The organism is Micromonospora sp. DT178 (assembly GCF_049841695.1).
Classification (GTDB): domain Bacteria; phylum Actinomycetota; class Actinomycetes; order Mycobacteriales; family Micromonosporaceae; genus Micromonospora.
Window position 1 is genome coordinate 267414 of the sequence record NZ_JBNCKV010000004.1, and the last position, 57671, is coordinate 325084.

At 68.6% G+C, this 57671-nt stretch carries 47 protein-coding genes and 6 pseudogenes (2 of these 53 cut by a window edge); 23 read left to right on the forward strand and 30 right to left on the reverse strand.

What is annotated here, in order from left to right; all coding sequences use genetic code 11:
• The 3 genes and pseudogenes from ACLQ22_RS09870 to ACLQ22_RS09880 all read left to right on the forward strand — a co-directional run.
• A protein-coding gene (locus ACLQ22_RS09870) for a condensation domain-containing protein (protein WP_425691996.1) crosses the window boundary here: on the forward strand, nt 1–199 show its final stretch. Its footprint begins 1172 nt before the window's first position; only the last 199 of its 1371 coding nucleotides appear in the window; its start codon lies beyond the left edge, outside the window; the stop codon is at nt 197–199.
• A gap of 375 nt (nt 200–574) precedes the next feature.
• Nucleotides 575–778: an MbtH family protein gene (locus ACLQ22_RS09875; protein WP_425691997.1), complete on the forward strand. Its 204-nt coding sequence runs from the start codon at nt 575–577 to the stop codon at nt 776–778.
• A gap of 436 nt (nt 779–1214) precedes the next feature.
• A pseudogene (locus tag ACLQ22_RS09880) lies at nt 1215–1364 on the forward strand (transposase); the annotation flags it as partial.
• Between the two features lie 273 nt (nt 1365–1637).
• On the opposite strand, the gene ACLQ22_RS09885 reads toward ACLQ22_RS09880, so the two are convergent.
• Nucleotides 1638–2999, reverse strand: a complete 1362-nt coding sequence (locus tag ACLQ22_RS09885; RefSeq protein WP_425691998.1) for a cytochrome P450 — start codon at nt 2997–2999, stop codon at nt 1638–1640.
• A 302-nt stretch (nt 3000–3301) separates the two neighbouring features.
• On the opposite strand from ACLQ22_RS09885, the gene ACLQ22_RS09890 reads away from it, so the two are divergent.
• Both ACLQ22_RS09890 and ACLQ22_RS09895 read left to right on the forward strand, forming a co-directional pair.
• On the forward strand, nt 3302–3811 hold the full coding sequence (locus ACLQ22_RS09890) for a DinB family protein (protein ID WP_425691999.1): 510 nt from the start codon (nt 3302–3304) through the stop codon (nt 3809–3811).
• Between the two features lie 601 nt (nt 3812–4412).
• Nucleotides 4413–5645: an RCC1 domain-containing protein gene (locus ACLQ22_RS09895; protein ID WP_425692000.1), complete on the forward strand. Its 1233-nt coding sequence runs from the start codon at nt 4413–4415 to the stop codon at nt 5643–5645.
• A gap of 135 nt (nt 5646–5780) precedes the next feature.
• Here the strand turns inward: ACLQ22_RS09895 and ACLQ22_RS09900 are convergent, their stop codons facing one another.
• The 9 genes from ACLQ22_RS09900 to ACLQ22_RS09940 all read right to left on the reverse strand — a co-directional run bounded on the left by ACLQ22_RS09900 (nt 5781) and on the right by ACLQ22_RS09940 (nt 19578).
• Nucleotides 5781–10070 carry a non-ribosomal peptide synthetase gene (locus ACLQ22_RS09900; protein WP_425692001.1) on the reverse strand — a complete coding sequence of 1430 codons (4290 nt, stop codon included), beginning with the start codon at nt 10068–10070 and terminating at the stop codon, nt 5781–5783.
• 59 nt (nt 10071–10129) lie between these two features.
• Nucleotides 10130–11605 carry an AMP-binding protein gene (locus ACLQ22_RS09905; protein ID WP_425692002.1) on the reverse strand — a complete coding sequence of 492 codons (1476 nt, stop codon included), beginning with the start codon at nt 11603–11605 and terminating at the stop codon, nt 10130–10132.
• 11 nt (nt 11606–11616) lie between these two features.
• Entirely contained in the window at nt 11617–11862 is a 246-nt protein-coding gene (locus ACLQ22_RS09910; protein ID WP_425692003.1) for an acyl carrier protein, read from the reverse strand.
• A gap of 383 nt (nt 11863–12245) precedes the next feature.
• A complete protein-coding gene (locus ACLQ22_RS09915; protein ID WP_425692004.1) occupies nt 12246–13442 on the reverse strand; it encodes an endonuclease/exonuclease/phosphatase family protein in 1197 nt (398 codons plus the stop codon).
• A complete protein-coding gene (locus ACLQ22_RS09920) occupies nt 13439–14458 on the reverse strand; it encodes a glycosyltransferase family 2 protein (protein WP_425692005.1) in 1020 nt (339 codons plus the stop codon). The genes ACLQ22_RS09915 and ACLQ22_RS09920 overlap by 4 nt, the downstream gene beginning before the upstream one ends.
• Nucleotides 14451–15233, reverse strand: a complete 783-nt coding sequence (locus ACLQ22_RS09925; protein WP_425692006.1) for a UbiA prenyltransferase family protein — start codon at nt 15231–15233, stop codon at nt 14451–14453. The genes ACLQ22_RS09920 and ACLQ22_RS09925 overlap by 8 nt, the downstream gene beginning before the upstream one ends.
• 55 nt (nt 15234–15288) lie before the next feature.
• Nucleotides 15289–16359 carry an NAD-dependent epimerase/dehydratase family protein gene (locus ACLQ22_RS09930; RefSeq protein WP_425692007.1) on the reverse strand — a complete coding sequence of 357 codons (1071 nt, stop codon included), beginning with the start codon at nt 16357–16359 and terminating at the stop codon, nt 15289–15291.
• Complete coding sequence (locus tag ACLQ22_RS09935; RefSeq protein ID WP_425692148.1) at nt 16353–17663, reverse strand: aspartate aminotransferase family protein; 1311 nt, start codon at nt 17661–17663, stop codon at nt 16353–16355. Before ACLQ22_RS09935 ends, ACLQ22_RS09930 begins: the two co-directional genes overlap by 7 nt.
• A gap of 76 nt (nt 17664–17739) precedes the next feature.
• On the reverse strand, nt 17740–19578 hold the full coding sequence (locus tag ACLQ22_RS09940) for a glycosyltransferase (protein ID WP_425692008.1): 1839 nt from the start codon (nt 19576–19578) through the stop codon (nt 17740–17742).
• 226 nt (nt 19579–19804) lie between these two features.
• Between ACLQ22_RS09940 and ACLQ22_RS09945 the strand changes: the two genes are divergently transcribed.
• Nucleotides 19805–20818: an endonuclease/exonuclease/phosphatase family protein gene (locus ACLQ22_RS09945; protein ID WP_425692009.1), complete on the forward strand. Its 1014-nt coding sequence runs from the start codon at nt 19805–19807 to the stop codon at nt 20816–20818.
• Here ACLQ22_RS09945 and ACLQ22_RS09950 read toward each other — a convergent pair.
• Together ACLQ22_RS09950 and ACLQ22_RS09955 are read right to left on the reverse strand one after the other, a co-directional pair.
• Nucleotides 20796–22613, reverse strand: coding sequence for a BTAD domain-containing putative transcriptional regulator (locus ACLQ22_RS09950; protein ID WP_425692010.1), 1818 nt, complete (start codon nt 22611–22613; stop codon nt 20796–20798). The two genes, ACLQ22_RS09945 and ACLQ22_RS09950, sit on opposite strands and share 23 nt — an antisense overlap.
• Nucleotides 22614–22741: 128 nt before the next feature.
• Entirely contained in the window at nt 22742–23164 is a 423-nt protein-coding gene (locus ACLQ22_RS09955; protein ID WP_425692011.1) for a transposase, read from the reverse strand.
• Nucleotides 23165–23393: 229 nt separating this feature from the next.
• Here ACLQ22_RS09955 and ACLQ22_RS09960 point away from each other — a divergent pair, with 229 nt between their 5' ends.
• Together ACLQ22_RS09960 and ACLQ22_RS09965 are read left to right on the forward strand one after the other, a co-directional pair.
• The gene (locus tag ACLQ22_RS09960) at nt 23394–23855 is read left to right on the forward strand and encodes a hypothetical protein (RefSeq protein WP_425692012.1); all 462 of its coding nucleotides are present in this window, start codon (nt 23394–23396) and stop codon (nt 23853–23855) included.
• 115 nt (nt 23856–23970) lie between these two features.
• Nucleotides 23971–24099: a hypothetical protein gene (locus ACLQ22_RS09965; RefSeq protein ID WP_425692013.1), complete on the forward strand. Its 129-nt coding sequence runs from the start codon at nt 23971–23973 to the stop codon at nt 24097–24099.
• 539 nt (nt 24100–24638) lie between these two features.
• On the opposite strand, the pseudogene ACLQ22_RS09970 reads toward ACLQ22_RS09965, so the two are convergent.
• The 15 genes and pseudogenes from ACLQ22_RS09970 to ACLQ22_RS10040 form a co-directional block, all read right to left on the reverse strand.
• A pseudogene (locus ACLQ22_RS09970) lies at nt 24639–24989 on the reverse strand (proton-conducting transporter membrane subunit); the annotation flags it as partial.
• A gap of 221 nt (nt 24990–25210) precedes the next feature.
• Nucleotides 25211–26167, reverse strand: a complete 957-nt coding sequence (locus tag ACLQ22_RS09975) for an amidohydrolase family protein (protein WP_425692014.1) — start codon at nt 26165–26167, stop codon at nt 25211–25213.
• A gap of 156 nt (nt 26168–26323) precedes the next feature.
• Nucleotides 26324–27094 carry a GntR family transcriptional regulator gene (locus ACLQ22_RS09980; protein WP_425692015.1) on the reverse strand — a complete coding sequence of 257 codons (771 nt, stop codon included), beginning with the start codon at nt 27092–27094 and terminating at the stop codon, nt 26324–26326.
• Nucleotides 27095–27282: 188 nt separating this feature from the next.
• Nucleotides 27283–28164: a fumarylacetoacetate hydrolase family protein gene (locus ACLQ22_RS09985; protein WP_425692016.1), complete on the reverse strand. Its 882-nt coding sequence runs from the start codon at nt 28162–28164 to the stop codon at nt 27283–27285.
• Nucleotides 28164–28574, reverse strand: a complete 411-nt coding sequence (locus tag ACLQ22_RS09990) for a RidA family protein (RefSeq protein ID WP_425692017.1) — start codon at nt 28572–28574, stop codon at nt 28164–28166. Before ACLQ22_RS09990 ends, ACLQ22_RS09985 begins: the two co-directional genes overlap by 1 nt.
• 27 nt (nt 28575–28601) lie before the next feature.
• Nucleotides 28602–29135, reverse strand: coding sequence for a cupin domain-containing protein (locus ACLQ22_RS09995; RefSeq protein WP_425692018.1), 534 nt, complete (start codon nt 29133–29135; stop codon nt 28602–28604).
• Entirely contained in the window at nt 29132–29503 is a 372-nt protein-coding gene (locus tag ACLQ22_RS10000; RefSeq protein WP_425692019.1) for a cupin, read from the reverse strand. The genes ACLQ22_RS09995 and ACLQ22_RS10000 overlap by 4 nt, the downstream gene beginning before the upstream one ends.
• Nucleotides 29496–31136 carry an FAD-dependent monooxygenase gene (locus ACLQ22_RS10005; protein ID WP_425692020.1) on the reverse strand — a complete coding sequence of 547 codons (1641 nt, stop codon included), beginning with the start codon at nt 31134–31136 and terminating at the stop codon, nt 29496–29498. The genes ACLQ22_RS10000 and ACLQ22_RS10005 overlap by 8 nt, the downstream gene beginning before the upstream one ends.
• Entirely contained in the window at nt 31133–31867 is a 735-nt protein-coding gene (locus tag ACLQ22_RS10010; RefSeq protein WP_425692021.1) for an SDR family NAD(P)-dependent oxidoreductase, read from the reverse strand. The genes ACLQ22_RS10005 and ACLQ22_RS10010 overlap by 4 nt, the downstream gene beginning before the upstream one ends.
• Before the next feature lie 28 nt (nt 31868–31895).
• On the reverse strand, nt 31896–32975 hold the full coding sequence (locus ACLQ22_RS10015) for an Ldh family oxidoreductase (protein WP_425692022.1): 1080 nt from the start codon (nt 32973–32975) through the stop codon (nt 31896–31898).
• Nucleotides 32972–33772 (reverse strand): ABC transporter permease, encoded by an 801-nt coding sequence (locus tag ACLQ22_RS10020; RefSeq protein ID WP_425692023.1) that lies wholly within the window; start codon nt 33770–33772, stop codon nt 32972–32974. Before ACLQ22_RS10020 ends, ACLQ22_RS10015 begins: the two co-directional genes overlap by 4 nt.
• Nucleotides 33769–34536: an ABC transporter ATP-binding protein gene (locus ACLQ22_RS10025; protein ID WP_425692024.1), complete on the reverse strand. Its 768-nt coding sequence runs from the start codon at nt 34534–34536 to the stop codon at nt 33769–33771. Before ACLQ22_RS10025 ends, ACLQ22_RS10020 begins: the two co-directional genes overlap by 4 nt.
• A gap of 59 nt (nt 34537–34595) precedes the next feature.
• The gene (locus tag ACLQ22_RS10030) at nt 34596–35594 is read right to left on the reverse strand and encodes an ABC transporter substrate-binding protein (protein ID WP_425692025.1); all 999 of its coding nucleotides are present in this window, start codon (nt 35592–35594) and stop codon (nt 34596–34598) included.
• A 1089-nt stretch (nt 35595–36683) separates the two neighbouring features.
• Entirely contained in the window at nt 36684–37355 is a 672-nt protein-coding gene (locus ACLQ22_RS10035; RefSeq protein ID WP_425692026.1) for a response regulator, read from the reverse strand.
• A complete protein-coding gene (locus ACLQ22_RS10040; RefSeq protein WP_425692027.1) occupies nt 37352–38224 on the reverse strand; it encodes a sensor histidine kinase in 873 nt (290 codons plus the stop codon). Before ACLQ22_RS10040 ends, ACLQ22_RS10035 begins: the two co-directional genes overlap by 4 nt.
• 131 nt (nt 38225–38355) lie before the next feature.
• Between ACLQ22_RS10040 and ACLQ22_RS10045 the strand changes: the two genes are divergently transcribed.
• The 6 genes and pseudogenes from ACLQ22_RS10045 to ACLQ22_RS10070 all read left to right on the forward strand — a co-directional run bounded on the left by ACLQ22_RS10045 (nt 38356) and on the right by ACLQ22_RS10070 (nt 43578).
• Nucleotides 38356–39069 (forward strand): ABC transporter ATP-binding protein, encoded by a 714-nt coding sequence (locus ACLQ22_RS10045; protein WP_425692028.1) that lies wholly within the window; start codon nt 38356–38358, stop codon nt 39067–39069.
• A complete protein-coding gene (locus ACLQ22_RS10050) occupies nt 39066–39854 on the forward strand; it encodes an ABC transporter permease (protein ID WP_425692029.1) in 789 nt (262 codons plus the stop codon). The genes ACLQ22_RS10045 and ACLQ22_RS10050 overlap by 4 nt, the downstream gene beginning before the upstream one ends.
• Nucleotides 39851–40582 (forward strand): hypothetical protein, encoded by a 732-nt coding sequence (locus ACLQ22_RS10055; RefSeq protein WP_425692030.1) that lies wholly within the window; start codon nt 39851–39853, stop codon nt 40580–40582. The genes ACLQ22_RS10050 and ACLQ22_RS10055 overlap by 4 nt, the downstream gene beginning before the upstream one ends.
• Nucleotides 40583–40656: 74 nt before the next feature.
• Nucleotides 40657–40794: pseudogene (locus tag ACLQ22_RS10060) on the forward strand (IS256 family transposase); the annotation flags it as partial.
• Between the two features lie 285 nt (nt 40795–41079).
• Nucleotides 41080–41487: an SCP2 sterol-binding domain-containing protein gene (locus tag ACLQ22_RS10065; RefSeq protein ID WP_425692031.1), complete on the forward strand. Its 408-nt coding sequence runs from the start codon at nt 41080–41082 to the stop codon at nt 41485–41487.
• A gap of 9 nt (nt 41488–41496) precedes the next feature.
• Nucleotides 41497–43578 (forward strand): glycogen debranching N-terminal domain-containing protein, encoded by a 2082-nt coding sequence (locus ACLQ22_RS10070; protein ID WP_425692032.1) that lies wholly within the window; start codon nt 41497–41499, stop codon nt 43576–43578.
• Nucleotides 43579–43608: 30 nt separating this feature from the next.
• Here ACLQ22_RS10070 and ACLQ22_RS10075 read toward each other — a convergent pair.
• A pseudogene (locus ACLQ22_RS10075) lies at nt 43609–44103 on the reverse strand (LuxR C-terminal-related transcriptional regulator); the annotation flags it as partial.
• A 710-nt stretch (nt 44104–44813) separates the two neighbouring features.
• Here ACLQ22_RS10075 and ACLQ22_RS10080 point away from each other — a divergent pair.
• The 3 genes from ACLQ22_RS10080 (at nt 44814) to ACLQ22_RS10090 (ending at nt 48687) form a co-directional block, all read left to right on the forward strand.
• On the forward strand, nt 44814–46130 hold the full coding sequence (locus ACLQ22_RS10080; protein WP_425692033.1) for an MFS transporter: 1317 nt from the start codon (nt 44814–44816) through the stop codon (nt 46128–46130).
• Between the two features lie 152 nt (nt 46131–46282).
• Nucleotides 46283–46657, forward strand: a complete 375-nt coding sequence (locus ACLQ22_RS10085; RefSeq protein ID WP_425692149.1) for an SCP2 sterol-binding domain-containing protein — start codon at nt 46283–46285, stop codon at nt 46655–46657.
• Complete coding sequence (locus tag ACLQ22_RS10090; protein WP_425692034.1) at nt 46654–48687, forward strand: glycogen debranching N-terminal domain-containing protein; 2034 nt, start codon at nt 46654–46656, stop codon at nt 48685–48687. The genes ACLQ22_RS10085 and ACLQ22_RS10090 overlap by 4 nt, the downstream gene beginning before the upstream one ends.
• 298 nt (nt 48688–48985) lie before the next feature.
• On the opposite strand, the pseudogene ACLQ22_RS10095 reads toward ACLQ22_RS10090, so the two are convergent.
• Nucleotides 48986–49394 (reverse strand): annotated as a pseudogene (locus ACLQ22_RS10095) (transposase); the annotation flags it as partial.
• A gap of 8 nt (nt 49395–49402) precedes the next feature.
• On the opposite strand from ACLQ22_RS10095, the gene ACLQ22_RS10100 reads away from it, so the two are divergent.
• Nucleotides 49403–49474 (forward strand): hypothetical protein, encoded by a 72-nt coding sequence (locus tag ACLQ22_RS10100; protein ID WP_425692150.1) that lies wholly within the window; start codon nt 49403–49405, stop codon nt 49472–49474.
• Between the two features lie 135 nt (nt 49475–49609).
• On the opposite strand, the gene ACLQ22_RS10105 is transcribed toward ACLQ22_RS10100, so the two are convergent.
• On the reverse strand, nt 49610–49750 hold the full coding sequence (locus ACLQ22_RS10105; protein ID WP_425692035.1) for a hypothetical protein: 141 nt from the start codon (nt 49748–49750) through the stop codon (nt 49610–49612).
• 453 nt (nt 49751–50203) lie between these two features.
• Between ACLQ22_RS10105 and ACLQ22_RS10110 the strand changes: the two genes are divergently transcribed.
• The 5 genes and pseudogenes from ACLQ22_RS10110 to ACLQ22_RS10130 form a co-directional block, all read left to right on the forward strand.
• Nucleotides 50204–50437, forward strand: coding sequence for a hypothetical protein (locus tag ACLQ22_RS10110; RefSeq protein WP_425692036.1), 234 nt, complete (start codon nt 50204–50206; stop codon nt 50435–50437).
• 550 nt (nt 50438–50987) lie between these two features.
• A complete protein-coding gene (locus ACLQ22_RS10115; RefSeq protein ID WP_425692037.1) occupies nt 50988–52997 on the forward strand; it encodes a hypothetical protein in 2010 nt (669 codons plus the stop codon).
• A 31-nt stretch (nt 52998–53028) separates the two neighbouring features.
• Nucleotides 53029–53424 carry a hypothetical protein gene (locus ACLQ22_RS10120; RefSeq protein WP_425692038.1) on the forward strand — a complete coding sequence of 132 codons (396 nt, stop codon included), beginning with the start codon at nt 53029–53031 and terminating at the stop codon, nt 53422–53424.
• 2176 nt (nt 53425–55600) lie between these two features.
• A complete protein-coding gene (locus tag ACLQ22_RS10125; protein WP_425692039.1) occupies nt 55601–57406 on the forward strand; it encodes a NucA/NucB deoxyribonuclease domain-containing protein in 1806 nt (601 codons plus the stop codon).
• Between the two features lie 71 nt (nt 57407–57477).
• Nucleotides 57478–57671, forward strand: a pseudogene (locus ACLQ22_RS10130) (site-specific DNA-methyltransferase); its annotated part runs 470 nt beyond the window's last position; the annotation flags it as partial.

Here is a 57671-nt window from a genome sequence, read left to right on the forward strand (position 1 = left end):
CCCACAGTCGCAGAAGTCTTCCGTGCCGGATGGCGCACTGTGGACCCTGACCAGGGAGCCGTCGGGCGACTCTTCCGGCTGCCTTGACTACAAGCGAAACCTGTTCCGCGAGGAGACCATCGTCTCGATGGCCGCGAACTTCGAAGAGATAGCACGGAACTTCAGCTCCTCGCCCGAAGCGTCGCTGGGGCTGACCTGACGCTGATCGCGCACAATGCCGCCGAGCGCGCAGGTCTGCCGATGTCGGGCAGGCCTGCGCGCAGGATCTGCGCGAGACTCCGGCGCGGGTGACGACCCACCTGCCGGCTGGCCGCGAGACCGCCTACCTCACCAGGCCCACACCGGCACCGGACCCGCCGTCATCGCCACGACTCCGTAACACCGCTATCGGCTTACCACCGCACCAACGGCGACACCAACATCGCCCGCGCCACCCGACGCGCCAACACCGCCCACACGACCTCGTTCACGCCTCGACCAGCAGCAACCCGAGAACGCGATCACCTGCCCTGACGGTCTGGACACGGCGCGGACGACGCGTCCGTATCCGCTCAGCGACAATGGAAGGAATGTCATGACCAACCCATTCGAAGACGAGAACGCCAGCTACCTGGTGCTGGTCAACGACGAGAACCAGCACTCGCTGTGGCCGGCAGACATCGAGGTGCCCGAGGGCTGGCGAACCGTGGTTGATGCCAGTTCCCGTGAGGAGTGCCTGGCGTACGTGGAGGAGAACTGGACGGACATGCGCCCGACCAGCCTCGTCAACGGCTACTGAGGCGGCTGGCCTGACATCGGCGCGACGCTCGTCATGCCGTGGGCGCTGTTGTCGGCCTGCAACGAGCTGCACCGCAGGCTCCGCTGCCTGGGCGAACGCACCGACGCACTCGGGGCCCCGGCAGAGTCGTCAGGTGATGCCGAGTAGGGCCAGTGGGCGGGTGTTGTCGCGGGCGTGGTGGCGGTTGGCGGCGCGCAGGCGATCTGCTGGCCGTGATCGCGGACCTGCGGGTCGTCGACGTGTCGGGCTGACGTGGAAAGGGGGCCTTCAGGTACGAGCACTGGTGACGAAGCTCTGCCCGTACTTCGGAAGCCAACCATGTCTTTGTAGCTTGTTGCCGGTCATGGCGCAGCTACGTCGCGGCTCGCCGGGCGGAATAATGTCCACGGCCCGTCCTCGCCAGGACCCGTCGGACACCAGCCTGCGCGAGCAGATCCGCCACGACGAAGGTCGTCATGCCGAGCCGTCGGTGGCGATCCTGGATTCCCAGTCGGTGCGCACGGCCGAGACCGTTGCAACCGGCAGCCGCGGCTACGACGCCGGGAAGAATGTCAATGGGCGCAAGCGGCACATCGCCGCTGCCACGTAGATGGGGCGTCGAGAGAACCTTGGCCTGGATCAACAGATGTAGACGCACCACCCGCGACTGTGAAGGCACCACGCCGCCATGCTCCAGTGGTCCATGGTGATGGTCATGACCCGACGCCTGGCCCGCAACCGGCGCCGCCCACTGCGAACTCGAACCGCAGGATCGGAGTCCTTCAACAGGCTCCGAGAAGAAGCTTCATGAAGTTCTCTCCCCTGGAGCCACCGCGGACTCTTCACCGCTCGTGCGCCCCTCGCTCCGGCGCCCCGGGAATCACCAGGTCACGGGCAGCTCGTACATACCGTAGACGGCCGCCTCGCGCGCGAAGCGGATCTGGTCCAGATCGACGGCCAGTCGCATGTCCGGAATCCGGCGCAGCAGCGTCTCGAGGACGGTCTCCATCTGAATCCTGACCACGTGCTGCCCGAGACACCGGTGCAGTCCATGGCCGAACGACACGTTGCCGGAGTTGCTCCGGCGCAGGTCGAGCGAATCGGGGTCATCGAACCACTGCGGATCGAAGTTCGCCGTCGGCAGGTAGACCAGCACGGCCTCGCCGGTCTTGATCTGCTGTCCCCCGATCTCGGTGTCGCCGATGGCGACCCTGGGCAGTCCGGTGTGGAAGTTGGTGCTGTAGCGAAGCAGTTCCCCCAGGCCGCCCGCGATCAGACTCGGGTTGTCGCGCAGCAACGCCAGCTGGTCCGGGTTGAAGAACAGGGCGGCCAGGCCGAGGGAGACCCCGTGCACCGCCGGTTCGTACCCGGCGACGATCATCACCCGGGTCATGCCGATGATGTCGTCCCGGGTGAGCTCGCCGTTCGCCTCCTGCTGCGTGATGAGGCGGCTGAGCAGGTCGCGGCCGGGATTCGCGGCCTTGGCCTCGAGGATTCCGGTGATGAAACTGGTCAGCTCGTCGCTCGCGACATCGAGCTTGTCCTGGCCGACGTAGTGGTCGGCAAACGTCGAGGCGACCCGCTGGAAGAAGTCCTCCTCGTACGGAATGTCCAGGACCAGGCACATCACCTGCGCCGCGAGCGGCTCGGCCAGTTCGCCGACCAGGTCGGCGGGCGGCGACTTCGCCAGCATCTCGTCCACCAGCCGGTCGACGATCTGCTGGATCTGCGGCCGCCACCGGGCCGCCGATCGCTGCGTGAAGTCGGCGTTGACCATGGCGCGCTGCCGGGTGTGTTCGGGCGGATCCATTCGGGCGAATGTCGGGTTGTTGTCCGTGAGCGTCTCCGACCCGCGACTCAACAACGGGAAGCCCGGCCTGCGGTTGTCCGCGCTGAGCCGCTCGTCCGCGAGCGCGGCACGGACGTCGTCCCGCCGGGTGATGAACCAGGCCTTGCTGCCGTCCCACATGTTGACCTGGCTGACTGGACTCTCGTCGCGGAGCATCTGGTACTTGACCGGCGGGTGGAACGGTGACTTGCCGTCGCGCTCGGCACGGTAGTCGAAGATGTCGGTCACGTCGGTTCCTCTGCCCTCGCTCATGCCCAGCTCCATTCGCTCGCTTTTCGTGAACGGGAAAGCGTCGCCGCACATCCGCTCGCATCGATCAGCGTGGCCGCCGGAGCCTTTCGTCCGCATCTCCGCGCTTGCGGGGCGCCCATCGACGGCACGGCCCTCGAGCACGCGGTAACGACATTCACGTCCGCCGGCGCCGCCGGGAGAATCCTGGCGGCGCAGGCCGTTACTGCCCGGGCTTTCGATCGGACCGGGTGGGAAATATGCAGTGGGCCGTACCGCGCCGGCCGCACCGCGCCCTCCCCGCCGTCCTGGGCGAACCGCCGGACCGACCGCCCGACCGGGTGAGCCCGGACTGTGGCGGCTGTCGGCGGCGCTGGCCGCCACGTTTTCGGGCGGGTCCCTCCCCGACCGCCGCGCAGCGCCCGTGGGGGCATGACGGCGGAGGGCAACGCCGCTAGCCTCGACCTGTGGACCGGTGCGACGAGTGCGGCTTCGACTATGCCGGCGTCTCCGCCGACGAACTACCGCCGCTCCTGCGCACGCTCGGCGAGCGGTACGCAGCCGCCCTCGCCGAGGTGCGGCAGGTGCGCCGGCGACCGGCCGAGGGGGTGTGGTCGCCGCTGGAGTACACCTGCCACGTCCGCGACGTACTCGGCGTGCAGGCCGAACGCCTCGCGCTGGCGCTGCGCGTCGAGGAGCCGGAGTTCGCCCCGATGGGGCGCGACGAGCGCGCCGTGGCGGAGGCGTACAACGAGCAGGATCCCGCGACCGTGCTGGCGGCGCTGGGCGTGGCCGCCGACGACCTGGCCGCCCGGTTCGGCGTGCTCGGTCCTGCGGAACTCGCCCGCGCCGGGGTCTACCCGTGGCCGCGACCGCAGGCCCGCACACTGCTGTGGCTCGGCCGACACACCATCCACGAGGGCGAACACCACCTGCTCGACATCCGCCGCGCCGCGCGATCGGAGGCAGCCCACTAGGTCAATGAGACTGCGTCGTCAACGCAGCAAATTCAGCACAGCCCCTGACCTCGGTGTCCACCGTTTTGGCTCCCCTAGCCACGTTTACTGCCCTGTGGTAACAGGCTCGCACAACACCTGGGCAGGGATGAAGCGCTCACCGGACGCACAATCGATGGGATGCGCCTGTCGAGTGCAGGCGATTCGCCCTGCTCGAAAGCACAAGTGCCACGGCGTGAACCTGCTCGGCCCGAAGGCCGACTTCGAAGGTTGGCGAGGGTCCGAAGATCGGCCTGGCGGGCGCCGTTGAACACCGAGCCGATGGTGGGACGACTTGCTCCCGCCAGCTTGGCCCCAGCTCGCGATTGCCGACCGACGTCAGACAGCCGGGGGACCGATGATTCGCTCGACCGACTCCGGCACCCCCTCGATGTCCTCGGCCGCTACCCCACCAGGAGCGCCGGGCGTCCAGGGAGCGGCGAGTCGGCAGAATCCCGAGCGAGTGGAACTGACGTAAGTCAATGTAAGGTTTTATCGATGTGAAGTGATGGGTCGCTGGCGACCTGTCGGGGCAACGCCGCCTCCACCCTACGAAACCGACGATGCCTAGGGAGAACAGAGCATGAACGCACATCGGGAGGGGCGGCTACGGACGCGATGGCGGCGGGCAGCCCGAACCGCCGTCGTGGCGGCGGCCTCCATCGGGATCACCGTCCTGGCCATCGGGTTCACGGCGGGTGCGGCGACGGCGGGCGTCAGCTCTGCCGACCGGGGCACACCGGACGCCTCGCTCGCCGTCGGGCCGGTGTCCCGGGTCGCCGCAGGCGATCTGCACACCTGCGTGATCCGCACCGACGGAGCACTCTGGTGCTGGGGCAACAACTTCTACGGCCAGCTCGGCGACGGGACCACGACGGAACGGACCGCTCCGGTCCGGATCGGCGACGCCACCACCTGGGCGCGTATCGACGCCAGCATGAGCACCACCTGCGCGGTACGCACGGACGGAACGCTGTGGTGCTGGGGCAGCAACCACAACGGGCAGCTCGGCGACGGGACGACCACGAAACGGAGCAGCCCCGTACGGATCGGCGACGGCACCACCTGGGCCAGCGTCAGCACCGCCGCCAATCACACCTGCGCCGTCCAGACCACCGGCACCCTGTGGTGCTGGGGCCTGAACCGCCACGGGCAGCTCGGCACCGGCGCGACCCCCCATCTGGCGACCGCCCCGGTGCAGGTCGGCACGGCGACCACCTGGGCGAGCGTCACGACCGGGTACGCGCACACCTGCGCCACCCGCACCGACCGGACCCTGTGGTGCTGGGGCAGCAGTTCGGACGGGCAGCTCGGTCTCGGCATCCGGGACTACCGGGCGACACCGACGCAGGTGGGCACCGCGACCACGTGGACCGGTGTGACGGCCGGATACGTGCACACCTGCGCGGTCCGCGCCGACGGGACGCTGTGGTGCTGGGGCGAGAACGGGTACGGCCAGGTGGGCGGGGGCGTCGGCTTCCAGACCACCCCACTCCAGGTCGGCACCGCCACCACCTGGGCGAGGGTCGAGACGAGCATCGACTCGTCGTGCGCGACGCGCACCGACGGCAGCCTGTGGTGCTGGGGCAACAACGCGTCCGGGCAGCTCGGCGACGGCACCACCACCCACCGGTCGACCCCGACCCGGGTCGGTAGCGCCACCACCTGGACGGACAGCCTCGCCGCGTCCCACCACGCCTGCGCGATGCCCACCGACGGCAGCCTGTGGTGCTGGGGCGACAACTCGTTCGGGCAGCTCGGCGACGGCACCACCACCCACCGGTCGACCCCGGCGCAGGTGGCCCTGCCGGGCTGACCGCCACCGGTGCCGTCGGTCCGCGCCGCTGCCGCATCGGCGACGGCGCGGACCGACGGCACCGCACCATCCGCCGGTATCGCGCAGTGAAGTCCGGGAGAGCGACCGCACGTTGCCGGCGCCGAACGCGGTCTCTCACGCGATGACTTGCCCCATAGGCAGCCAGCCGGTGCCCGTGAAGTAGTTGACACAGGCGCCGAACACCGCCTCATCGACCTGAGGGCGCGGGACGCCAGAATCCCTCAGTTCGGTGTCGGTGGCACCCGGATCGAAGATCAGACCCCCCTCAGATCCGGCGCCGGTCGTCTCCTCGGCCAGCGAACTCACGAGCGGGAACGCCGCATTGCCGGGGTCCGAGGCGATCCGGTCCCGCCAGGCCGCCGGAGGGATCGCCTCGATGGCGTAGCCGCGAGATCTCAGCCAGCCGAGGGCTGTCTCCAGCCGGAGTAGCCGACCGGAGGCTAAGTGAAACGTCCGGCCGGCCGCGGAGCCACGCAGGGACAGGGTGACGATCGCGTCGGCTACGTAGTCAACCGGTACCAGATCGAATGCGGTGTTGACGCCGGCTGGCGCGGCCCCGGCCTGCACGCAGCCCTTGAGTATCAGCCACAGGTAGTCCCCGCGCTGGCAGGCTCCGGTACGGCTGTGCCCGGTGATCCGGGTAGGCCGGTACATAGTGACGGGCAGAGATCGGGCGCGGGCAGCCCCGATCAGCCCTTCGGCCACCCACTTGCTCTGGGTGTAGCCGTGTGTCAGGGCATCAGCCGGGCCGATCGGGTGCTCCGGCCCGATCGGCCGGTCCGACGCCGCCGCATAGACGCCCACCGTCGACACATGGTGCACCGGGACCGTACGCTCCCTGGCAGCCAGCCGAAGTATCTCCTCGGTGCCATTGACCGTGGCGGCCTTGAGCCGATCGTAGGGCGAGACGAGGTTGACCGCCGCACCCACGTGATAGACCACGTCGATCCGGCGAACCAGATCGTCGAATTCCTCTCCTGACAACCCGAGGCCGGAGAGCGCCAGGTCGCCGGCCAGCACCTTGATCCGATGCTCGGCGATCCCTTCTGCCAAGCCGTAGCCCGTCAACACCCGGCGCAGGCGCTCAGCGGCCCGGTCCCGGTCCGGGCCGCGCACCAGGCAGTGCACGGTGGCATCGGTGCGGTCGAGCAAGGAACGCAGCAGGAACGCGCCGAGAAAGCCGGTGGCACCGGTAAGCAGTGCATGCGCCGGACGCTCCATCACGCGGATCACCTCGCTGGCCGCGACGATGTCGGCTGGCAGTTCCGCCTCGGCGGCCAAGTCGACGCGGGATCGTGACTGGCCAACCGGTTCAGCCCGGTCAACCAGCGCCGCCAGGCCGGCGATGGTCGGCGCCGCTGCCAGCGCGTGAAGCGGGACCTCGACGCCATGATCCTGGTGAATCCGTAGGACGAGCCGTGTCGCCAGCAGCGAATGCCCACCGAGCGCGAAGAAGTCGTCATGGATCCCGATCGAATCCGCACCTAGCAGTTCCCGCCAGATCCCGGCCAGGCTGCGCTCGGTCGCGGTCTGTGGTTTCACCAGCCTCTGCCCAGGCTGAGCTGCCTTGCCGTTCGAAATGGGAAGGGCTGCAAGATCCACCTTGCCGCTCGACGTTCTCGGCATGGCGGGAACCGGCACGCATACCGATGGCACCATGTAGTCCGGCAGTCGCCTCGACAGCGCACGGCGAAGGTCGTCCGGTTCCACGAGGGCATCAGCGGCCGGTACGTAGTAGGCCACGAGCTGCCGGTGGCCGGCGTGGTCACGTGCCACCACTGCGGCGTGAGCCACGCCGGGCACCGCCTGCACCGCGGAGGCGACCTCGCCGGTCTCCACCCGGTACCCGCGGATCTTGATCTGGTCGTCAAGACGCCCGAGGTACTGGATCCGCCCGTCCGGCAGATGCCGGGCCAGGTCGCCGGTCCTATACAGCACTCTCCCCGGGTGGAAGGGATCGTCAACGAACCGTTCCACGGTCAGCTCGGGACGGCCGAGGTAGCCCAGGGCCAAGGCTGTCCCACCGACGTAGAGCTCGCCGGGCACGCCGATCGGGCAGAGTTCGCGCTCACTATTCAGGAGCACGACAAAGGTTCCGTCCACGGGACAGCCGATCGGTGGCAATTCGGGCCACGCAGCAGAGTCGTCCGGCAGGCGTTCCGCGGTCACTACGTGTGTCTCAGACGGGCCGTACTGGTTTTCCAGCACAGCCCTCGGCGCCCGCAATCGGAAGAAGTCACGAAGCGCGGGCGTCACGATCAGCTGTTCCCCAGCGGTGACGACCTCGCGGAGCGAGTCCGCCGTGCGACCAGTGGCGCACGCGAACTCGGCGATCTGCTGGAGCGCGACGAACGGCAGGAACAGCCGTTCCACCCGTTCCGACGCTATAAGGTCCAACAGGCGGCCCGGATCGCGACGCGTCTGCTCGTCCACCATCACCAACGACCCGCCAGTCGCCCAGGTGCTGAACAGCTCTTGGAACGCCACGTCGAAGCTGAGGGCCGAGAACTGCAATGTCCGCGTGCCGGGGCCAGCCACTGAACGCCGTGCCTGCCAGGTCAACAGATTGGCCAGTGCGCTGTGGGGCATCGCGACCCCCTTGGGCTGACCGGTAGAACCGGAGGTGTAGATCAGGTAGGCAAGATCACTGGGCGCTGCCACCGGAAGTATGGTCCCGGGAGCGTCGGGCGGGTCGGCCAGCGAAATCCTCTCGACGCCGGCGGGAATCGGGTCAGCCAGGCCGGGTTCCGTCAACACCACCCGGATCCCGCTGTCCGCGGCCATGAAAGCGATCCGTTCCGGCGGGTAGGACGGGTCGATCGGAAGGCAGGACCCGCCTGCCTTGAGCACCGCGAGCACCCCAATCGCCAGATTCGTACCGCGGTTGAGGCATACGCCGACGGGTCGTCCTGCGGTTCCTCGCGCGACCAGGTGGCGCGCCACCGCGTCCGCGGCCTCGTCCAGCTGGCGGTAGGACAGGCGACGGTGGCCGTGGACGACAGCCTCGGCGCCCGGTGTCCGTAGCGCCTGGCGGGCGAAGGCCTCATGCGCCAGTGACGGCCGAGCGAGCGGATCCGCGCCCGGTGCCCATGTCGCAAGAATCAGCCGGCGTTCGGCTTCTGGGAGGATCCGTAGGTTGCGGACGGGAGTGCCAGGACGGGCCACTGCGTCTACCAGCAGCACGCGCAAGCGCGCCACCAAGCGATTGATGGAGACGCTGTCGAAGAGGTCGGTAGCGAACTCCAGATACCCGTCGAATCCGCCGCCTGCGGGCACCATGTGCAGGAAGATGTCGTACTTGGCCCGGCCAGCGTCGATGTACAGCCGTTCGGCGGTCGTACCGGAAAGGCGTAGGCCCGCCGGTGGCGAGTCGTCCACCCCGAACACCACTTGGAAGAGTGGGAAGCGGCTGGGCGACCGTTTCATGCCCAGGGCGCGGACCATGTGGGAGTACGGCACATCGCTATGCGCGACCGCGCCCCAGATCTGCCGCATCGTCTGCTTCAACAGCTGGGCGAAGGTTGTGCCGGGCGTCACTCTCGAGCGCAGCGGCATAAGATCGGCCAGGCATGCAATCATCGGTTCGAGATTCTCGTCGTCACGACGGGAGACCGGCGTTCCGATAACGACGTCGTCGCGGCCAGAGAGTCGGTGCAGCAGTGCGGTCAGCGCCGCGGCCAGCACGGCGAAGGGCGTGACCCTAGCCTCGCGGGCCAAATCGCGAATGCCCGCGCCGAGACTGTCGTCCAGTCGGAAGCCGACGCGGTCGCCGCGCGAGCCCAGAGCCGCAGGCCGCGGTCGGTCGGTCGGGAAGGAAGACTCCTCCGGCACTCCCTGCAGGACCTCCAGCCAATACTTCATGGATTCCGAGTGGTCCGCGGACCGGGTCAGATGGCGGGCCCGTGCGTACGGGCCGAACTGGAGCGGGATTTCAGCCAGCGAAGAGTCGACCCCATCGGTCGCTGCCTGGTACAGAGCACTGAACTCGCGGTCCAGCAGGCCGAAGGACCATCCGTCGAGCACCGCATGATGGATCGCCAGGACGAGGCAGCAGTCGTCCTCGGCTACCCTCAACAGGGTCGCGCGGAGCAGCGGTGGCTGGTTGAGAGGCACTGTCCGGGTGGCCGCTGCACGCATGGCGGCCGCCAGCGCGGCGGGAGCCACCTCGCGGACCTCCAAGTCAACCTCACACGGTGGCAGAACCGTCTGCCACGGCCGCCCATCCACCAATTCGAGGCGGCTGCGCAGCGCCTCGTGCCGGTGGACGATGCCAGTGAGCGCCAGCCGGGCAGCTACCGGATCGATCGGCCGACCACGCAGCCGGTAGGCCCACGACTCGACGTACCGGGACGCGCCTTCCTGGAACTGGTCGTTCAGCCAGATCGACTCTTGCTCGGGCGACATCGGATAACCATCAGTGGGAGGCATCACGGCGTTTCCTCATACTCGAAGACGCGGCAGAGTCAGAGGGAGGCAAGCAAACTCTGACGATCAAGCTTGCCGTTCGTGGTGACCGGTAGTACGGCACGTTGGAGCACCATGTGCGGTACCAGGTAGCCGGGCAGTTGGGTCGCGAGCGCACCGCGTAGGGCAGCCGACTCGATCGGTGCCGACGCGACATAGAACAGCGCGAGCCGGTCGTAGCCGCCGCCCGGCGCAGGAACCGGTACTACTGCGGCGTTTTCGATACCGGGAATCTGACGTGCGACGCTCTCGATCTCCCCCGGTTCCACCCGGTGCCCTGCGATCTTCACCTGCAGATCGGCGCGACCCCGGTAGTGCAGCAGCCCATCCTGGTCCAGGAAGCCCATGTCACCGGTTCGGTAGATGCGTTCGGAGGTGCCATCGATCGGTACCGTGACGAACGCGGCCGCGCTGGCCCCAGCGTCACCGAGGTATCTGATCGCCAAGCCGCTGCCGCCGACACAGATCTCCCCGCCCAGGACGTGCACAGAGGTCTCGGAAACCGGCCGGCCCAGCGGTATCCCGTCCGGACGGTCGCAGTCCGACCGGACGATCCGGTGCGTTGTGGCGAACACACAGGCCTCGGCGGGCCCGTAGCCGTTGGTCAGGCTGATCTCTGGATAGCGCTCCAGGAAACGCGCCACGTGCGTGGTCGAGAGCCGCTCGCCACCCGTGAGGACCTGACGTAGACCGCGGAAACAGGGCTGCCTGTCTACGTCGTCCTCGTCGATGAGGAAGTTGAACAACGACGAGGTGAGCCAGGCGGTGTCCACACCGTAGTCTGCGGTCAGCCTGGCGAGGTCCGTGGGCAACAGGTAGTCGGTGTCCGCAATGACGCTTGTTCCACCGCTGGTCAAGGGGCCCCACAGCTCCATGCTGAACGCGTCCCAGGAAACCGGGGCGGCCTGTAGCACCACTCGGCCCGGCCCGAAGTCGGCAAAGCCGGCACCTTGAAACAGCCGGGTGGTCGCCCGGTGCGGGGACAGGACGCCCTTGGGGGTGCCGGTACTGCCCGACGTGAAGAAGACCGTGGCGGCATCGGCGTCGTCGAGCAACACCGGCCGACGGTCGCCAGCACGCGAGGCGACCCGGCGAAGCGGCTCGTCCTCGACAGTCCAGCAGGAGATGCCGGGGATGGCCTCACCTTCGGCGACGACCGCGACCGGGGCGCCGAGCATCGAGCAGATCCGCCTGATCCGTTCCAGCGGCCAGCGGCGGTCCAGTGCCGCGTACGCCGCCCCGCACTTGAGCACGGCCAGAAGGACCGCGGCCAATCGCGGGGTGCGAGGCAGGAGCACCGGCACCGTGTCCCGCGACCGGACGCCCGCATCGCGCAGAAGGGATGCGTACGACTCCGCAGCGGCGTCTAGCGTGGCATAGTCGACCCGTTCGCGACGGTGGACGATCGCAAGCGCCTGCGGGCGTATGCGGGCCTGTCCAACCACCGCCTCATGGATGAGCCTGGGGTTTTTCACGGCGATACTCCTTAGCGGGCGGCCAGCTCGACGACATCCGCCAGGGTGTCCCCGGTGAAGAAGACCTCCGGGCTCAAGCTGCGGCCCCGCTCCCGCTGCACCCGAGCACAGATCCGCATTGCCTGTAGCGACGTACCGCCAAAGTCGTAGAAGCTGTCCGTCGAGGCGACCCGTGGCACCCCGAGCACGTCGGCGATGATGCGCAGGATGGCCTCGCGGTCGCCGGCGCCTCCGCACGGATCGGTTGGGGAATTCATGTCTCTTCTCCTTAAGCTGGGGCATCTGTCGCGCGGTCATCACCGACAGCGCACGGCCGTCGCGAAATAGCTCGACGGAGCGGTCCGCCAGCTCCGTGAGTTCCGCGGGAGTGACTTCATCGAGGGAGATCAGTCCAAGACTGTCAGGTCGCCTCAAGTCTGACGACCCCGGCCGACGCCTCAGTCGTAAGGCCCAGAAACGCCCCCCGGTCGGGTCTTCACGGCGACATCGGCAACCTGCCGGAGTAGAGCGAGGTCGAGGATGGACATGCCGAAGGGATTGCTCACCACCATCTCGGGATGGGGACCGGGACGCGGGACGGCACCGCGGATCACATCGTGCGTCCGGCCCGGCGGCGGTCCCCACAGGGCCGGACGAGCCGTCAGCGCACCGAGAACCACAGGTCCTGCGGGCGGTGGTCGGAGAGCCGTTCGGCGGAGACCAACCGGTAGCGGTGCACGTCGACCGCTCCCCGGACGAACGTCCAGTCGATGCGCCAGAACGGCAGCGGCAGGCCGGCGAGCGGGCTGTCCCAACTGAAATTCATCGGCGCGTCGAAGCGCCAGCTCAGAGGCAGCACCTGGGTCCCCTCGTCGGACGCGTCGCGGGTGACGGCACGCAGCCCGTCGAGGGTGCCCATCGCCGAGGTGGCGTTGAAGTCGCCGGAGACGATCGACGGGTACGGGTTGCGCCGCACGTCCTCGGTGACCGCCGCGACCTCTTCCTGCCGCCAGGTGAACTTGCGCCGGTAGTACTCGTCGAGGTCGACCTGCGGGTGCAGGAAGTCGAGGTCGATCGCGGTCGGCACGGTGACGTGCACGTTGTAGACCGAGATTGTCCGCTCGCCGATGCGCAGGTCGGTCCGCAGCACCTTGTCCCGCGCGAAGACCTCGGCGAAGGGGGTGCCGGCGGGTTGCCGGGCCGCCGGACCGAACAGCGGCTGCGCCACGATCGGGAACCGCGAGATCGTGACCAGCTCGCTGCGGCGCGCGATGTGGTAGCCGGGGAACTCGGCGCGCAGCTTGTCGTCGTCGCCCACCGGGAAGTAGCCGGCCTCGGCGCTGCCGGGCACCCAGACCACGTGCTCCTGCAACAGGTAGACGTCGGCATTCTGTCGACGGAGAAACGCGAACTGCGCCTCGGGGTCCTTGTTGCTCATCCCCCAGTAGTTCGTGTTCCAGGTGAACAGGTGGACCGCGCCGGCCGGCACCGGTCGCGTGTCGCGCAGCAGCGCGGCCGGGTAGACGCCGAGCTGGTCGACGCCGGGGAGCAGGCCCGCCACGGCGAGCGCCACGGCCCAGTGCCGGCGACGACCGCAGGCGGCGGCCGCCGCGGCGGCCAGCAGCAGCGGCGTCAGCACCAGGAGCACCGGCGGGGCCGAGTCCAGCAGGATCGACCAGTGCCATCGCCCGGTCGCCGCCCGGCGGGTCACGGTGAAGGCCAGGAAGAGCGCGCCGGCGGCGACGACGACCCAGCCGTAGCCGAGGCGTAGCGCGCGGGCGACCCGCCGGCCGCGCGACACCGGCACCGGCGGCGTCGAGGTCGCCGCGACGGCTCCCGGATCCTGTGTGGTGGTCATGGGACGACCTCCTCGTAGAGGCTGCGGAAGCGGGGGCGCAGGAGCCATTCGAGCAGCCCGGTGGCGAGGCCGGCGACGACCGCGGTGTTCATCAGCAGATGCGCGGCCGTGAAGAAGACGACGAAACCCCAGCCGCGTTCGCGCCGCACGAAGACGTACTGGCCGAGATCGCTCGCGACGAAGCCGCCGAGGAGGGCGGCGGTCAGCAGGGCGAGCGGGGGGAACAGGACCGCGGCCGGCACGCTCAGCAGCGTCGATGCCGCCAGGACCGCGGCGGCGGCCCGGCCGCCGGTCTCCATGCCCTGCATGGCACGGCCGCGCCGCAGGTAGAACGGCACCCGGAGCCGGCTGCGCCGGAACGCCTTGCGCAGGATGGGGACCATCCGGCTCTCGTCGGACAACCGGCCGCGGACCTGCGAGGTCAACAGCATCGGGTACGACCGCGACAGCCGTTCCGCGTGGTCGATCTCCTCGGTCTGCCGCAGCGCGGGATTGAACCAGCCGGCCCGGTCGAACGCTTCGCGGGTCACCGCGCCGAGGGCGTAGAAACCGCCACTGACCAGCCCTTCCGCGCTCTTGCGCCAGTAGTGGTATTGCAGGATGCGGTACTGCCCGACGAGCCCTTCGGCGAACAGCGGCTCCTTGTCGGGCACGCCGAAGACCGCGCCGTAGCCCTCGTCGCCGCGCAGCAGCCGGACCGCGTTGCGGATCGCGTCGGGATGCATGGTCACGTCCGCGTCGAGGAAGAAGATGACCTCACCCGTCGCGTGGCGTACGCCCAGGTTCCGGGACGCCCCGGGGCCGCCGTTGGCGTCCGCGCGGACCAGCAGGCACGGGTGCCTGGCGGCGCTGGCGGCGCTGGTGTCGGTGCTGGCGTCGTCGACCACGATGACCTCGTGTGCCGGCATCGACTGGGCATGCACTGAGGCGAGGCAGAGGTCGATGGTGCGGCTGTCGTTGTACATCGGCACGACGACCGACACCGTGACGCGGTCGTCGGAAGGCTTCTCAGCCATACAGACCTCCCCCTTCGAGGACGAGCAACCAGAGCCCGGCGTTGGCGAGCATCACGCCGTCGCGCAGCAGCACCCGGACGGGGCTGCCGCCGCCGGAGTGCACCAGGACGACCTGGAGGTAGCGGAACAGCGCGAAGAGCGCGAACGGAGCGGTGAGCAGCGCGGTGCGGCTGACCGACGACGCGTGGAGCTGGTAGGTGATGAGCGCGCTGGCGGCGGTGAGGCCGAGCAACTGGTCAAGCAGGTGCTCGGTGTAGCCGACCAGGGCCGGTCGGTGGACGGTGCCGGCGACCCGCAGCTCGTGACGCCGCTTGCCCAGGATCAGCAGCAGGCAGACCGACAGTACGCAGAGCGTGAGCCAGCCCGACGGCGGCGCGTCGACCGCGGTGTAGCCCTGCACGAGGCGCAGCACGAACCCGACCGCGACCGCGAACAGGTCCAGCAGCGGCACGTGTTTGAGGAAGAAGCTGTAGGCCACGTTGACGGCCAGGTAGGTCAGCAGCGGCCACCACGACCGGACGTCCGTCGCGACCAGCAGGGCCAGCCCGGCGAGCAGGAGCAGCGCGAGCGCCCCGGCCCGCCAGGGCGCGACCCGTCCGGAGGCGATCGGACGCAGCCGCTTGCGGGCGTGGGCCCGGTCGCGTTCGCGGTCGGCGATGTCGTTGAGGACGTACACCAGGGCCGACGCGAGCGTGAAGCCGAGCACCGCCGCGGCGACCGAGCGCAGGTGGGGCCAGCTCCACAGGTCGGTGTCGAGCAGGGGCAGCACCGCCACGAGGTTCTTGGGCCACTGGCCGGGCCGAAGGAGCTGGACGAGGTCGCCGAGCGGCCTAGAAGAAGATCTTGGCAGCGGCGAGGACGCCCTGCTTCCAGGGGTCGCGGCTGGTGCGTCCGGTGGTGGGTCCGTTCTGGTGGGCAGCATCGTGCGACTCCTTGCGCTCCGGCCGGTCGCCGAGGCGGCGCTGTTCGCGCCACCAGGCGTACGTGTCGAGGATGGCGTCCTGGTTGGACTGGAGGGGTTGGAAGCCGAGCCGGTCGCGGGCCTTGTCGATGCTCACGTACGAATCGGCGGTGAGCTTGCTCAGCAGCCGGCCGTAGACCGGGGACAGGCGCATGCGCTCCAGCGTGCGCAGCGCGGCGAGCGCGGGGCGTCCGGGCAGCGGGACGACCCGCCGGCCGTGACCGGCCGCGTCGAGCACCGCCTGGAAGTCCTCCCGCAGCGTGCCGAACTCGGCGGCGGCGATGTTGTAGGTGTCGTTGGCGACCTCCGGCGGCGCGTCGAGCACCGTTCGGACCGCCGCGACCAGGTCGGCCAGGGCGAGCATCTGGATGCGTACGTCACCCCGGCCCGGCACCGGGAAGTGCCGGCCCTCCTCGGCCCACTCGAACAGCATGGCGAACAGGCCCATCCGGCCCGGACCGAGGAACGTCTTGGGGCGCAGGACCGGCAGGCACGCCCCGCCCGCGCGCAGCTCGTCGGCGATCTCCTCGGCCGCCGCCTTGGCCGCGCTGTACGTGTCGACCGGCTCGCGGGGGTGCTCCTCGGTGGTCGGCACGACGCTCGGCAGACCGTAGACGGCGGTCGAGGAGATGTGCACGACGCGAGGCACCCCCGCCCGCACCGCGGTGCCGAGCACCGTGCGTGTGCCGTCCACCACGATGGACCTGATCTGCGCCGCCGGATAGCTCGGCAGCGCCGAGGCGCAGTGCACGACGGCGTCCGCGCCCGCCAGCGCCCGGCGCATCAGGGTCGCGTCCCGCACGTCGCCGGCGAAGGCGATGTCGGGCCCGGGGCGCAGGTCCACGGCGCGTACCAGGTCGCCGTCGGCGCGCAGCCGGCGGGCGAGGTGCGAGCCGAGCATCCCGGCGGCGCCGGTGACCACGACCGTCCGGTTCACCACAGGGAACTCACCTTCTCCTTGACGAAGCGAATGGTCAGCCGGCCGAGTCCCTGGTGCAGGGTCTGGTCGAGGGCGTCGATCGCGCGTTCGACGTCCGCCGGGTCGGTCACCAGGCTCGGGGCGAGCACGAGCGGGTTGCGGCCGTTGAGCGTGTAGTACGAGTAGATGTCGTGGTCCTGGTAGAGCGCGTTGACGACGGCGCAGGTGACGACCTTGGTCTTGAACTGCGGGTCGCGGGCCATGCCGACCGGGGCCACCTTGGCGAGCAGGTCCAGCAGCCGGGGTCCGCCGTCGAGGAAGACGCCCCACAGCGCGCCGGCGCCGGTCACCTCGCTGATCGCGTCCGGGTGTTGCTCGGCGAGCCGCCGCAGCCCGGGGGCGAGGACCGCCTCCAGGTGGCGGGCCCGCGCCGGGTAGTCGTCCTCGACAGCGATGTTGATCGCTTCGAGGGCGGTGGCGCACTCCTCACCGAAGCCGTAGTAGGTGGTGCTGGTGCTCTGGAGCACCGCGTCGTTGAGGTTGTCGTAGGCCCGGCGGTAGATGGACTCGCGCGCCACGAACGCGGAGATGGACGACTTGCCGCCGCCGAACGACTTGGACGTGGTGAGGACGTCGGGGACCAGGTCCGGATAGCGCATGAAGTAGAAGAGGGTGCCGGTCTTGCCCCAGCCGGTGTAGATCTCGTCGAAGACGAGCACGATCTGGTGCCGGGTGCACAGCTCGCGCAGGCCGCGCAGGAACTCCTCGGAGCAGCTCCGCAGGGTGGAGGCGCTGAACGGCTCGATCAGGATCGCGTACACGTCGTCGGGGTGCCGCCGCACCGCGGCCCGGACGGAGTCGAGGTCGCCGTACCGGAAGGTGTCGATGCCGGGGATGGTGGGGAACGGATAGTGGCTCTGCCCGGTCAGGCCGCCCGAGCCGAGCAGCTTGCCGTGGAAGCTGCTGTCGGCCCGCAGCACCGTGCCGCGCCGGCCCCGGTGGTATTTGTAGGCGAGCTTCACCGCGCCCTCGACCGCCTCGGCGCCGGAGTTCGGCAGGAACGACATGGTCAGGTCGCCGGGGAGCACCTGGGCGAGGTTGTGGGACAGCGCCGCGAGGTACGGCGAGAAGTACGTCTTGTGGACCTCCATGCTGCGCCGCTCGGCGAAGCGGCGACGTACGTCGAGGATGCGCGGGTGGTTGTGCCCGTGGTTGAGCACGCCCACCCCGCCGGTCAAGTCGAGAATCCGGCGGCCGTCGCGCTGCCAGAGGTACGCCCCCTCGGCGCGTTCGACGAGTTCGCGACCGAACCCGAACGAGGTCATCAGCGCGACCTGACTCTTGTTGACGTGGCGGCGGTAGAGGTCGTGGACCTGACCGGTGTCGAGGCCCTCGGCCTCGTCAAGGGTGAACAGCCTGGACATGGCGATCTCCTGAGCGGACGGTGCGGGACAGGGCGACGACGAGCAGGGAGACGGTGACCTCGACCAGGACGCAGACCAGCCGGCTGGCCACCGCGGCCATCCCGGCGGCCGACCAGGGCAGCACGGTGGCGAGGGCGGTGCTGATGGCGACCTCGCGTACGCCCCAGCCGTCGGGTGCGATGATCGAGAGGCTGCCGGCGACGGTCGCCAGGGCGAACGCCCCGATCGACACGGCCGCCGAGGAGCCGGGGTCGGCGCCGAGGAGCACCGCCACGGCCCACAGGTGCAGGCCGGAGACCAGCCAGGACAGCAGGGCGAGACTGACCGCGAGCCGCATCCGGCCGGGCGGTACGGGGGTGACCGACCGCTTCGCCAGCCGGGCGACGCGGGCGATCACCCGGTTGAGGAGCTGCGGTCGGACCAGGCAGACGGCAAGGCCGGCGACGGGGACGGCGATCCACCAGCCCGGCGTGGCGAGCAGCCCCACAAGCGCGCCGGAGACGATCGTCAGGGCGATGCTGACCAGGTACGCGGTGACCATCTGCTCGGCCGGCACCCCCGAGCGGCGACCCAGGTCGACGTGGGTGACCACGCCCCACACCCGGCCGGGCAGATACTTGCCGAGCTGACCGAGGAAGAAGATGCGGCCGGCGGTGAGCCCTCCGATGGGCACCAGCACCCGCCACGCGAGCATGCCGATCAGCAGGCCGGCCAGGTTCGCCGAGACGGCGGCCAGGCACAGCGGCAGTGCCTCGGGCCGGGCCAGGACGGCCAGGGCGGCCGGCCCGTCCCGGCGCAGCGCGAAGCCGAGCCCGGCGAGCGCGGCGAGGACGACCAGCGGGGTGAGCCATCGCCGACGCAGCACGGTGCGCAGTACACCGACCGCGGCGCCCGCCAGCAGCGCGAGGTGCACGAGCAGGCTGACCCCGAGGAAGAACGGCACGAAGCGCGCGCCCTTGTAGCGGGCGACGAGGCGGAGCTGCCCCGGATCCGCGAGCGCGAAGACGGCCAGCAGCAGGGCGGTCAGCGCGGCCACCGGCGGCCGGAGCACCGCGAGCGGTGTCGATGCGGTGGCCGCGGCGACGGCGAGGATGCCCAGCGGCCGGTTCGCGGTGAGGCTCGCCCGACCCTTGCGCCGCGCGCCGAAGACGGTCCGGGCCAGGAGCTGGGACCGGCGGAACTGCTCGGCGAGCAATGGACCCAGCCGGGACACCTCGTCGTGTGCGGCGACGATGCGCTCGGTCAGCAGGATCCGGGTGATCGGCGCCAACCGTTCGCTGTACTCCAGGTCCTCGGAGTCGCGCAGCGACTCGTCGAACGGGCCGGCGGCCTCGAAGACGGACCGCCGGATCGCGGCCTGGGCGAAGAACGCGGTCTGCCCGAGCCCGACGGCTCGCCGTCGCCACCAGTACGAGTGCAGCGTCCGATACCACTCGACCGGCCCGTCGTCGATCAGCGGCTCGGGGGCGATCAGGCCGTGCACGCACCCGATCTCGGGGTGCCGGTCGAGGATGTCGACCGCGTTGGCGAGCGCGTCCGGGGCCAGTGCCTCGTCGGAGTCGAGGAAGAAGAGCACGTCGCCGGTGGCGGCGGCGGCACCGGCGTTGCGCGACACCGAGACCCCGCCGTTGACGGTGTTCTCGATCAGTCGGCACGGGAAGCCGCGGGCGATGTCGCGCGAGTCGTCGGTGCTGCGGTCGTCGACCACGATCACCTCGTCCGGGGGGTGGGTCTGCGCGTAGACGGACTCCAGGCACCTCCGCAGGGTGCGGGCGTAGTTGTGGTTCGGGATGATCACCGAGACGGTGGGGTTCATGACGGCAAGTGGACCGAGCGCGGATGTCGAGTCGCTGTCGGCCGCGCCCGACCGGCGATAGCGGCGGTGCCATTCCGATAGCCTCGCGAGGTCCGCTGGCGCCCTCGACCGGGCGCGGCGCGATCGGTCGCGGCCCGTGCGGGTGCGGGTCGACACGACGGGCACGGGGGTGGACATGGAGACTTCCGCACCAGCACCAGCACGGGTGGGTCGCGGGTCGCGGGTGGTGCGTGGTGCGGCAGCGCTCTGGGTGGCGTTCGTGCTGACGCACTGGGCGTTGAACGGTCGCTGGTGGGTGTGGCTGGTGCCCGCCGCGCTACCGCCGTTGCTGTTCGTGGTGGTTCCGCTGGCGCTGGTCGTCGCGGCGGTGGTGGTCCGGCCCCGGCGACGCTCCGGCGCCGCGCTCGCCGCGCTCGGCCTGCTGCTCGGGCTGCCGTACGGCGGACTCCGTCCGGTGCTCGCGGTCGAGCCCGAACAGCCGGGCATCCGGATCCTGTCGTGGAACACCGAGTTCTGGACCCAGGACAAGGATCCGGACCGGTTCTACCGGTACCTGCACGAGCAGGACGCGGACGTCTACCTGTTGCAGGAGTATCTCGGCTGGGACCTGGCGCGGCCGTTCGACGGTCAGCGGCCGATCGACGACCTGGACCGGCTGCGCGCGGAGTTCCCGGACCACACCGTGGTGCGGCGCGGCGAACTCGTGACGCTGTCCCGCCTGCCGCTGGTCGCCCGGCCGCCGGTGGCACCCGACCCGGCGGCGGCCGGCGACGCCACCACCGACTTCGACACGATCTTCCGTGAGGCGAAGACCCTGCGGACGGACCTGCGCGTCGACGGCTCGGTGGTGTCCTTCTACAACGTCCACATCGCGGTGCAGCTCAAGCTGGTCAACCCGATGTCGGCGAACTTCTGGCAAATGCCGAGGACGGCCGACCCGCAGCGGCGGCGGCAGCTGACCGGGCTGTGGGCCGATATCTCCGCCAACCCCCGGCCCGTGGTGGTGGCCGGGGACTTCAACACCAGCCCGGCGATGGCCGACCTCGACGGCGCGCCGCGGCGACTGCGGGACGCCAATGACGAGCCGTACCCGGCCTCCTGGCCGGCGGGGCTGCCGCTGTGGCGGCTGGACTGGGCGTTCACCAGCGCGCCGCTGCGGGTGGGCGGCTACGACCTGCGGTCTCCCGGTGGGCTGTCCGACCACCGCGCCCAGGTGATCACCCTCGCCGCGCGACGGTGATGTGGACCGCCCGCCGCAGGGCCGCGTCGCGCTCGCCCGGTTCCTCCTCGGCGCGCAGCCGCTCACCGGCGAACGCCCGCGTCAGGTCGTGCAGCAGATATCGCGACAGCCCGTCCGGGGCAAGGTACGCCTCGATCAGCCCCGCCTCGATCAGCCGCTCCGCCGCCTCCTCGGCCTCGTCGTGCCCGATGTCGAGCAACGCGGCGCACAGCGGCACGGTCACGTCGGGCAGCTCGACCAGGGCCAGCCGGCGCAGGAGCCGGCGCGCCATGACCGGCAGTCGCCGGTAGCCGAGCGCGAGCCCGGCCCGCACGCTCACCCCGGCGTGTTCCAACTCGTCGAGACACCGGCCCTCCTCGCTGAGCCGGCGCACCATCCGGGACAACGGCCAGTGCCGGTGTACGGCGAGCCGCGCGCCGATGATGCGCACCGCCAGCGGCATCTGCCCGGAGAGGGCGACGAGGCTGTGCGCGGCGGTGGGCTGGCTGCGTACCCGTTCGGCGCCGATGATCCGGGTCAGCATGGCGAGCGCCTCGTCGGCCGTGAGCGGCCCGACCTCCACGTGCCGGGCGGGCAGGAGCCCCAGGCGCGCCCGGCTCGTCACGACGACCGCGCAGCCGGCGGAGCCGGGCAGCAGGTCGGCGAGTTGCGACTCCTGCGCCACGTCGTCGAGCAGCACCAGGATCCGGCGGCCGGCCAGGCGTGACCGGTAGACGGCGGTGCGCCGCTGCGGATCGTTGGGGATGTCGCCGGGCGGCACGCCCAGCGCCCGCAGGAAGTGCTCGGAGACCTCGGCGGTCACCGCCCGACCCGGTTCGCCGCGCAGGCTCGCGTACAACTGGCCGTCGGGGAAGCTGGCGCTCACCCGGTGCGCGACGCGGACCGCGAGCGCGGTCTTGCCGGCCCCGGAGAGCCCCGTCAACGCGAGGACCGGCACCCCGTCGGTCTCGGCGGTGAGCAGCCGTGTGCCCTGCGCGACCTCGGTGGCGCGGCCGGTGAAGTCCGGCAGGTCGGTGGGGAGTTGCCGCGGCGGCAACGCATCCTGCGCACGCAGGATGCTCTGCTCGATCCGCCGCAGCTCCGGCCCCGGCTCCAGGCCGAGCTCCTCGACCAGGACGGACCTGGCCCGCCGGTACGCCTCCAGCGCCTCGGCCTTCCGCCCGGACCGGGACAGCGCCAGCATCAACTCACCGTGGAGGTTCTCCCACAGCGGATAGCGGCGGGTCAGCTCCTGCAACTCGCCCACCAGCTCGTGGTGCCGGCCGAGCTGCCGATCGAGCCGAATCCGTTCGGCGAGCACGGCCAGCCGCTGCTCCTCGAGTCGGGCCGCCGTCTCGGTCAGCGCCCCGCCGGCCAGGCCGGCCAGGGCCGGGCCGCGCCAGAGGGCCAACGCGGCGCGGAGCCGCCCGGCCGCCTGGGCGTGCCGGCCCGCGACGGCGAGGGCGCGCCCCTCGGCCGCAAGCCGGGCGAAGCGCACCGCGTCGATGTCGTCGGCGGTGAGGTCGAGCAGGTATCCCGGCGGCTGAGTGCGCAGGATCGTCCCCTTGTCGTGGCGGGCGAGTGTCCTGCGGACCATGGAGATCGCGGTCTGCACCTGGTTACGGGCGGTGGGCGGCGGCGCATCGCCCCAGACCGTGTCCACCAGCAGGTCCGTCGAGACGACCCGGTTGACCTGCATGACGAGGGTGGCGAGCACGGTGCGTTGCCGGGCGCCGCCGATCGGGACCGAGGCGTCCCCCACGGTCAGCTCCATCGGCCCCAGCACCTTGATGAACACCTGACTCCCCCCGGTCATGTCGCGCCCGGAAACCGGGAAGTGCCCTCCGCTTCCGACTGGAAAGAGACTTTACTCAAAAAATCCCTAGACAGCGATTCCCATCGATGAAGCGGCCATGAACATCCCGCCTGGTGGACGAGTCCATATTAGAACATGTGTTCGAACGACTGCCGACTGTGAACCCGGCCACGCCGAGGGGTGCGGTCGGCGGGTGCCCGCCGTACCGGCCGGTCCGCTCCGGGCGGCCGTCGCCGCCGGCCGGAACCGATCACGCGAGAGGCCCGAACGCTGGTGGAATCCACACTGACGTCCCATGTGATCAACCCGGCGGTGTCGGCTCGCGCTTGCAACGCGGTCACCACGTCCCGCCACACCCCGGCTCGCTGCCAGCGCCAGCGACGAAACAACCCATAGACGGGCTGCCAAGGCCCGTACAGCGCCGGCACGTCCCGCCATGGCGAGCCGACCCGGGTACGCCACCGGATCCCGTCGATCGACTGCCGCCTGTCCACTCCGGCGGACGTCCTGACCGGCGCGGCTTGGGCAGCAACGGCTCCAACACCGCCCACTGGGCGTCGAAGGAACGATGGAACTCGCGCCGAAACACCGTCAGCCGCCCGACCGCACTGGCCGGGTCGGCGTCATGCACACTGATCACCAGACAGCCCTTGATTCTTGATCTTCTTCCCTCGACAGAGGAATGATCAATCAAGGGCTGTTCTCTTGATCAGCCGAGGTCGATGGCACCCAACCGCAGGTTGAAGATCAAGCTAGCCCAACACCTCGAAGGAGCCACCCATGGGATGCGACATCCACGCCTACGTCGAAACCCGCACCAACGGCACCTGGGCCTACGCCGGAGACAACACCTTCCCGGACAACGAGTTCCCCAAAGAAAAGCAGTGCCCGTTTGACGGCGCCCGCGACTACGGCCTGTTCGGGTTCCTCGCCGACGTCCGGAACTACTCCGAGTCGCCGGTCATCGCCGAGCCGCGCGGCCTGCCCGCCGACGTGTCCGCCGAGGTTCGCGCCAAAAGCGACGACTGGAACGTTGACGGGCACAGCCACACGTGGCTGACCCTCGCTGAACTGCTGGCGTTCGACTATGACCAGACGTTCGCCGATCAGCGTGGTGACGGTGAGCCGCAGGTGAAGACGGTTCGTGGGTTCCTCCACGACTGGTACTTCGGTCGGCTCGACCTGCTGGCGAAGCTGGGTGCCCCGGAGGACGTGCGCATCGTGTTCTGGTTCGACAACTAGCCGGTGGAAGCCCTCATGGCCCCAACTGGACCCCGCGCCGGAGGCATTCGATGACCAACACCCTCGCCCCCGCCGTCTCGCGCAGCTGACCCAAGCACGATCCGGAGGTAGCCCAATGACCGACACCACCGCCCGCGCCGCCCACTACTTCGACCGGAACATCGCCCCCGCCGAACCGGCCGCCGAACGGGCCGCCGGTCTTTCTGACGACGACCGAAGCTGGACGCATTCGCTACATCCGTGACACCGCAGCCAACCCGGAGGCGGTGCGGCAGCTCACCGACATGTACCCCCGTATTGCCGCCGCCTGCTTCTCTTGTGGGGCGCCGGCGGAAGGACCGGAGGGATGACGGAAGCCAGAGAAGACTCAGCCACAGCGACCACCACCGCCAGCCGACACAGCGTCGGTGAGGTTGGTCGCGATGATCAGATTCACGTGGTCAAGGCGACTTGACCACCAGTACGTAAGAGACGGCATGGATGCCGCAAATTGTGTCCGAGGGGCGACACGAACCGTTGCCCCACCACCGATGACAATCGGCAAGACCTTGAAGCTCGCGCAAGTCTAGCCGCCTTGGTGACCTCTTCGGGATCGCCGAAGAGGTCACCAAGCCGAAGGGCCGGGTCAAGGCCTGGCTCGTGGGACCGGCGCCTCAGAAGGCGGAGTCGCTGACAACCCTCGCACGGCCGACCATCTGTACATCGATCCACACCACGTCTCTTACTGTGATACTGGGCGGCCAAGTGCCGGCAGCTGACGCCAACCATCCTGGGAGCAGAGAAGACAGCGGTCAGGCGGTACACCACGACCAGTGCGCCGATCTTGGACACGGTGGTCAGGAAGGTGGCCGCGGCGGCATCGGCGCTCTGCGCCGCGTCGGGCACCCACAAGTGGCCGGGTACCCCGCCGTCCTTGAAGATCAACCCGGCGACCAACGCGACGGCTGCGCCGATCACGGCTGCGGGTGGCGTTTCGGTCAGCCTGCTGGTGAGCTCGGCGTAGCCGGTGCTGACGGTGAGTCCGGACAGGATCGTCACGCCGAGCAGGCGCAGGATGCCGAACAACGCTCCCATGAGATGTGTCTTCGCGGTGGCCTCGGCACCGCTGGCGGTGAGCACCAAGCCGATGAGTGCAGCAACAGCGGCCGCATCATGTCCGTCTGCACCGGCTACCTTCCGACGAGGTCGATGACGGTGGCGGAGGCGGGTTCGATGACGTCGAGCAGTGGACGCCTGGCGCCCTGCTGACCCACATCGGCACCCTCACCGCCCGCACTTGGGGCAACAACGGACCGCTGTCAGACCCCGACGCCGGGTGACAACGGCAGCTCGACGGCGTCCTCCGCCCCTACCCGTCACCGACCGCCGGGTGCCCGCCCCAGAGCCCGCGCCGCATTGTCGGTGGCCACCTGCCGGGCGTAGTCAGCACCACGGTGTGCCACCGTGGCGGACGGAGCGTCGGTGCCCATCGGGAACGGCCAGTCGCTGCCGAGCACCAGCCGGTCCGCGCCGAAGACCGACACCGCCAGGTCGACCACCTGCGGGTCGTGGGCCAGATTGTCGACGTAGAGGGCGCGCACCGCCTCGGCCGGGGTGGGCGACAGCACCGGTACGCCCGGTCGAGTGGTGGTGTGACCGCGCTCCCAGCGCCCGACCACCGCCGGCACGCAACCGCCACAGTGCACCAGCACGAACCGGATCCTCGGGTGCCCGCCGAGCACCCCGCCAAAGACGAGCTGGGCCACTGCCACCGTCGTCTCGACCGGGTTGCCCAGCAGGTTGGCCAGGTAGTAGGGCTCCAGGCGGGGGTCCGCCGAGTGCGCGGGGTGCAGTTGCACGGTGCGCCGGTCCGCGTCGAGACGCTGCCACAGGGGGCGCAGCGGCGAACCATCGAGCGGCCCGGCGTCTCCACCGGCGGCGCCCACCACGCCGGCCCAGCGGTCGTCGGCGGCGATCCGGTCGTACTCGGCGAGGGCCACTTCGGGATGTTCGAACGGCAGGTACGCCAGCGGGGTGAGCCGGGGCCGGTCGGCGACCACGGCGAGCACGCCGTCGTTGACCGCACGGACCCACGCCGCCGCCTCCGGCCCGGACAGCTGCTGGCGGTAGAAGGGCGGCGGGACGCTGACGATCGCCTCGTCCAGCCCTGCCTGGTCCAGGTGGTTCTCGAGCCGGTCCGGGTGGTACAGGTCGGGCGGGCCGACCCGTTTGCCGCCGAGAACGGCGGCGCCGTCACCGTCGACCGCGACCCCTGGCAGGTTGGCCGGGCGCAGGTCGGGGGCGAGGTGGGCGTGCATGTCGATGCCAGGCAACGGGGCTTCCTAACGGTTGGCCCGACCGGCGGTCACGACGGTACGGGATGGTGGCTGGCGTGGTCGCTCACCCGGCGGCGGACGGTCCGTCTGGGCGGAGGTGCCCGGACGGTTGGAGGCCGGCGCCACTACCGGCTGACTTGGTGGCGCCGGCGGTCAGCTCCCGGTACGCGCACGTCCCGGTGCCCGGGCAGCGGGCACTGCTGCGGCGTCGGTGTTCATCTTGCCGATCACCCGGTCTGCCGCGTGCTGGATGTGGACCTGCACGGCGGCCACCGCCGCCGCCACGTCCCCCGCCACGCACGCGTCGAGGATGGCCCGGTGCTCGCGGACCCGCTCCTCGTTCTGCCCCGTCGGGATGACCGTCGCGAACCGGTACCGCTCGCTGTTCTCCCAGACCGGTTCCAGGCCGCGCAGCAGCCAACGCGATCCGGCCGCGCGGTAGATGGTGAAGTGGAACTCGGTGTGTGCCCTGCGGGCAGCCGTGGCGTCGCCGCGCGCGGACGCGGCGATGTGCTCGTCGAGTGCCGCCTCGGCCCGCCGGGCGTCCTGGGCGGTGAACCGGGTCGCCGCCCGCTCGATCAGTGCCGTCTCCATGGCGATCCGGGTCTCATGGGTGTCGACCGCGTCCTCGACGGTCAGCGGCCTGACCCAGGCGCCCTTGTGCTGGACCACCTCGACCAGGCCGAGCGCGGCCAACCGCCGGATCGACTCGCGGACCGGGCTCATGCTCATGCCGAGCAGGTCGGCCATCTCGTTGAGGCGCAGCGGGGTGCCGGCCGGCAGCCGGCCGGTGAGGATCGCCTCGTGCAGGACCGCAGTCGCCGAGTCGGCGAGGGTGCGGTGCTGTCCGTCGGCTCCACCGGCACCGGTCCGGCCGTCGTCGTTGGCGTCGCTCAGGACGGATCGACGATGCGTTGTTACCACGGTTTGCCTCCGGATAGAGCCGCTGGTGGATGCCGTGCTCGTCCCGTTCTCGCAGGACATGCTCCATGCTCATGGGGTGCTCGGGTGATCCCACAAACGCATCAGGGCCCTGGAAATGGTACCAATTTCGTCGCTGTGGAATGGTGCGGGTCGGCGCCGCGCTGCGCCGCCCCGCACCCGTCGCGGGGTCAATGCAGCTTCGTCAGTCGCACCCGGTTGCGCAGCTCACCGAGCGCTTCCACCCGGGTCACCACCAGGTCCCCGTCGGTCAGGAACACCTGTGGGTCACGGGCATTCCCGATGCCGCTCGGCGTGCCCGTGAGCACCACGTCGCCGGCCCGCAGGGTCATCCCCCAACTCAGTTCCGCGATGATGCGGGCGAAGGGGAAGGCCATCTGCCCGGTCGACGCGTCCTGGAGCACCACGCCGTTCACCTCACACTGGATGCGCAGGTTCGCCGGGTCCGGCACCTCATCCACCGTGGTCAGCCACGGCCCGAGCGGCATGGTGGCGTCGATGCTCTTGCCCTTGAGCCACTGACCGCCGTGCGCGCGTTGCAGGTCGCGCTGCGACACGTCGTTGGCCACGCAGAACGCCGCCACGTACGACAGCGCGTCCGCCTCGCTCACCGAACGGCAGTCCGCGCCGATGACCAGCGCCACCTCCGCCTCGTAGTCCCACTTGGCGGAGAGCTGCGGGTCGTAGGCGATGTCGTCGTACGGGCCGACGACCGTGTCCGGACCCTTGGTGAAGAAGGTCGGGTGCTTGGGCCGTTCCGCGGGGTCCTGCCCTTCCCGCTTACCGCGCGACTCCTCGAAGTGGTCCCAGTAGTTCCAACCCGTGCAGAGGATGTCACGGTTGAACCGGCGCAGCGGCGCGTCAAGCCGGACCTCGGCCAACGGAACCACCGCGACCTGCCCCGCGGCGGCGCGGACCGCCTCCAACGCGGCCACGCCACCACGGATCGCCTCGTCGAGGTCGCCCAGTTCGGCGGGGAGCACGGCGACGGTGTCGCCGTCCACCACCCCGATCCGCCGGCCGGTCTCGGTACGAACGCTGGCGAGCTTCATCAGGCGTCCTGCTCGTCGTCGATCACGCCGATCGCGTTGATCTCGATCAGGTAGTCCTTGTTCACGAACTTGGAGACCTCCACCATCGTCGAGGCCGGCGGCTCACCGGTGAAGTACTGCCGGCGCACCTCGTGGATGGCGTGGAAGTCCTCCATGTTGCGCACGTAGACATCCACCCGCACGATGTCCTCCAGCGACCCGCCGGCAGCCGTCATCGCGGCGCGCAGGTTCTGGCAGACCTGGTGCGTCTGGGCGGTCACGTCACCGACGCCGGTGACCCCGCCCTCACGGTTACGGGCGGTCATACCGGACACGAACACCATCCGGCCCCGCGCCCTGATCTGGGTGGCCTGGGCGAAGTGACCGTTCGGAGCGGCCAGCTCGGGGGAAACAATCTGCTGCTTGGGCATCGTCATCTTCTTTTCTTCGAGGTGGAGCTAGCGGGCGTCCGCCGGGTCGGTGTACCAGTCCGGCTGGGTCGGGTAGTGCGGCCCGTCGTAGATCTCCAGCAGGACGCTCTCCTCTTCGGCGAGCGTGGGCCCGTGCAGGCTGCCCTTCGGGTTCCAGTAGAAGGAGCCCGGGGTGAGGGTGAGCCCGGTGGGCACGTAGGTGTACCGGCCGCTGAGGCAGAACATGAACTGGTTGGACGCGTGTGAGTGGCGCAGCGGGATGCCGGCGCCCTCGCGGAACCGGATCAGCGAGATGGACGCCTCGGTCTCCTCGTTGCGCCACAGCGCCTTGTGGGAGAGGCCGGCCAGCGTCTTGTCCGCCCAGTCCAGTTCGTCGGTCTGGAGCAGGATCTCGCGGAAGCGGGCCAGCACCAGGCCGTCCGGGCCGGGCACCAGTTCCTCCCGCGACCGGTCGGCCGCCTCGCCGCCGTAGTTCGACGGTTCGGAGAGGTTGTTGGCCCACTCCTGCGGGTCGACGCCGGCCGGCACCGGCGGGGTCGGTACGAGCGGCTGGTCGCTCATCGCTCGCCCTGACCGGACACGAGGTTCTCCCCCAGACACTTCAGCTCGACGAGCCGGCTGCGGTACCGGGTGGTGCCGTTGTTGGTGAGCATGTGGACCTCCCCCGGCTCGCGGTAGACCACGCCGCCGATGGCCTCGTGCACCAGGCGGGGGTCGCCACCGGCGAGCGCGTCGATCCGGTTGTCGGCGGCTTCCAGCGCGATCACCAGGTACGGGTTGAGGTGGTGGTGCCAGGGCTGCTGCTCGCCGGGCGCCAGGCTGATCTCCCAGACCCGCACCTGGTCGTTCTCGAAGACCACCTGCTGGCCGACGGCACCGAGCTCGACCTGGGTTCCGTCCGGAGCGGTCGCGTGACCGTAGTTACTCATTGTCATCCCTTTCGCGGACGAGGGTGTTGTCGGGCCGGGTCACGGGCGGTGAGCAGCCGGTGATCCGGGCGTACAGGTGAGCGGCCGTGTCGACGCCGGAGACGGGGTCGAACGGGACGATCGCCGCCACGTGCCCGTCCGGGCGGACCAGCACCAGCGTGTCGTTGTCCACCCCGAAACGGCGCCGCACCCGGTCTCCCGGGTCGAACAGCGCCCGATCCCGCAGCCCGGAGTCGTGCGGGGCGTCCCACCGGCTCACCACGTAGTGCCGTAGCGCGGGCGACTCCTGTGGCGGCAGCGCCGGGACCCGACGCGGGTCGGTGAAGTAGAGCGCCACGAAGGCGTCGGCAGCCAGGTCGTGCAGGTGCACCGCGCCGGACTGACCGAACAGCGGCAGGTCGGGGCTGCGCGCCCCGGCCAGCACCGGCAGCGGCTCGTCACCGGCGGCGACCATCGACCAGTCGCCCGTGCCGCCCACGTCGAGGCGTACCCCGAGCATGGCGCGGGTGAACGCGTTGCCCCAGTTGCCGGCGGTCATCACCCCCGGGTCGTCCGCGCGCCGGGCCATGTAGGCCCGCGCCGCCGCGGCCATCGCCGCGGAGCCCTTGGTGGCGACCGGTTCCTGCTCGACCTGGTAACCGTCGAGCAGGCTCGGCTCGGCCCAACCGCGCAGCACCCAGGCCATCCGCCAGGGCAGGTTGGAGGCGTCCAGGACACCGGTGTTCAGGCCCAGCGCCCACATCGGGGTGATCAGGTGCGCGGCGTCGCCGAGGAGGAAGACCCGCCCGTCCTGCCACCGGTCGGCCACCCGCTGGTGCACGTTGTAGATGTTGGTGCCGACGATTTCCAGGGTCTTGGTGTCCCCGATGAACCGGCGCGCCTTGTCGACCAGTTCCTCCCGGTCCGGCTCGGCCTGCCCGGCCGGTAGCGGGTAGAGGAAGCGCCAGCAGTGCGGCTGGCGGACCAGGATCATCCACTCCTCGGGGTCGCCGAAGTAGGCCAGGTACGGGTAGTCGCGCGGGTTCTCCACATCCAGGTCGACCTTCAGGTCGACCAGCATGTAACGCTCCTGGTACGTCTCGCCCTCGACCCGCGCGCCGATCTGGTCCCGGACGGCGGACCGACCGCCGTCGCAGCCCAGCAGGTACCGCACCGGAACCGTCCGCTCCCCCTCGGCGGTACGCAGCCGCAGGTCCACCCGGTCCGGGTGCTGGACGAAGTCGAGCAGGTGGTGTCCCATGTGCAGCGCGCCGGGGGCGGTGGCGTCGAGCCGCTGGCGCAGGATCGGCTCCAGCTCGTGCTGCGGGATGTTGATGACGAACGGGAAGCGGGTGTCCTCGGTCAGGTCGCCGGTCCGGACGCTGAGGGTCTGGGTGTTCGTGGCCCGGTCCAGCTCGCCGATCTCATCGATGCGCAGCGACCCGGCCAGCACGTCGTCCAGGGCGCCGTACCGGTGCAGCACCTCCAGGGTGCGGGTGAGGACGGTGCCGGCCTTGGTGTCCAGCGACAGCCGCTCGTCCTCCTCGAAGATGACCACCGGCACGCCGTAGTGGGCCAGGCCCAGCGCGGTGACCAGGCCGACCGGCCCGGCGCCCACGATGCCCACCGGCAACTGCTCGGTCGTGCTGCTCATTGTGCTTCGCTCCTCGGGTACGCCCGGTCACGGGTCAGGGTGGATCCGGTCATGGTCGCGGCCGGCGAGAGCAGGAACATCAGCGGACCGACCACGTCGGCCGGCGTGCCGATGCCGGTGGCCCGCGCCCAGTGCTCCCGTTCGCCGCCGCTCGGGTTGGCCTGCCGGAACTGCGGGGTGTCCACCACGCCGGGGAAGACGGTGTTCACCCGGATCCGGTGCTCGGCGACCTCGGCGGCGAGCGACTTGGAGAATGCGATCAACGCCCCCTTGCTCGCCGCGTAGGCCGACGCCTGCGCCCGGCCGGCGGTGGCCAGGCCCGAGGCAAAGACCAGGATCGCGCCCGAACGGCGGGCGATCATGTCCGGCAGGACCGCCTGCGCGCACCAGACCACCCCGTCGAGGTTCACCGCCAGCGTGCGGCGCCACTGCTCGGGGTCCATGTCGACCACGTCGCACCGCGGCTGCACCGCCGCTCCGGCCACCAGGGCGTCGATCCGCCCGTGCTCGGCGAGCACCCGGGCGACCGCCGTGTGCACCGCGTCGCGGTCGGACACGTCCACCCGGTGCTCGTGCACCCGCCCGCTGGGATGCGGCTGACCCGATGTCACGTCGAACACCACGGCCGTGCCCCCCGCGTCCGCGTACGCGTGGGCGAGGGCGGCGCCGATCCCGTTGGCGCCTCCGGTGACCACGAGTATCTCGCCGGTGGCGTCGAAACTGGCCTGCATGACTTCCTTCCTCCTTCGTCGACCGGGGTCAGCCGGCGCTGGCCGGTGACGGGAGCGGCACGCCCAGCCCGGCGGCGACCTCCGCCAGTCCGGCGAAGACCGACGGCTGGAGCGCGACACCGTCGCGCGACGCCCGTTCGTACCGGCCGGCTTCGATGTCACCGGGCAGGTGGACCCGCTCCGTGCCGGGCGCCAGCGCGGAGCCGAGCACCTGGTCGGCCAGGTCGTCCACCTTGCGGGCGAGCTCCTCCGCGTCCACAGCGAACGCCTCGGCGTCCAGGGCGAGGAAGAAGTGCGCGCAGTCGTTGGGCACCGACACGTCGGCGTAGAGGCCCTGGACGCCCCGGCCGTACGCCCCGCCGGACAGCACCCCGGTCAGTACGTCGATCATGAGCGCGAGCCCGTATCCCTTGTGCGCGCCGGACGGCAGCAGCAGTCCCTTGAGCGCGGCGGCCGGATCGGTGGTGGGCCGCCCCTGCGCGTCGGTCGCCCAGCTCGCGGGGATCTCGCGGCCCTCACCGGCAGCCAGCCGGATCTTGCCGAGCGCGGCCTCGGAGAGCGCCACGTCGAAGATCACCGGTTTGCCGCCCGCGCGGGGCACGCCCACCGCGAGCGGGTTGTTGCCGACCACCGCCGAGGCACCACCGGGGGCGGGCATCAGCGGGCGGGTGTTGGCCGCCGCGATGCCGACGCAGCCGTTGTTCGCGGCGAGGTCCACGTAACGAAACGCCCCGCCGAAGTGGAACGCCCGGCGGACGGTGACCACACCGACGCCGTACGTCTGCGCCTTCGCCACCGCCAGCCGCATCGCCTGGTCACTGGTGAGCTGCCCCAACGCGTGGCCGGCGTCGAGCACCGCGATGGCGCCCTTGTCGCGGACCACCTCGGCCCGCTCGGCCCGGCTGACCGAGCCGGCCCTGATCCGATCGACGTACATCGGCAGCAGCATCACCCCGTGCGAGGGGATTCCCCGCATGTCGGCGTCCACCAGGGAGCCGGCGACCAGACCGGCCGCCTGCTCGGAGAAGCCCAGTGCGCCGAAGACCGAGGCGACGGCGTCGGTGAGCCACCGGACCGGGACCGTCGGCGGGAAGTCCGGCGCGCTCATGACCGGTCCGCCCACGGTACGAAGAACCGCTCGACTGCGGCGAGCAGGTAGAACAGCACGACACTCATCACTCCGAGCAGGATCATCGCGGCGAAGGCCAACGCGGTGTCGGCGCTGGCGCCGGAGGCGACGATCGCATAGCCCAGCCCTTCGGTGGCACCGACGAACTCGGCGATCACCGCGCCGATGACGGCGAGGGTGATGGCGAGCTTGAGACCGACGAAGAGCTGCGGGATGGCGGCCGGCATCCGGATCATGCGGAACGTCTGCCACCAGTTGGTCTTCAGCGACCGGCCCAGCTCCACCAGGTCGGCCGGGGTGGAGCTGAGACCGGCGGCGGTGGAAATGACGATCGGGAAGAAGCAGACCAGGAAGACCAGGAAGACCTTGGGGAACTGGCCGAAGCCCATCCATACCACCAGCAGCGGCGCGACGGCCACCTTCGGTACGGCGTTGAGCATCAGCAGCAGCGGGTAGACGGTCCGTTCCAGCATCCGTGAGGCGGTGACGATCAGTGCGAGCGGCACCCCGATCGCGATGGCCAGCAGGAAGCCCAGCAGCGTCTCCCAGAGGGTGACCAGGGTGTTGTCCCACAGGTAGCCGGACTGCTCGACCATGGTCTGCGCCACCTGCACCGGGGACGGCAGGATGAAGCTCTCCACGTCGAAGACGACCGTGATCGCCCACCACAGAGCGGTGGCGCCCACGACGCCGAGCACGGGCGGGAGTTGCTGGGCCCAGCGGCCTGCGGCGCGTGGTTTGTCGCGGCCGGTACGGCGGGATTCGGTGACCGTCACCGTGCCACCTCCTCGGGGGTCATGAGCAGGTCGTGCAGTTGGGCGCGCAGCACGCCGAGTTCGGCCGAGTGGCCGTCGCGTCCCAGCGAACGCGGACGAGCGATGTCGATCCCCACGATCTGCCGCAGCCGGCCCGGTCGCGGGCTGAGCACGACGACCCGGTCGGCGAGCAGCACGGCCTCGTCGACCGAGTGCGTCACGAAGAGCACTGTCGAGGCGTGCTTCATCTGGAGGCGCTGGAGTTCGACCGTGAGGTCGGCGCGGGTGAGCGCGTCGAGTGCGGAGAACGGCTCGTCCATCAGCAGCACGCGCGGCTGCTGGATGAGGGCCCGGCACAGCGATACCCGCTGCTGCATCCCGCCGGAGAGTTCGTGCGGCAGGCGCTTCTCGAAGCCGTTCAGCCCGACCAGGTCGAGCAGCTCGTGTGCGCGGGTCCGGGCGTCCCGGCGGTCCTGCCTGAACACCTCGGTCGGCAGCAGCACGTTGTCGATGACCGACCGCCACGGCAGCAGAGCCGGGCGCTGGAACATGAAGCCGATGTCCCGCCGTGGCCCCCGGATCGGGGCGCCGGCGACGGTTATCTCGCCCGAGGTGGCCACCTGGAGGCCCGCCACCAGCCGCAGCAGGCTGGACTTACCGCACCCGGACCGCCCGACGATCGCCACGAACTCGCCGTCGGCGACCTCCAGCGACACGTCACGCAGGGCCTCCACGTCACCGGCACGGGTGCGGTAGATCTGCGAAACGTTACGAATTCCGATCATGGTTCGCCCCTCGCGGTGCGCGCGGCAACCGGCCACGCGCACCGCCGTCGAAGAGGAAGTTATGGCTTTGCGATGTCGTAGACGCCGATGTCATCGGCGCTCGGCGTCGACTTGAGGGTGCCGGTGCCGGCGAGCAGCTTGATCATCGCCTCCACCCGCGCCCGGTCCAGCTTTCCGGCCGGCCCGCCGTCGCCCAGGACGTACGGCCGCATCTCGGTGAGTTCGGCGGCGGCGACCTTCTCGTCGGCCGTCCGGTCGTGCTTCTTGAGCAACTGGGCGGCTTCCTCGGGGTGCTCCACCGCGTAGAGCAGGCCCTTGACCAGCGCTGCCGTGAACTTCTCGACCTCTGCGCGGTTGCTTTCCAGCTTCGCGGCGGAGACCAACAGGCCGTTGCCGTACAGGTCGGGGAGCTTGTCCGCGTACGGCAGCATGGTGACGGTCTTGCCACCGGCCGCCTTCTCCAGCAGCGGCTTGCCGGCGGCGAACTGGCCGATCGCGTCCACCGAGCCGGCGGCGAGCAACTGCGGGAGCGACTGCGGCGAGGACGGGACGAACTTCACCGACTTCGGATCGATGCCGGCAGCCTTGGCGTACGCCGGAAAAATGATCATGTTGGTGGAGCCGGAGCTGTCCGCGATGCTGGCGCCGGGCAGCTTCTCCGGCGAGTCGATCGCCTTCTCCAGCGAGGCGATGCCGGCCATCGACCGCTGGTGGATGGCGGCCACCACGCGCACCGGCATCTTCTCGTTGGCCAGTGTGGTGATGACCCCGGAGAGGTCGCCGGGGCCGTAGTCGGCCTGCCCCGACCCGATCAGCTTCATGACATCGACGGTGCCGGTGCCGGGCTTGATGGTGACGTTGAGCCCGGCCTCCTTGAAGTAGCCCTTCTCCAGGGCGACGTATGCGTACGCGTCCCGACCGAACGTCCCGAAGGAGGTCAGGTAGGTGACGGAGGCGGCATCGGGGGAATCGGCCTTCTCCGAATCACCACAGCCGGCGACGGTGAGTGTGAGAGCCGCTGCGGCGACGGCCGCGACGAGACGGGTGCGAGCTGACATGAGACCTCCTGCATCGGCGGGATTTATCAAATGTCAAACTTCCCGACTCGTCAAGACCTCGTTTCGGCGACACCGCCCCGCTCCGGCGGGTGCCGGCCCGGCGACCGCATCCCCGCCAGGCCCACTGGCCTGGCAGTACGCCCCGCCGACCGCCAGTGGCGACAACAGTCGACACCGCAGGACCGCGTCACGCGCCGCAGCGAGCACGTCGCCGCTCGGGTCAGGTCAGGTCAGGTCGGGTCAGGTCGGGTCGGCTGGACGGCGCCGGCCCCGGCCGCTCGAAGGGGCCCGGCAAGCCCCAACTTCCCGTACGAACGGAGCACCGACTGGACGGCGTCGTGGTCGGCCTCGCGTTTCGTCGCGGAAACACAGATCCGCGAGAAGACCTCTGGCCATCACGTCGAAGGCCTGCCCGCTGCTCGCCCGCATCCCGGGCCTGGTCACCATCCGTGGCAACTGTTCGAGCCAGCGTCACGTCTGGGACAGGGACACGCCGAAGCGGTCGCGGTAGGCGCCGGCGAGCGGCCGAGGTGGGTGAAGCCCCAGCGGTAGGCCGCCTCACTGACGCTGACCTGCCATGGGTCCGAGCGGCGGGACAGTTCGTCGTGCACGCCGTCCAGCCGCAGCCGCCGCAAGCAGTTCAGCGGGGACACGCCGACGTGCTGGCGCGGAAGGTCCCTGAAGCACGCGCACGCCGCCAGCAGTGAACTGTCGCCATTGCTCGGCGTGCATTGCGTCAAGGGCGCCACCGTGCGGGGGCGGCGCGGCCCTGCAGGCCGGCCGGTTCCTCACTGTTCGGGTGCTCAAGGTCAGGACGAGTCCGCTCGCCACCATGTCACGCCACCCGGCCATCCGTGGCCACGCGGCCGAGCCGTCTCGACGGTGGCGCAGCATGTCGATGTCCTCGATCGCTTCCCCGCCATCGGCGACCACCACCCGCGAGTTCGACCAGCACCCAGCCAAGAACGAGCCGTTAGATCCACAGGCCCCCGAGCCATTTGCCGGCTGCGTGGAGCGGGCAGTACGACAGCGGCAGGCGCTGCCCTACAAGCGGGTGCAGCAGCCCACGGTGGTGGCGGAAATGGAGGTTCATCGTTGTTGGGGTGTGGAGACGAGGCCTTGTTCGTAGGCGGTGATGACGAGTTGTGCACGGTCGCGGGCGTGCAACTTGGACCGGAGGCTACCGATGTGGGTCTTCACGGTTCCCATCGAGATGCTGAGGGCTCGGGCGATCTCCTGGTTGGACAGGCCACGGCCGACGAGGGTCAGCACTTCCGTCTCTCGATCGGTGAGCACAGTCTGAGTTGGCGCGACTTTCGGCGCGGACTGGTCAAGGTAGTGCTTTACGAGACGGGTGAGGATGCTCGGGGCGAACAGTGACTCGCCACTATGTGTGCGCCGTATCGCGTCGATGAGCTGGCCGGGTACGGCGTCTTTGAGGAGGAAGCCGCTGGCTCCGGCTCGGAGTGCGGCGTGGACGTATTCATCCAGCTCGAACATGGTAAGCACGAGAATGCGGGTGCTGGTCAAGGCAGGGTCGGCGGTGATGCGGCGGGTGGCGTCGATGCCGTCACCGCCGGGCATGCGAATGTCCATGAGCACGACGTCGGGGCATAGTTGCCCGGCGCGGACGACGGCCGCCTCGCCGGTGTCCGCCTCGCCGGCGACAACGAGGTCGGGTGCGCTGTCGATGATGAGCCGGAGGCTGTGGCGGATGAGGGGTTGGTCGTCAACGACGAGCACTTGCACGGGCACGGTCATCGGCGTCCTGCTCGGTCAGCGGTCTCAGGCAGGCGGGCGGTGACTCGGTAGCCGTAACCGGCGCGTTCGGCATGCAAGCTACCGCCCAACGCGCCGACGCGCTCGCGTAGGCCTGCCAGGCCCGCTCCGGCGCCGGGGTGGGGCACCCAGCCGGGGGTGGGCCCGTCGTCGGCGATCGTGGCGATGATCGCGTCACTGTCGCGGTGAACGGCAATGTGAGCGCCCGTGGGTCCGGCGTGTCGGGCGGTGTTGGCGAGGGCCTCGCGCACGATCACGCACACCGTGAGCTGCACGCCTGCGGACATCTCGCCGATGTCGCCGATGTCGAGGGTCACGGTGACTCCGCTCATACGAGCGGCGTGCACGATGTGGGGAAGGTCGTCCAGGGTCTCGGCAGGTCGCAGGGGTACGTCGTCGCCGGGGGTGCGCAGCACCGTGAGCAGGCGGCGCAACTCGGTGGTGGCCTGGCGGCCGGCGCGTTCGATGTCGGTCAGCGCCGCGACGCGTTCCACGTCACCGGCTGGTCCGGTGAGGGTGCGTGCGGCGGCGGCACGGACGGTGATGAGTCCGAGCCCGTTTGAGGCGAGGTCGTGCAGGTCGCGGGCGATGCGCAGTCGCTCGGCGTGCGCAGCCCGTTCGGCTGCCCAGGCGGTCAGTTCGTCCTCGTAGATGCGTCGCTGCCGGCGGGTGCGAAGCAGCGCCCACGCCAGCACCGAAACAGCACAGCCGGCGGCGGCGAGCAGGACGGCAAGGGTTCCGGCCGGCTGGCCAACACCGATGGTCGACAGCGCGAGAACAAGGGTCGCGAGCAGGAGGGCGGTGATCAGCCACACGCGTGAGCGCAGCACGGGCCGATCGGTGGATTCCACCTGTCCAAGTCTAGGCTTCTGGCCGCTTCGCACATCGGACCTGGGTCTGACAGACCGAGGTCAGAGGAGCACGGCGAAGTCCCGACTCGGGGCCGATGCCTGCGCGACGTGATCGGTCTGAGATGTTGGGCATGCTCTTGATCGAACAACTCGTCAAAAGCCACGGCTCCCGCACCGTGCTTGACCACGTCGGCTTCGAGGCACGAGCGGGAAGGGTGACCGCATTCCTCGGCCCGAACGGCGCGGGCAAGTCCTCCACGCTGCGGATCCTGCTCGGACTGGACCGCGCCGATGGCGGCAGCGCCCTTGTCGGCGGCCGCCCGTACCGGAGCCTGCGGGATCCGCTCCGCACGGTCGGGTCGATGCTTGACGGCTCCGGCGCGCACCGCTCCCGCACGGCACGAAACCACCTGGCCTGGGTGGCGCGCAGCAACGGCATCCCAAGCCGTCGCATCGGAGAAGTGCTGGCGCAGGTCGGACTGACCGACGCTGGCCGGGTCCGCGTCGGCCGGTACTCGCTGGGTATGGGCCAACGCCTCGGGCTTGCGGCGGCGCTATTGGGCGAGCCGGAGGCGCTCGTGCTGGATGAGCCGGTCAACGGTCTGGACCCGGAGGGCATCCGTTGGATTCGCGGGCTGCTGCGCGGCCACGCGGACGCCGGCGGCACCGTGCTGCTTTCCAGCCACCTGATGGGTGAGGTCGCAGGACTCGCCGATGACCTCGTGATCATCGCGGGCGGTCGGATCGTCAAAGCCGGGACTCTGGCGGAGGTGACCGCCGGGTACGGCAGCCTGGAGGACGCCTTCTTCGCCTTCACCGACGGCGGAAACGGGGTCGGGCGATGAACGCATCGAACACGTTCGCAGCGGAGCTGCGCAAAACAGCGACCCTGCCCGCCGCGTGGGCCGGGGTCGCAGTGGCGCTGCTCGGATCGGTCGCGATCACGCTCCTCAACGCCTTCTCGACTCGTGCCGCGCTCGACGCGGGCCAGCCGGAGACGGGAGCGTTCACCTCACCGTTCGAAACGGCCTTCGCCGCGATGCCGTTGGGCACCGTCGGCGCGGTCCTCATCGGGGTCATCGTCTTCAGCAGCGAGTACACGGCCAACAGCACCGATGCCGGCGGGGGCCGGCAGATCACCGCAGCCCTCACCGCATCCCCGCGCAGGGCGGGCCTGCTCGCGGCGAAGGCGGCCACCATCGTCGTGTTCGTCGCAGTGGTCGCCGTGTTCACCCTGCCCATCACCGTCGGCATCGCACGGGCCGTCATCGGCGAGGCCGGAACCGAAACCGCTACGCTCGGCGAAGCGGTGACGCGCTGTCTCGGTGGCACCCTCTACTGGGCTCTCACCGGGCTCATCGCGTTTGCGATCACGGTGCTGACCCGCAACGGCATCATCCCGCTCATCGTTCTCATCGTGAACAGCTCTGTGGTGTCGTTCTCGCTGCTGCTGACGAACCTCACCCCGCTCGCGCACTGGCTTCCCGACATGGCCGGTCGCCGGCTCTTCGGCGGCCTCTACACCGTCGAGGGTGGCCTGGACGCCGTACCGGGCGCGCTCGTCATGGGTGGCTGGACACTCGCCCTGCTCATCGTCGCCACAGTCGTCTTCCACCGCCGAGACGCGTGAACCTCGTGCGCATCAGAAACGTCACCACGGCCGAACTCGACAAACTCCGCACCCTGCCCGCAACGACGCTCACCGGCATCGGCACGATCCTCACCGGCATCGTGATCGCCGCCGCCCTCGCCGCCTCCGCAGCCGATCAGGACGCCCAGGCATCAGTCATCGACATCACGCTCCAGACGGTGCCGTTCGTGCAGGCAGGGTTCGTTCTGCTGGGTATCCTGCCCGCCACGCACGAGCACGCCGGCCGCCAACTCAGCACCGCCCTCACCGCCGTGCCGAACCGTCGCCTGCTAGTCACCGGCAAGACGGTTGCCGCGCTCCTCGTCATCGCTGTCATTGCGGCATCGAGTATCGGCGCAAGCCTCGCCACCGCCTCGGTCACCCAGCACCTGACAGGCGCCCCGCCCCCTGGAGACGCCGGCAAGCCGTGGCTTCTCGCTGGCGCGGCGACATACCTCACGCTAATCGGCCTGTTCTCCCACGCCGTCGCATTGCTCGTGCGACACCTCATGCCCGCACTCGTCGGGACGCTCAGCCTCGTACTCATCGTCTCTCCCGTGCTCGCCGGGATCACCGAACACGCCCACTGGCTCCCCGACCGCGCCGCTGCACACCTCTACGACAACACGGACACCGTGCTCACCCCGGGCGGCGCATTCATCACCCTCGTGTGGATCTTCCTAATCGGAAGTGTCGCGATCGCACGATTCATCCGGCGCGACCCATGAGTACGCGTCACCCAGAGTGTGTCGGTCTCCGTGTTTGCGCCTGTGATGTGATCGAAGCGGGCCTCCGCAAGGCCGTCCGGGCTCGTTGACACACCCCGAACGAGCAGGCTGCGCTCAAATGCGTCTACATGGCGCTGATGAGCCTCGACCCGACCGGCGCAGGCCGCCGGCGGTGGAGCATGCGCTGGAAAGCACCCCTGAACGCCTTTTAGATCGTCTGCGAGGGCCGGCTCACCCCCGCCAACCACTGACCACCTCAACGATCTCGGTCGTCGATGGCCCGCCCGTTGTTCCGCGCGCCCGTGCCCGGAACGTCGACGGTGGCCGGGCTCGCCCTCATAGAGGCCCTCTCCCGAAACGTGAGGGGTCGTCCGCGACGGCGGAAACGTGCCTGACCGCGAACGGGGCGCTGCGGCATCACCCGGATCGGGTGAGTTCACCGCGCCTCCCGCCAAGTTCATCCGTTCCGGGTGAGGTCCCCACCCCTGATCCGAGTGATGCTGGTCCTGGTCCGCTGGATTTTCTGCGGGGGGGGTGCCATGTCTGATGCGTCGGAAGAGTTCTTCGACGAACTCGGCCGCCATGGACGGGAACGGCTGTTGCGGAAGACCACGGCAACAATCCGGTTCGACATCGAGCACGATCATGGGATCGACCACTGGTTTGTGGCCATCACCAAGGGTGATGTGCGGGTGTCGCGGGAGAATCGCGACGCGGACACCGTTATCCGCACCGCCGACGCCTTTTTCGACCGGATGGCTCGGGGCGAGGCCAAACCGCTGGCGGCGTGGGTTCGAAACGATATCACGAGTGAAGGACAGTTCCAGTTCGTCATCCTGCTGGAGCGGCTTTTCCCCGGGCCGCCCGGGGCGCGCCATCCGCGGACCGTCGCCCGCGAATCGTGAGGGGAACAGATGAAATCGGACCTGATCAGGATCCTGTACGGCAACAGTTTCGTACTGAGCGACGGTGGCGGCGACATCGAAGCCGTACCGTCAGTGCCGGTCGGGTTCTTCTCGTTCGACACCCGGTTCCTGTCGCGGTGGCGGCTCACTGTCAACGGTGAACGGTTGAGCGCGCTGGCTAGAGACGACCGATCCTATTTCGAGGTGCGGTTCTTCCTGGTGCCCGGCACGCCGACGCATTACGTGGACGCCAAGGTGTCGGTGATCCGTGAGCGATCGTTGGCCGCCAGCTTCGAGGAACGGTTGACGGTGCTCAACCATGCCGCGGAACCAGCCGATCTCGCCGTCCGGGTGGAGGTGGACAGCGACTTCTCCCCACTGGGTGTGCTCGGGCAACCGCGGGAGGCGGTGGGTCGGATCTACAAGCGTGTCGAGGACGGTCGTCTGCGTCTGGGCTATGAGCGGGAGAAGTTCCGGCGCGAGGCGCTGATCTCCACGACCGAGCCGGCCCGGATCGACGAGCACGGGTTGACGTACCACATCCGGCTCGGATCGCAGGAAGAGTGGACCACGACCCTGCACGTGCGGGCGCTGGTGCTGCGCCCGGACGGGCAGGATGTTCGCGATCATCTGTCTCAGCGTCGCCAGGGAGCCAGGCAGAGACCCCAGCACGATCTCGACGGGCTGCTCGGCGAGGCGCCGCGCCTGACATGCGATTGGGACGCGTTGAGCACGGCGTACCGGCGCAGCCTCGTGGATCTTGTCGCGTTGCGGTACCCGACGCTGGCGCTTCCGGGGCAGGCGATGCCCGCCGCCGGCCTGCCGTGGGCGGCGACCCTCGTCGGCCGCGACAGCATTCTCACCAGCTTGCAGGCGCTGCCCGTCGCACCGGGTCTCGCCGCTACGACGCTGCGCGTTCTGGGGATCAATCAGGGCACCGTGCTGGACGACTTCCGCGACGAGGAGCCCGGAAAGATCCTGCGCGAGGCGCGCCTCGGCGAGGTGGCGGCGTTCGAGGAGCAGCCGACGTTGCCGTACTACGGCGGCGCCGACATCACGCCGCTGTTCGTGATCCTGCTCGACGAGTACGAGCGTTGGACCGGGGACGTCGCGCTGGTGCGGGAGTACGAGGACGAGGCGCGGGCGGCCCTGCACTGGATCGACGAGTACGGCGACATGATGGACAACGGCTACCTCTGGTACCAGCGCCGCAACGAGCAGACCGGGCTGGAGAACCAGTGCTGGAAGGAAGCGCGGAACGCCATCTCCTACCGCGACGGCCGGCTCCCGGGGCTGCCCCGCGCCACCTGCGAGCTGCAGGGCTACGCCTACGACGCCAAGATCCGCGGCGCCCGGCTGGCCCGCGAGTTCTGGCACGACCCGGCGTACGCCGACCGACTGGAACGGCAGGCAGCCGAGCTCAAGCAGCGCTTCAACCGGGACTTCTGGGTCCGCGACGGTGAGTACTACGCCCTCGCCCTCGACCGCGACGGCCGCCAGGTCGACGCGCTGTCCTCGAACATCGGCCACCTGCTGTGGAGCGGCATCGTCGATGAGTCAAGGGCCGCGAAGATCGCCGAACACCTGCTCGGCCCCCGGCTCTTCTCCGGCTGGGGCGTGCGCACCCTGGCCGACGGGGAGGGGCGGTACAACCCGCTGGGCTACCAGGTCGGCACCGTTTGGCCGTTCGACAACTCGTTCATCGCCTGGGGGCTGCGCCGCTACGGCTTCACCCGTGAGGCGGGACGCATCGCCGAGGGCATCATCGACGCCGCCCACTACTTCGAAGGGCAGTTGCCGGAGGCCTTTGGGGGTTACGACCGCGAGTTGACGAGGCACCCCGTGCGGTACCCGGCCGCGAACAGCCCGCAGGCTCTGGCCACCGGAGCGCCGCTGCTGTTGGTGCGTACGCTGCTCGGCCTCGAGCCGCACGGTGCCGACCTGAGGGTGGCGCCGGCGCTGCCTGACCGGTTCGGCCGGGTCGAACTGCTCGACATTCCGGGACGGTGGGGCCGCGTCGACGCGATCGGGAAGGTGGCACCAGAGTCGCACGCAGGTCGGCAGCCGAGCCTGGGGGCATCGCCGCGCTGACCGTTGCCGCTGACAGAGCGCGACGACCTCACCGCCGGGGCTGCGCCAGACCGACTCGTACGCCAGCACGGCGGCCTGAACCCGGTCGCGCGGCCGCAGCTTGGTCAGCACGTGCCCGACGTGGGTCTTGATCGTGGTCTCGCTGACCGACAACGCCGGGCGATCTTGGCGTTGGACACCCCTGGTCCACCTGCACCAGCATCTCCCGCTCCCGCTCGGTCAGCGCGCTCAGCACCCTCGGCGGCGCCGACGGGTCCGGCAGCACGTCGGCGAAGCGGTCCAGCAGCCGCTTCAGGATGCGTGGGGCGACCACCATGTCCCCTGCCGCCACCCTGCAAATCACCGCCACCACCTCCTCCGGCACGACGTTGGCCAGTTATACGCCGTTCTTCCCGGTGCGCAACCCCACCACGTACTCGTCCAAGTCGAAGGTGGTCAGGATCAGCACCGCACCGGCAGCCGGGCATCGATGATGGCCCGGGTCGCGGCCACCCCGTCCATCTGCGGCATCCGGATGTCCCTCAGGCCCGCCCATACTCAGCTTTCGCAGATTGGTGGTCGATCGCCTGTCGATCCTCGGTGGGTCAGAGGCTGCGGCTTGCGCCCAGGCGAGTTGAACGGCCCGGGTTTCTTCGGGTTCTGGCAGCTCAGGCCGATCGGACATAACGAGCCGCGATGATCGTCTTGCGAAGGTGGTCAGCATGTCCTCGAAAGCCGGGGTGGTCTTCTGCTCAAATCCAGGGGCAGTCGGGACGGCGCCGCTTGCGGGCTGTAACCGGTAGGGGCGTACCAGAGCACGACCACGCTGCAGGTCAGCAGTTCAAGGGGCATGGTGCGCTCGACCGCATGGTGTGTCGTTGCGGGCTTGGCCGGCGCCGAGTTGCTAGCGGGAGTCGGCGAAAGTGACCTCGAGCGCCCAGCGTGCGGGTGGGTGGCGGTGCCAGGTCATACAACACCGAGGTTGCGGGCCGGGTGGCACGTCCACGACACGGCGGTGAGGTTTCCCAGGTTTCCCGGAGGGTTTGATGTTCTTCGGCCGGCTCAGGGCTAAACGATAGCTGTCTCGATCTGGTCGGCCTGGTGGACGTGCCAGAAGGCTTCGCACGGACAGGGCAGCAAGAAGTCGATGTTTACCTTCGGCAAAAATGGGAAGGTCACGATGCTCTCGACATGAGTGGAAAGGCAACGATGCTCATCGAAGCCTGCTGCAGAAAGTAGCCGTATCTGGGGGTTCGATGCCGAAGACCTTCCTGACGCCGCGGCAGGTCGCGTTCGTCGCGATGATCGGCACCGCGATCGAAATTTATGATTTCCTGCTCTACGCGTTCATTGCGGCAACGGTTTTTGGCCCGCTCTTCTTTCCCGGTTTCCACCCTTGGCTGGGCACCGTGGCTGCCTTCTCCAGTCATGCTGTTGCCTTCTTCATGCGGCCGCTGGGCGCTGCACTGTTCGCCCGCATCGGTGACCGTGCCGGCAGGCGACCTGCCCTTCTCGGGTCCCTTGCCATGATGAGTGTGGCAACCGTCGGCATCGGACTACTTCCGACGTACTCGGCCATCGGTATAACCGCACCCCTTCTCTTGGTCGCACTCCGACTGGCGCAAGGGATGGCCGTCGGTGGCGAATATCCGGGAGCGGTGGTGGTTGCCGTCGAGTATGCGCCGCCGCATCGGCGGACTTTATATGGGTCGTTCCCACAAATTGGCTTCCCGTTGGGGATCCTGATCGTCGCGGTGACGCTGGTGGCGGTCAACGTCGCCGTGGGTCCGGCGGTATTCGAGGTGTGGGGGTGGCGACTTCCATTCCTGTTCAGCGCGCTGCTGGTGATCGTCGGCCTGCTGTTTCGTGCCCGCCTGGCGGAGACGCCAGAGTTCGTTGCCGCGACGAAGGGTCCAAACGTCAGACGAACCGCCGGTGCCGGCCAGATCCGAAGGCTCCTTCGGGAAACGCCCCGGCCCACTGCGATTGGGATCTTGATGGGGATTGGCCCGGCCGCCTTCGCCTATGCATACCTGACAAGCCTACTCGCCTACGTCAAGGTCTACGTACCGACTCTGCCCGTCTCCTGGGTGCAACTCGGACTGGTGCCGACTGCGGCCGTCATAGTCATCGTTGCCATCGTGAGCGCCTATTACGGGGACCGGTGGGGCAGGGAACGGGCAATCATCATTTCCGGTGTTTGGCTGATCCTCTGGGCGGCGCCATCGTACTGGCTGGTCGGTGCATCGTCCTTGCCGGCACTGCTGGCGGCGATGATGGTCGGAGCCGTTTCGTACGGGATCTTCAGCGGGGTGGCGCCAGCACTGACGGCAGACCTGTTTCCAGTCAAGTTGCGTTATATCGGTGTAGCGACCAGCATCACCATCGCAGTGCTCATCGGCGGTGCACTCTTGCCAATTCCAGCGCTTTTCCTTACCGGCGCGACCAACGGATCCATCGCCCCGATGGTGATCATGATGGTGATAGCTGGCGCTGCCACGACCGTCGGCGGCCTGCTGGCCCACCGGAACCGTGCAATTCGATCAACAACACCCCCGGCAGCTCGGCGGTAGTTCGACGCCATGAACCTCGTGACTCCTTGATCGCCATCGCTACGGGCTCCGCGCGTGTCGGTTCACCTCCTGTGGGTAACCCCGGATACGACGCCGTCGAGGGGGTCTACTTCCGGGTGAAGGGTGGCGTGTCGGTTAGGGGGTGAGGACCCATTCGGGATCCGACCGGCGAGTTCTTCGAGGCGGTTCGCAGGCGAGGGCATGAGCCCCTGCTGGAGAAGACGGAGGGCACGATCCTGTTTAGCCTTAGCCAGGATCACCGGACGAACCACTGGTTCGTGGAGATCAGCTGCGGGGAGGTCCGGGTGTCGCGGGAGGAACGCGGGGCCGACTGCGTCGCTCGCACCGATCAGGCGCTGTTCGACGTCATGGTGACCGGCCGCGAACGTATGCGGCGGGCATGGCTGCGGAACGAGGTCGTGGTTGAAGGTGACCTGATGTTGCTGGCCCGCTTTGAACGCATTTTTCCCGGTCCGCCCGGGGCACGCCACCCGCGAGCCGTCAGTGGTCGGGAACACCGGCCATGAGCACGGATCTCGTCAGAATTCTGGACGGCGGCACATTCGTGGTGAGCAACTCCAACGGCGACATCGTCGCGTCGCCCACGTTTCCGACCGGTCTCTTCTCGTTCGACACACGATTCCTGTCGACCTGGCAGTTGAGCGTCAACGGCGAACGGCTGCAGGCACTGACGGTTGATGAGCTGGAGTACTACGAGACGCGTTACTTCCTGGTCCCCGTCGCCCCGTCGCCCCGCATCGAACCCGAGCTGTCCGTGATCCGCCAACGTTCGATCATCGGCAGCATGCACGAGCAACTGACCGTCCTCAACCATGAGCGGGAGCCGGTCGACGTGTGCATCCGCGTCGACGCCAGCAGCGACTTCGCCGACCTGTTCGAGATCAAGGACGTACGGCAGAAGAAGGGGAGCTACTACACCCGGATCGAGAACGGCTGTCTGCGTCTCGGCTATCAGCGGGGGACCTTCCGCCGCGAGAGCGTCATCACGAGTGACCCGCCCGCCCTTGTTGACGAACGGGGCCTGACCTTCACCGTCCGGCTCGAACCCCACGGTCAGTGGGGCGCCGAGATACGCGTCGAGACGGTGGGACCGGACGGGCAGGACATTCGCGTGACCCTTCAGGGCCGGCCCGGTCGGACGAGGCCACAGATGCGCCAGGACCTCGAGGCCTGGCTGCGTCGCGCACCACGGCTCGAGTGCGACAACGAGTCGCTGGCGACGGCATATCAGCGCGGGCTGGTCGATCTTGCCGCGCTACGGTTCATGCCGCTGATCGCCGGCGGGGAGAGCGTTCCGGCGGCCGGGCTGCCATGGTTCATGAGCATCTTCGGTCGCGACAGCATCTTCGTGTCTCTGCAGGCGCTGCCGTTCGTGCCGGGCCTCGCGGCCACGACGCTGCAGGTACTAGGAGCTCTGCAGGGCAGCAGGCTGGACGACTTCGGCGAGGAGGAGCCCGGCAAGATCTTGCACGAGGTGCGGTACGGGGAGACGGTCGCGTTCGCAGAGCAGCCCCACTCGCCGTACTACGGCTCAGCTGACGCCACTCCCCTGTTCGTGGTGCTGCTTGACGAGTACGAGCGCTGGACCGGCGACGCCGCCCTGGTGCGGCACCTCGAGCCGGTCGCGCGGGCCGCGCTGAACTGGATCGACGAGTACGGCGACATCATGGGCAACGGCTACCTGTGGTACCAGCGTCGGAATGAGCAGACCGGGCTGGACAACCAGTGCTGGAAGGACTCCTGGGACTCCATCTCATACCACGACGGGACGTTGCCGGGGCTTCCCCGGGCAACCTGTGAACTGCAGGGCTACGCCTACGACGCGAAGATGCGCGGCGCCCGGATGGCCCGGGAGCTCTGGAACGATCCGGCGTACGCCGACGCGCTCGAAGCACAGGCGGCGGATCTCAAGCACCGGTTCAACCGCGACTACTGGGTCGCGGACCGTGAATTCTATGCGTTGGCCCTCGACACCGACGGCCGGCCGGTGGACGCGCTCTCCTCGAACATCGGTCACCTGCTCTGGAGCGGCATCGTCGAGGAGTCCCGTGCCAGCGCGATCGCCGCCCACCTGACCGGACCGAAACTCTTCTCCGGCTGGGGCGTACGCACACTGGCGCAGGGTGAGGGACGGTACAACCCGGTCGGCTATCACGTCGGCACGGTCTGGCCATTCGACAACTCGATCATCGCCTGGGGGCTCCGGCGCTACGGCTTCGCCGAACAGGCCGGGCGGATCGCGGAAGCGATCATCGATGCGGCGCAGTACTTCCAGGGACGCCTACCGGAGGCATTCGCCGGCTACGACCGCGAGTTGACCAAATACCCCGTCCAGTACCCCACCGCATGTAGTCCGCAGGCGTGGTCGACCGGCACACCCATGCTGTTGCTCCGGACGATGCTCGGCATGGAGCCACACTCCGGCCGCCTGGCGACTGATCCGACGATTCCCGATCCGCTCGGCCGGATCACCCTGCATGGCGTCCATGGGCGGTGGGGCCGCGCCGACGTCTCGGCGGGCGGACAACCATCGTGAGTAGCGAGATATGCCAATGCGCCAGCTCAGCTATCTGCCGTGGTGGATGTGTCGACCGGGCCAGTGTCATAAGCGAGCCCGAGTGGAAGTTCACACGTATGCCTACGATCTCCTGCGGGCTGAGCTGCTGCCCATAGAGTGTGCGTCTGGGCGCGATCTATGCCCTGGAGCGCATCATGCGCGACTCATCCGCGGACCAACCCGCCGTCGTCGACATCCTCGCCGCGTTCGTCCGGGTCCACTCCCCCAAACCCGACCGGGTTTCGCCCATGCCTCCTCCTCCCCTACCGGTTCCTGGTTAGCGGAGCAGGATTCGATGGCGTAGGAGAACGAAGCCCGCGTGTCCGTACATCTGTCGCTTGGTCAGTTTGGTTTTGGTGTTGACGCCTTCGGTGCCGCCGTTGTGGAAGAGGTAGGTCAGGACGGCGTTGACGGCGTCGCGGTCAAGGCCGAGGCCGCGGATGAACGTGTGCAGGTCGGGCAGATCCGTGGCCTTGACCTCGGCGATCCATGAGTCGAGACGGTCATCGTTGCCGCTGCGGGCGTGAGTAGCGCAGCGAACGAGCCGATGAAGCCGGCCAGCGCGGTCCTTTGTGGACAAGCCGCGCGGTGAGAGCGTCGACGAGCGTCCACTGGTGTTCTTTGAGCTGGTCGGGGGCGGTCAGGAGGTAACCGGCTCGGCACCGCCGACGAGATCGCCCAGGCCGTCCTGTGGCTGTGCAGCCCGGGCGCGAGCTTCGTCGTCGGAGTCGCCCTCCCCGTCGACGGCGGCTACGTCGCACAATGACCGTCCCCACCACACCGCACCCGCTTGGCGGGCCGGCACCCGCCACACCAGGCCCCCACGCGGGGGACAACGGCAAGCCGTGGACCGCCACCGGGTACGTGTTCCCTGCGCCGACGGCAAGCCGATCAACCCGAACTACGCCACCACCCGCTTCCGGATCCTCGTCCGCCGGGCCAGGCTGCCCCGGTGCGGCTGCACGACCTGCGCCACGGCGCCGCGTCCCTTGCCCACCAGGCCGGCGCCGACCTGAAGCCCCTGCAGGACCTCCTCGGGCACTCCAGCATCGTGGTCACCGCCGACCCACCACGAGCGTTCCCGTACCGGCTAGACCGGAAACAGGTGCTCCCACCTCGACCAAGTGGAAGCCGATGGCCTCGGTACGACCGCCTCGCCGATCCCGCCCTCGCGTAACCTCGCCGTGCCGGTCAACTGTAGGCCAGGAGGCTCCCCGCGACCGAGACACCCGTCCATGACGTCAGGGAGACGACCGCGGCGAGCCGGGCCGGGACAGGCGAGGGCTCGCCCAAGTCCCAGTCGGAGACACCGCGGTAGGTGCGCCTGTGGAAGATCAGGATGTTCAGACCCGCGATCAGCAGGAGGCCGAGCTTCCACGGAGCGCTGCCACGTGAGGCCGATGGGTCTGTAGTTCAATGCCGCGTCGATGATGGCCGCGGGTGACGCGTCGACCAGCTCCGGTGGTGGCCAGAAGATCAAATCGGTGACTCGTGGGTGCAGGACGTTGGTGGCCAGCAGCAGAACGTAGTAGTCGATGTCGTCGTCGGCTGCCTGTATCCGCCGGACAATCTCGATCAGCTCGTCCCGGCTGATGTTGGCGACCTTCGGCCTTGCCGGTCGGGCGGCTTCGAGCGCGAAGTCCTCGACGTTACGAGACGTCCAGTAGTTAAGGAACTGACCGGCGTCGTAGTCAAGGCCGGTTTCGGCGTTGAACCTGGAGATCGCTGAGTCGGCCGGCTCGCCGCGCTCCAGCAGCCTTGCGATGGTTTCGATGGCGGCACAAAGCTCTGTGATGCGCTGTGGTCGACCACCGGCGGGTAGAGCTCGGGGCGCATCGTCATCCGAACATTGTCCCTGGGCCGACCGGCGTCCTCTCCTGAGCGCACTCGCACGCTCATCGACACGTCCGGACAACACTCGGCCAGCTCGGCGTGACGCTTCGTGACGCGCGGATCGCGGCATGAGCGAGCACCTGATTGAGCGCGCGTTCACACGGTCCCTCGGTGCGAGCCTGGCGTGCCTGAGAAAGTTGTTCGACCACCCAGGCCTGTCGGTGCCCGGGAAGGCAACCACCGCGTGAGCCGGGATGTACTCAACGGCGCCACCCTGCCAACTGGCGGAAACTGCTGACCGCCGGCCCGGCACCCCGCCGTACGCGCTCCGGTCGACTGACCGCCGGCCATCGGCGCCCGTCTGTGACCGTACGGAAAGCCGGATACGCGTTTCTCCGATTGGCGTTCGCTGCGTAGGATCTCCGGCGATCAAGGGGGATGAAACGGTGGGCGATTTCCAGCAGTTCGTGACGGATGTGACTTCGCGTCTGTCCACGATGTCCAAGGGTGAGTTGTACGCCGTCGGCGACGGTCTCGACCGGGACTCACTCTGGCTCACCTTTCTCGATTCCTTCCCCGCCGGCACCAATCTGCGGTTCCGTGAGCGATCCGAGTACGACTGCTCGACCTGCCGCGGTTTCATCAAGCATTTCGGCAACGTCGTCGAGATCCACGACGGGCGGGTCCGTACCGTCTGGTCCGGGGTGTCGGCATCCGACCCGGTCTTCTCCGTCGTCGCCGCCGCTCTGGACGAGTTCGTTCTTTCGCTGCCGTTGTCCACCATCTTCCGGTCCACTCAGGCGCAGTACGGGACGAAGACCACCCGAACGCTGCGCGACGGCCAGGTCGAGGTGTGGCACCACCTGCACGGCCGGGTGGAGAAGCGGCATCGCATCGAGGACGTCGGCGCGGCACAGGGCAACTTTGACGCCGCGGTGCAGGTCTTCCAGCGTGGCCTGGCCGAGCTGACCCGGCACGCTCTGGACACCGTCGTCGACCTTGTCGACGACAACGCCCTCTACCGCGGCGCGGAGCATCGCGGGGCGGTGACCGAGTTCCGCTCGCTGCAGAACCGGTGGACCCAGGCGACCGACCGACGTGCCTTCGTCTTCGCCAACGCCATGAACCCGGCGGCCCGGTTCCGCAACACAGTGATCGGCACCCTCGTCCAGGATCTCTCCGCGGGCGTCGACCTGGAGCAGGCGGTCCGGTCGTTCGAGGCGAAGGTGGCGCCGCAGAATTACCAGCGCCCCACGGCGTTGATCACCCCGGGCATGGTCAAGGCCGCCATGAGGACCATTGCCGAGCTGGGTATCGAGGAGTCGTTGCAGCGACGGTTCGCCCGGCTGTCCGACGTGTCGGTCACCAACGTGCTGTGGGTCGACAACGACGCCCAGGCACGGATGAAGGACGGCATCGAAGGGCTGCTCATGCAGGCGGCCACCACCCGGTCGTCAGGTGCGCTCCTTCGCGACGCCAAGCCGGAGGAGATTCCCGTGGTCTCCTTCATGAAGGACATCCTGCCCGGCGCCGCCACCATCGACCTGTGGGTCGCCAACACCTACGAGCCGCACCTCGTCAGCCTCACCACCGGCCGGCGCCCGACTGCTCCGCGGTTGTTCAAGTGGGACAACGATTTCGGCTGGTCGTACGGCGGCAACGTCACCGACTCGATCAGGGAGAAGGTCAAGCGGGCCGGCGGCAACGTGACCGGCAAGCTGCGGGTGAGCCTGTCCTGGTTCAACCACGACGACCTGGACCTGCACGTGTACGAACCCAACGGCGACCACATCTGGTACCAGGAGAAGCGCAACAAGCTGGACGTCGACATGAACGCCGGCGGGACGCTCTCCCGTGAGCCGGTGGAGAACGTCACCTGGACCGACCGTGTCCCCGACGGTGAGTACCGGATCGAGGTGAACCAGTACCGCAAGCGGGACAGCACCCAGGTCGGCTTCGTGATCGAGACCGAGAGCAACGGGAAGACCGAGCATTACAGCCACGAGCGCGCTGTCGGCCACAAGGAGACCGTCGAGGTGGGCCGGATGACGGTTGCCGGCGGGGTGATCACCGCTTTCCGACCGGGTGAGGACGTGCAGCCGGGCAGTGCGGGCAAGGAGTTGTGGGGCATCACCACCGAACAGTTCGTACCGGTGTCCACCATCATGTACTCGCCGAACTACTTCGACGACAACGAGGTCGGCAACCGGCACTACTTCTTCATCCTGAAGGGGTGCGTGAACGACCAGCCGACGCGGGGGATCTACAACGAGTTCCTCCGCAGCGACCTGCAACCGCACCGCAAGGTGTTCGAGGTTCTCGGCGACCGCACCAAGTGCGAGCCGTCTCCGGATCAGCTTTCCGGCCTCGGCTTCAGCTCCACGGTCCGCAGCTCTGTGGTCGCCAAGGTGACCATGACCGGCGGCCGGCGCCGCCTCATCAGCATCCAGTTCTGATTCCCTACCCAGATATTTCAGAGAGGCTACCGTGACCATTTTCGAGAAGGCCGCTCGGGAGAAGTTCCGCTATCCGTCGGCCAAGGGACTGCTGACCACGGAACAGCTGTGGGAGCTTCCGCTGACCGCCAAGTCCGGCTTCAGCCTCGATGATGTGGCCAAGGCGGTCAACGCCGAGCTCAAGGCCGTCGACACCGAGTCGTTCGTGGCCACCGAGGCCAATCCAGCCAAGGCAACCTTGGAGACCAAGCTGGAGGTCGTCAAGCACGTCATCGCCGTCCGCCTCACGGAGGACCAGGCGGCGAAGGCGGCGGCGGCCAAGAAGCTTGAGAAGGAGAAGCTGCTGGCGGTCCTGGCCCGCAAGCAGGACGCGGTCCTGGAAAACCTGACCGAGGCAGACCTACTGGCCCGAATCAACAACCTGTAGCCCGCCGACAATCAGTGTCTGCCAGCGGATCCGCACATCGCCGAGAAGGTCTACGCTGTGGCACGCGGCCACCGCACGATCTTCGGTTGTCCTCACAAACCATCGATGATCACCGCGGTGGCCGTCTTCATGCCCACGCCACGCCCAACGCCGAAGCCAAGTGACGTTGGAGTATTAGTACTCCAGCCGCACCTGGTGGAGTCGGTGTCTTCGCTGGTAGTGGGCTGTTCTGGCGCGGTACTGGTGTCGGCGTCGCCATCGTGACCATCGATGGATGTGGTCGAAGGGTCGGGTGGTGGTGATCAGGTATGCCAGGAGACGGCGGATCTCGCCGAGGGTGAGGGGTATGAGGCCGTCACGTTCGCCCCGGGGAGATTCACGCCTGGGTCCGGCCGCTCCGGATGTCTCTGGCAATCCTCTAGAGACGCCCTGCACAGCACTCATGGGTGCCGTCGGACGATGAGCCAGGCCGTTGCGAGTACTGTCTGACGCATGACTTGGCGCTTACCGAGACCGGTCGTCGTAGCGGCGGCGCTCGGTGCTGTCTTCGTCGTTTCTGCCGCCATCTCGCTCGCTGCGCTGATCATGGGCCGAGACAGTGATGGCAGCACCGCCGCGGCAGAACCGACAACCCCGCGATTCATCACCTGTTTCAATCCCGCGCAACCGACCGGAGCGGTGCCGGATCCATGCTGGGACTCCGCCGTTGCGGCGGGCCGAAGCACCCCGAGCCAAGCGGCGCGGGAGGCCGCCCGAATCGCCGCCGTTGAACTCCTAACGGAGTTGTCAGCTGCGGCGGATCGACAGCCGTCCGTCTGCGAGACAACTGCTGCCGGTAGACCCGGGCCATGCGGTCAGGACAACATCGGCGCCGTCGAGCTGCGAAACGCGCTGAACCGAGTGGGTCTGGTTGACAATGTCGTACGGCCCGCGCGGTCCGACGACATCACCGAGGGCAAGGGGCTCGTGTTCGCCGCCCGAGTTGGAGGTGCCTGCGTGCTCGGCTACGTCCTTCCCTCAAGAGAGACGGCCGGCGCAGCTGGGACGCTGTCCGATGGGACGTGCTTGTCCGCCTAAACCGTTCGGCAGCAATGGGTTGCAACTGCGAAGAATCGGTTTGTGATCGAACGACATGCGACCGCCGCGTGACGCAGGTCGCGGCCTACCGTGGCTGGCTGAATAACTCCGAGAACCAGGGCTGAACCCTTCTCCTTGCCGGCCATCAGCGCGCCGGCCGGCGGGTCATTCACCGTTACACAGAGCCGCCTGGCAATTTGGCGCCGAGTTCAGGATTGTCCAGGCAGACAAGCCTCTGCTTGGCTGGCCACGAGTTTCCGGATTAGGGATAGCTTGGCAGCAGACTTCTCATCAGTAACTTCATGCCATCGGTCTAGGCAGGAGATCACGTATCTCCATTGCGTGCCGGAAAGCGTCACGGTCACCTCTTGATCGTCGTGGGGCCAGCCCCTGGAGCCTGTTGTTTCAGTCCATCCAGTGACCTGATGCCAGCCCTCTCGAAGAATCTGCATTCCCGCCGCTATGCGATCGTCGGGGTCGCCATTCTCGGCCTCGACATTGACCACGTTGTCAAGGACACTGTTCACCGTACGCCACTGCCGCGAAGACATTTTGACTGCGCAAGTGCGCTCATCATCTGGCCGGAGGATCATGCCCAGCATGGTGGCCGACGGGGTTCTAAGAGTCAAACGACCCGGTCCGGCTATCATGCGTCGCGCAGAGGCATCGTGACCGGTCACGCCTGGACGCGCCCGGTCCCCGGGGGCGCCTGGGCCGCTAATCAAAGCCGTGGTGGCTTCGCCGAGGTAGCCCGGGGCCGGCGATTGCCCTTCGTTATGAGCGTCGACCAGGACCGCTTCGGCAGGACAAAGCCGGGCGTCGGGTCAGGTACGCCGATGACCTCGCTGCGCCGCTTTGGCCAGTGCATCCGGCCGGGGCCTTTGGACCCTCCCGCAGGTGGCCGGGAAGGAAGGTTGTCGATGGAAGGGCGCTGCCCACAAGGGACAATGCGCATCGACCGCTTGTGTTAGGGTTCCGCTCCCGGCTCGCAAGTAGCGCGCAGGCTCCCCACTGCCAGCGCTACTTGAGAGCCACTATGGATTGGAGCTCAGCCCTGTTGGCGCGTCAACGCACCATCGCCCTCGTACTATCGGCCGCCTTGCCATCTGTCCTCGCTGTTGCCCTGGCGGGCTCTCCTGCGGCCGCGCAGAGTCCGACTGACTCCATGCGTGGTGCCGGCCAAACCTCATACCGGCCGGCACCGGCGAAGGCAGCAGACTCCTTCGTTCCGCCCAAGGACAAGGTCGGTCGCGAATCTAGCGAATGTTCCAAGCTGGAGAAGCGCCGTGACGAATTCCTGAAGGCCAACAAAAAGTATTTTGCCTGCCTGGACTCACAGAACTCTACCAACCGGACGCGGCCAGAACACCGGACAGGGAAGTCGATGCGAGAAACCCTGTCCGCGGATGCGTCGATCTCCTCGATAGACGAGCTGCAGCACTATTGTCTCAACGACCCCGAAGAATGGAAAACTTTTCGAGACGAAGCCTGCCATTGGGACCTGGGGCTTAACTGGGATATCCGGGATGCGCGGACGGGTGCGCTGGCGGGCGAAGTGTCACTAGAGACCTTCCACTACATTTTCCTAGCAAACGGCAGCACCAACTTCAGCGAGCAGGTCTGGGTCCATTCGGCTAGCCATTGGGGTAAGGGCTCGACGGCTTTCTATGACATCAGCTTTACCTGTCTTGGAGACTGTCGGCCCACCACTGAGGACGGCATCGCTCCCACTTTGGCGACTACGGATGCCGATGGTACCTGGTACTTCGTCTCGGACCTTCCCACAGAATCCTATGGGCGGGGTCAGACGTACATGCAGATGTCTATGACTAACGCCGACCCGAATGTCCTCCCCGGGTCAGCATTCATCATGTCGGATGCCAAGATTCGATGCGACACGTTGGTGAGGCATCTGCAGGTTCCTGGCTGCGTGTTTCCAAACTATGTACCAACCGTGTCGTTCTCGACTTCCGGTCTATATCCGAACGTGGCGCAGCACATCAAGGATGCCCAGGCGGCGGGCCGACCCGGCAAGCCGGGTGTCCGACCGCTGCATCGGCTCATTGATGAATACCTGCAGAAAAAAAACCGTGACACGGCCTGCCCTACCTCGGGCCCGAACGTGCTTCCCACTGCACCGGACGGTTCATGCGACGAGTATCCGTTCGCATCAACGCAGGAAGGTGCCTATACCGGAGATGGCGTTTACAGTCGCCGCGACGTCCCTCTCATTGAGAACGTCGCCCACGGTAGAGATGGGGTAAACCGGGACTTTTATGTGCCCAACCGCATCATTCACGGTGATGCTTTTTGGGTCGACATTGACGGCTCTGGCGGCAGTGGCGGCGGTCCAACCCCTCCCGATACGCAGGCACCCATCATCATTTGTCCACCTGAGGTGACAAGCACCAGCATCACCCCAGCGCTCGGCCAGCCCGAGACATCGGACAACGCCGACACGTCGGTGACGGTCACCAACAACGCGCCCGCGACATTCCCATACGGCACGACTATCGTCACCTGGCGAGCCGTGGACGACTCCGGGAACGAAGCAATCTGCGCTCAGACCGTCAACATCCGGTATAAATTTACCGGCTTCTACTTGGGTGGCAACTATATCGGTGACTGGGACCAAGCAATCCAAACGGCTCCCTACACTCTCTCCTTCAGCTTCCGCGTCGCTGACTATGCCGACACCGTCATTTCGGACCTATCCGTAGTCACCTCCGTGACGTGGGACGCATCCGGAGCTACGATTGGAACTCCAACGTTCAACGCGGCGACCGGACGCATCGAGCTGAGTACGTGGGTTCCAAAAGCGTTCAACGACCAAACTCGGACCCTTACCGTAAGTCTGTCGGACGGCAGTAGGCACTCCGTGTCCATCGAGTTCAGCACCGTGTAGATCCGGGTATGGCGGGCCCACCTCGGGTCCGCCATACATCAGGAAGGGACGCGACCCGAGCGGTGTCCCGGGTCGAAGCGGTCCACGCCGGCCGCGACGCCTTCGGCATCGAGTACGAGCCGCAATGGTCGAACATCGCCGATGCCAACATTCGCCACGCTCACGACCAGGGCGCCACGGGACGCGCATCGGTCATCCGCGGCGACGCGACCCGACTGATGTCCCTGGTCCCGAAGGCCCTCACCCGGCAGGTGGCGCTCGTAGT

What these genes read in the sequence shown, in the direction of transcription:
- ACLQ22_RS09875 (WP_425691997.1), top strand. Translation starts at nt 575, where the DNA reads ATGACCAACCCATTCGAAGACGAGAACGCCAGCTACCTGGTGCTGGTC.
- ACLQ22_RS09895 (WP_425692000.1), top strand. Translation starts at nt 4,413, where the DNA reads ATGAACGCACATCGGGAGGGGCGGCTACGGACGCGATGGCGGCGGGCA.
- ACLQ22_RS09900 (WP_425692001.1), bottom strand. Translation starts at nt 10,070, where the DNA reads ATGTCGCCCGAGCAAGAGTCGATCTGGCTGAACGACCAGTTCCAGGAA.
- ACLQ22_RS09910 (WP_425692003.1), bottom strand. Translation starts at nt 11,862, where the DNA reads ATGAATTCCCCAACCGATCCGTGCGGAGGCGCCGGCGACCGCGAGGCC.
- ACLQ22_RS09915 (WP_425692004.1), bottom strand. Translation starts at nt 13,442, where the DNA reads ATGACCACCACACAGGATCCGGGAGCCGTCGCGGCGACCTCGACGCCG.
- ACLQ22_RS09920 (WP_425692005.1), bottom strand. Translation starts at nt 14,458, where the DNA reads ATGGCTGAGAAGCCTTCCGACGACCGCGTCACGGTGTCGGTCGTCGTG.
- ACLQ22_RS09935 (WP_425692148.1), bottom strand. Translation starts at nt 17,663, where the DNA reads ATGACCTCGTTCGGGTTCGGTCGCGAACTCGTCGAACGCGCCGAGGGG.
- ACLQ22_RS09940 (WP_425692008.1), bottom strand. Translation starts at nt 19,578, where the DNA reads ATGAACCCCACCGTCTCGGTGATCATCCCGAACCACAACTACGCCCGC.
- ACLQ22_RS09950 (WP_425692010.1), bottom strand. Translation starts at nt 22,613, where the DNA reads ATGACCGGGGGGAGTCAGGTGTTCATCAAGGTGCTGGGGCCGATGGAG.
- ACLQ22_RS09960 (WP_425692012.1), top strand. Translation starts at nt 23,394, where the DNA reads ATGGGATGCGACATCCACGCCTACGTCGAAACCCGCACCAACGGCACC.
- ACLQ22_RS09965 (WP_425692013.1), top strand. Translation starts at nt 23,971, where the DNA reads ATGACCGACACCACCGCCCGCGCCGCCCACTACTTCGACCGGAACATC.
- ACLQ22_RS09985 (WP_425692016.1), bottom strand. Translation starts at nt 28,164, where the DNA reads ATGAAGCTCGCCAGCGTTCGTACCGAGACCGGCCGGCGGATCGGGGTG.
- ACLQ22_RS09990 (WP_425692017.1), bottom strand. Translation starts at nt 28,574, where the DNA reads ATGCCCAAGCAGCAGATTGTTTCCCCCGAGCTGGCCGCTCCGAACGGT.
- ACLQ22_RS09995 (WP_425692018.1), bottom strand. Translation starts at nt 29,135, where the DNA reads ATGAGCGACCAGCCGCTCGTACCGACCCCGCCGGTGCCGGCCGGCGTC.
- ACLQ22_RS10000 (WP_425692019.1), bottom strand. Translation starts at nt 29,503, where the DNA reads ATGAGTAACTACGGTCACGCGACCGCTCCGGACGGAACCCAGGTCGAG.
- ACLQ22_RS10005 (WP_425692020.1), bottom strand. Translation starts at nt 31,136, where the DNA reads ATGAGCAGCACGACCGAGCAGTTGCCGGTGGGCATCGTGGGCGCCGGG.
- ACLQ22_RS10010 (WP_425692021.1), bottom strand. Translation starts at nt 31,867, where the DNA reads ATGCAGGCCAGTTTCGACGCCACCGGCGAGATACTCGTGGTCACCGGA.
- ACLQ22_RS10015 (WP_425692022.1), bottom strand. Translation starts at nt 32,975, where the DNA reads ATGAGCGCGCCGGACTTCCCGCCGACGGTCCCGGTCCGGTGGCTCACC.
- ACLQ22_RS10025 (WP_425692024.1), bottom strand. Translation starts at nt 34,536, where the DNA reads ATGATCGGAATTCGTAACGTTTCGCAGATCTACCGCACCCGTGCCGGT.
- ACLQ22_RS10030 (WP_425692025.1), bottom strand. Translation starts at nt 35,594, where the DNA reads ATGTCAGCTCGCACCCGTCTCGTCGCGGCCGTCGCCGCAGCGGCTCTC.
- ACLQ22_RS10035 (WP_425692026.1), bottom strand. Translation starts at nt 37,355, where the DNA reads ATGACCGTGCCCGTGCAAGTGCTCGTCGTTGACGACCAACCCCTCATC.
- ACLQ22_RS10045 (WP_425692028.1), top strand. Translation starts at nt 38,356, where the DNA reads ATGCTCTTGATCGAACAACTCGTCAAAAGCCACGGCTCCCGCACCGTG.
- ACLQ22_RS10050 (WP_425692029.1), top strand. Translation starts at nt 39,066, where the DNA reads ATGAACGCATCGAACACGTTCGCAGCGGAGCTGCGCAAAACAGCGACC.
- ACLQ22_RS10065 (WP_425692031.1), top strand. Translation starts at nt 41,080, where the DNA reads ATGCTGGTCCTGGTCCGCTGGATTTTCTGCGGGGGGGGTGCCATGTCT.
- ACLQ22_RS10070 (WP_425692032.1), top strand. Translation starts at nt 41,497, where the DNA reads ATGAAATCGGACCTGATCAGGATCCTGTACGGCAACAGTTTCGTACTG.
- ACLQ22_RS10080 (WP_425692033.1), top strand. Translation starts at nt 44,814, where the DNA reads ATGCCGAAGACCTTCCTGACGCCGCGGCAGGTCGCGTTCGTCGCGATG.
- ACLQ22_RS10090 (WP_425692034.1), top strand. Translation starts at nt 46,654, where the DNA reads ATGAGCACGGATCTCGTCAGAATTCTGGACGGCGGCACATTCGTGGTG.